Here is a 57441-nt window from a genome sequence, read left to right on the forward strand (position 1 = left end):
GAAAGGCTCAAAGACCTCTTCCAGACTAAACAGCATCAGATTTCCCGGCTTCCCAGTGAGGTCTATAGTGCTGCCTTCAGGCGTCCTGAAAATGATGTGCTTTCCATGCATGCCAAATTGGTATTCGGAGGCGTGACCGCTGAAGCGCATCTGCCGTAGGGCCTTGAAAGCCTTATCAATCTGCTGCATTGAAGTTTGCGATCTAAGGAACGCGATTGTCCTGAGAGCTACAACATCTCGCCAGGAATAAAGCGGCGGACTGCCCGGACTCACCTCTGGTATGAGGATGCTCTTCTCGCGCCACCGACGAAGCTGAGGCAGGGTTGCACCAGACAGATAAGCAGTCATGTCTGCTGGATACGCCACACTTCCCCCCCCAAGTATTCGGTCGGCAGAGACAATTGCCACCCGTCCGGGGAAGCATACCAAAATGAGTGACATTTGGGGGCAGCCTATATTGAAGCAACAACACGTCGATGCGCCCGGACTGCATCGTAGGAAGAAAAGCCCCTCATTTTCGGGCGATGTCCGAGGCCAAGCCTCCATCTGCCTTCAGTCGGCTATGCTCCGAAGAAAACAGACGAAGACGCGGGAAACTCGCCCAAGGCGAGGTCGGCGGAAATATCGGGGCGGCTATAGATGATGAGTTTGGCTAAGAAGCTACATTCGTTGGGCGACTTTGTAGGGGCTCAAAGCAAGATGGCAACGGCGTGAGCCACCTACGAAAGGTTCAGTTCAGGAGCCTTGAGGACATTGAGGCAGTCATTGAGTATATGGGCCGAGACGGCAGCGAGGTGAAAGTCCATGTTGGCGACACTCAGGAAGCTGTCAAGGTTTCAAGGTTTCAAACCTCGCCAGCATGGCTGACTCTCGTCTCCGGGAACTGTTTATCGTCGCCTACGTGAAAGGTGGAGAGACACTCGCGCCGATCAGCGGCGGCATGACCGGTGGGTATGCATTCGTACACATCATTAACGCGGCCGTGCGGGGCGACCGACCTGCTTCCCCGTACTTATCAGTACAAATCCATCCGACTTCCACAGGTGAGGCTCGTTGGCTCAACGCTGAGATGCTTGCAGCAACGGTTCTAAAAGCGACAGATCGAGTTTGGACCTTCCGCCCAAAGGCGAGCTATCCAGTTGTCCAAACGATCAACAAGGCAACTCTTGGTCAGCGGAGACACGATAGGAAAGTGCGGTGGCAGGCCGCCGGTATCAGCTTTGTTGCCGCTGTTCTGACTTCGTCCCTCGTGAATCTCATTTTCCCTTCCTGAACGCCTGAACGAGCAAGCCCACCCAGGGGCGCGTTCCATTGGACGGACTTCCGTTTGTTGGGCGCTGGTGGGCATTCGGGGGAAAATTCCCGTCCACCATCGTTCCGGTGTGTTAGGGCAATGTCCGAATCCTGCTCCCCGGTGACGTTAACGCCCGGCTCATTTATGCCACGGCCACCATGTCGCTCACCTGCAGAATAGAGGCATCCTCTCGCGTCCATCAGCTGTCAGCTTTCGCTCGCCACGGGCGTGATTCAGGTCTTCACAGGTGGCCTTTACAGCAGGTGGGGTATGGCAAATTAGCTTTGGTGTTCATGGATTACTGGAACGGCCTGCCGTGAACAATTGCATAAGGACCTTTACCTCCGTTAGGAGTTGAGAAATGAATACTCGACCACAAATTGCCGGACTCGTTGCAGGAATTTTCATGCTCATATGGGCAGCCATATTTCTGACTTGGATGCCCGTCGATGCCCTTCGGCTTGTCACCGGGATCGTACTCGTGCCATTAGGGCTCTGGTTTGCGGCCCGCTACATCGTTCTGCGGCGTCGGTCCGACCGCCCGTCGCCGGCAGCCAGGGCCAAGCCATAACTCACACCTCCGCCGCAGGCGCCGCGAACTGGGCCTCGTACAGCCGCGCGTAGGCCCCGCCCGCGGCCAGCAGTGACGCGTGGTTCCCCTGTTCCACGATCTGGCCGGCCTCCATCACCAGGATGAGATCGGCGTCGCGGATCGTGGACAGGCGGTGCGCAATCACGAAGGACGTCCGGTCGGACCGCAGCGCACTCATGGCCTTCTGCACCAGCACCTCGGTCCGGGTATCCACCGATGACGTCGCCTCGTCCAGGATCAGCACCGACGGCCGGGCCAGGAACGCCCGCGCAATCGTCAGCAGCTGCTTCTCACCTGCGGACACGTTGGAGCCTTCATCGTCCAGCACGGTTTCGTACCCGTCCGGAAGCGAATGCACGAAGCGGTCCACGTACGTGGCCTGCGCCGCTTCGAGGATCTCGGCTTCAGAAGCTCCGGGCCGGCCGTAGGCAATGTTGTCCCTGATGGTGCCGCCGAACAGCCACGTATCCTGCAGCACCATACCCATCCGCGAGCGCAGGCCGTGCCGGCTCATGGTGGTGATGTCCACACCGTCCAGCGTGATCCGGCCGGCGTCCAGCTCGTAGAACCGCATCATCAGGTTCACCAGCGTCGTCTTGCCCGCACCGGTGGGCCCCACGATCGCCACCGTCTGCCCCGGCTCCGCCACCAAAGAAAGCGAAGAGATCAGCGGCTTGTCCGGCGAATACGCGAAGGACACCAACTCAAACTCAAGCCGGCCGCGCACCGCACGGCCGCCGTCGTACGCATCCTCCGAAGCCGAAGCCGCGGCACCCAAAGCACCCGCGCCCGCAACAGCGGCACCAGCAACAGAACCATCAGGATCCGCCGACTGCTCCTCCGTATCCAGCAGCTCAAACACCCGCTCGGCCGAAGCAACCCCGGACTGCAGCAGGTTGGCCATGGACCCCAGCTGCGCCAGCGGCTGCGTGAACTGCCGCGAGTACTGGATGAACGCCTGCACATCGCCCAGCTGCATCGCCCCGGACGCCACCTGCAGGCCACCCACCACGGCGATCCCCACGTACACCAGGTTCCCGATGAACGTCATGGCCGGCATGATCAGCCCGGAAATGAACTGCGCCCCGAAGCTCGCCTCATACAGCTCCTGGTTCTTCTGCCGGAACTGCTCCCCCACCTCGCGCTGCCGGCCAAACACCTTCACCAGCGCATGCCCGGTGTAGGTCTCCTCGATCTGCCCGTTTAGCTGCCCCGTGTTCTTCCACTGCGCCACAAAAAGCTTCTGCGAACGCTTGGCGATCAGCGCCGTGATTCCCAGCGTCAGCGGGATAGTCACCAGCGCGATCAGCGCCAGCGTGGGCGAGAGGATGAACATCATCACCAGCACACCCACCACGGACAGCACGGACGTCACCGCCTGGGAGATGGACTGCTGCAGGCTCTGCGAAATGTTGTCCACATCGTTGGTGACCCGGCTCAGCAGCTCACCGCGCTGGATGGAATCGAAGTACTTCAGCGGCAGCCGGTTGATCTTCGCCTCGATCTCCTGGCGCAGCCCGAACACCGTCCGCTGCACCACCCCGTTCAGCACATACGCCTGCCCCCACATGAACGCCGACGCCAGCACATACAGCACCAGCGCCCACGTCAGCACGCTCCCCAGCGCCGCGAAATCGATCCCGGCCCCGGGCGTCAGCGTCATGGCGCTGAGCATGTCCGCCTTCTGGTTCTCCCCCGCCGCGCGCAGCTGCGCGATCAGCTGCTCCTGCGTCACGCCCGCCGGCAGCTCCTTGGACACCACACCGGAGAAGATCAAGTTGGTGCCCTCGCCCAGCAGCCGCGGCCCGATCACCTGCAGCACCACACCCGCCACCGCCATCAGCAGCACCAGGATGAGCCAGGCACGTTCCGGCCGCAGCGTCCCCAGCAGCCGCTTGGCGGACGTGCCGAAGTTCATCGCCTTCTCCGCCGGAATGTTCATGCCGCCGAACGGCCCGCCACGTCCGGGACCGCCGGCGGGACGCGGGATGCGTACGACGTCGGCGTCCGCGGTTTTGGTGCCGGGCGCGGCCTTGGTGCCGGGCGCCGAGCTGGGTTCGGGGCTCATACCGTCTCCTCCGCCGCGAGCTGGGCAGACACATGCCTGCTTACTGCCTGCCGCGACAGGCGCAGGGGTTCAAGAAACAGTCTCCAGAGCATGCCGGCTCCAACCTGACTCGAAGCTCATGGGAAGTGATGCAGAGGTCAGTTTACGTCCGGAGGCTGGGAATCAGCGGGCAGTTCCGCCACTGGAAATACCCCTCTCAGTAGGCTTTGACCCGCTGCTCCACAATGAGGTGGATCAGGGCGAAGACGCCGTCCTCATCGATGGCAGCCAACGCCGCGTCCAGGGCCGCCGGAACATAGCGGTCCTCGGTGACGGTGATCCCAAAACCGCCGAAGGCCCGCGCCATCAGGCCGAAATCCGGATTCTTCAGCTGCGTCCCGGAAACACGGGACGGATAGTGCCGCTCCTGGTGGGTGCGGATGGTCCCGTACTCCTGGTTGTCCATCACGATCACCAGGGGCATGGCCCCGTACTGCGCCGCGGTAGCCAGTTCCTGGCCGTTCATGAGGAACTCGCCGTCCCCGGCGATGGTGACCACCCGGCGTCGTGGTTCAGCCAGCGAGGCCGCGATGGCCGACGGCACCGAATAGCCCATGGAACCGTTGCGGGCACTGATCATGGAGGCGTAGCGGCGGGTAGGGAAATAGCGGTGCGCCCAGTTGGTGTGCTCCCCCGCACCGAAGGTGACCATCGCGTTCTCCGGCAGCCTGGGGACCAGGTTCGCCATTAGCGTGTCCATCCTCGCCTGCCCCGCTGTTGGCTCCGCCGAGGGCAGCGCGGCGAACCGCTCCTGCTCGCCGCGCATCCTGGCCGTCCACGCTTTCCACTCCTCCTTCACGGGCAGGTCGATGCCCGCAAGGTCGCGGACAAAGGCGTCAGGCTTGGCCAGGATCTGCCGCGAAACAGGCCCCGAGCGGCCCCGGAGTGAGGGGTCCACGGTGACCAGGAAGTTCTTCTTGTTCCAGTCCTGCCGGCAGAGGAACCCGTCCGTAATCACGTCGCCCGGCACGGTCCCCACAAACACCAGCAGGTCGGTTTCCTCCAGCAGGTCGTACGTGGGCCGGGGGCGGCCATAGCCGATCGGTCCCACATAGGACGGGGAATCGAAGGAAACCGTGCCCTGCGTCCGCCATTCCGCTGCTGCCGGGATGTGATGCCGTTCCAGCCATCCGGTCAGCTGGTCCGCTGCCTCCTGCGTCCAGTCGTTGCCGCCGGTGACGAACAGCGGCTTGCGGGACTCTTCCAGCGCTGCCTGCAGGGCGGTGGCGTCGGTGCTGCTCATCCCGCCGGCCGCCACCGGAATGACGGGGTGGACCGCCGGGTCGATCTGCTGCCTGATGATGTCCTCCGGCAGCCCCACCACCACCGGACCCGGCCGCCCGCTCATGGCCGCGAACATCGCCTCAGCCACAATCTCGGACGCCCGTTCCGGGTGGTCCAGCACCATGACACGTTTGGCGCCGGTATCGAACCAGGCCTTGATGTCGAACTCCTGGAACGCTTCACGGTCACGGTGCGCGAACGGGATCAGGCCCACGAACAGCAGCATCGGGGTGGAATCCTGCCATGCGGTGTGCAGGCCAACATGCGCGTTGGCCGCCCCGGGCCCCCGGGTCACCATGGCCACCCCGGGGCGCTGCATCATTTTTCCGTCCGCCTCGGCCATGTAGGCCGCACCGCCTTCGTGCCGGCAGACGATGGTTTCAATCGCCGAGTGGTGCAGGCCGTCCAGCACGTCGAGGAAGCTCTCGCCGGGGACCACGTAGGTGCGTTCCACCCCGTGGGCCAGCAGCGAATCAACAATCACGTGCCCGGCGGATTTCCGCGCCGGGCGTGGGTCAGCAGTGGGAAGAACGACGGCGGCGGGCCGGGTGTGGGATGCGGTCAGGGTTGCTTCGGTTTCCGTTGTCATGGGCTTTCTTTGGCAGTGCGGATCGGTTGGCGTTGGTGGTGGTGGATTACCGGATGGGCGTCCGGTTGGCAACCACCGGCGCGACGCCGGTGTGGCCTTCGCGGGTTTCGGCGATTTCGTGGATGCGTTTGCGGCAGGCGTACCAGCCGAAGACCATCAGGACTGAGGCGATGGCTGTGACCATCATGGTCAGGGGTGAGTCGATGAAGACCATGACCAGGACGCCTATCAGGAAGACCAGGGAGAGGTATCCGGTGAACGGGGCGCCGAACATGCGGAAGGAGGGCCGTTCCACCCATCCTTTGTCGGCCCAGCGTTTGAGCTGGATCTGGCACAGGACGATGGTGGCCCAGGTCATGATGATGCCCACGGAGGCGATGTTCAGGACGATCTCGAACGCTTCGGCCGGGACCAGGTAGTTCAGCGGCACGCCGAGGAGGGAGACGCCGGCGGTGATGGCGATGCCGCCGTAGGGGACGCCGGCTTTGTTCATGCGGGAGGCGAACTTCGGGGCGGAGCCGTTGACGGACATCGAGCGGAGGATCCGGCCGGTGGAGTACAGGCCGGCGTTCAGCGAGGACAGTGCCGCGGTGAGGACCACGAGGTTCATGATGACGTCCACGCCCTGGACGCCGATGGAGCCGAAGAACGTCACGAACGGGCTGACGCCCTTCTGGTAGGACGTGTAGGGCAGCAGCAGGGCCAGCAGGATCACGGACCCGACGTAGAAGACGGCGATGCGGAAGACCACGGAGTTGATGGCCTTGGGCATGATCTTCTCGGGGTTTTCGGTTTCGCCGGCGGCGGTGCCCACCAGTTCGATCGAGGCGTAGGCGAACAGGACGCCCTGCATGAGGATGATCATGGGCAGCAGGCCGTTGGGGAACACGCCGCCGTTGTCCGAGAGGAGGTTCAGGCCTACCTGCTGGCCGTCCACGGGGGTGCCGAAGATGACGAAGTACGTGCCGACCAACAGGAACGCGACCAGGGCGGCGACCTTGATGAGGGCGAACCAGAATTCCATTTCGCCGAAGACCTTCACGGAGACCAGGTTCAGGCTCAGGACCACGACCAGGGCGATCAGGGCCCAGGCCCACTGCGGCACGTCGGCCATCCAGGGGACGTAGTTGCCGAAGAAGTGCATGTAGAGCGCCGCGGCGGTGATGTCCACGATGGTGGTGGTGGCCCAGTTGATCCAGTAGAACCAGCCGGAAACGAACGCGGCCTTCTCCCCGAAGAACTCACGGGCGTAGGACACGAAGGACCCGGACGAGGGCCGGTGGAGCACCAGCTCACCGAGGGCACGGAGGATGAGGAACGCGAAGAAACCACACACCGCGTACGCGATGACCAGCGACGGGCCGGCCGCGTTCAAACGCCCGCCGGCACCAAGGAACAAACCGGTACCAATAGCGCCACCAATGGCGATCATCTGGATCTGCCGCGGCTTCAGGCTCTTGTGATACCCCTTATCCTCGGCATGCAGCGAGGACTCAGTAGCGTGGGCATGACCACCATCGATCAGGTGGTCCGGTGCCGCATTGCGGTCCGCTACAACCTCGTCATTGGGGTTGTTGGGCATGGTTGAGCCTTTCAGTAGGGGAACATCAAGCAAGGTGAGGAAAGAATGTTGCCGGGCTGTGCAGCCCGGGTGGTTAGAAGACGGACCAGCCGGTGCGGTCCGAAAGGTCGGCCAGGGCGGCGGTGCCGGCCAGGGAATTTCCCTTGGCGTCCAGGCGGGGGCTCCAGACGCAGATGGCGCATTCGCCTGGGACGATCACCAGGATCCCGCCTCCCACACCGCTTTTTCCGGGCAAGCCAACCCGGTAGGCGAACTCGCCGGCGGCGTCGTACATGCCGCACGTCAGCATGATGGAGCCGATGCGTTTCGCTTCGCTGCGGGACACCACGGGTCCGTGGGTCCCCTGGCCGTCCCGGGCCAGGAAAAGTCCCGCTTTGGCGAGTTCCACGCAGGTCATCATGATGGAGCATTGCCGGACATAGTTCTCCACCACTGATTCCGCTGGCCGGGCCAGGTTGCCGAAATCCTTGAGGAAGTGAGCCAGGGCCAGGTTGCGGCTGCTGCTGGAAAGCTCGCTGGCCGCGGCGTCCTCATCAATGAACGGCCCTGCGCTGCCGGCCTCTTCGGTGAGGAACCGCAACAGCCGGGTGGCGGCGTCGGGCGTTTCATTCATCAGGTGATCGGTGACCACCAGGGCGCCGGCATTGATGAAGGGGTTCCGCGGGATGCCGTGCTCCACTTCCAGCTGAACCAAGGAGTTGAACGAGGTACCGGAGGGCTCCCGCAGCACGCGGGACCACAGGGTTCCAGGGCCGTCCCCCCGGAGCGCCATGGCCAGGGTGAACACCTTGGAAATGCTCTGGATGGAGAACGGAACGTGGGCATCGCCGGAACTGAACAGCTCACCGGACGTGGTGGCAACCGCGATCCCGAACCTGTTGAACGGCACCGCTGCCAAGTGCGGGATAGTGGCCGGGACTGAACCGCTTTCCCGCTGCGGTGTGTGGCTGCGGACGATGTCGTCCAATAACGGGCCCAACGGAGGCGCCATAAGTGCTGTGGTCATTTCCTGCCTAAAAGTTCTTTGTGTGTACCGGCCCATTCCTGAATGTGCAGCAGGGCCACCAACGCATCCCGGGGGTCGCTGAAATCCAGGCCCGTCAGCCGGGATGCCTTGCCGATCCGGTAGTAGACGGTGTTCTTGTGGAGCTTCATCCTGGCGGCGCACCCGGCCACATCAAGGGCGGCATCGAAATACGCGTGCAGGGTTTCGGCGAGTTCGCCGTCCTCCCGCAGCAACGCGGAAAGGCCGCGGTGACGGAACGTGGAGGACGTGAAATTGTGGACTGCTTCGCGGAAGAGGATCTCGGATTCAAAATCGTCCACAGTGGCAACTGACGCGTCCGGAGACCCGGCGACGCAGCCCAGCAGGGCCTCGGTGATGCTGGTGGTTGAATGCAGCGACAGCAGGTCCTGGACCACCGGACCCACGGCGGCGAACGGACGGATGCCCAGGTGCTTGCCCGCATCCCGGACGATCGACTCAGCCAGGCTGCGCAGCCCAGGTTCCGCTGCGGTGGACTGCAGCCCAGGGACAATCACGGCGGTATCGCCCTTGAACTGGCCCACGATGGCGGAGGCCTTGTACGCGGCCGCATGGATGGATGCCAGGTTGGCCAGCTCGCCGTGCTTCAGCGCCGCGTCGTCGGCCTGCGCCTCGGCATCCGAGATGCCCAGCAGGATCAAAGCCGCGGGACGGTCAGCGGGGATCTTCTCGCTGTGGGCGCTGGCAGCGGCTTCCGCCGGGCCTGACAGGATCCGTGCCACTCGGTCTTCGCGCATGTGCACGGACTGCTGGTTGCGGTAACGGATCAGCTCTGCCGAAGCCCTGGCGGCAGATCCGTTGAGGACATAGTCAACGTCCGTGCCGAACCCCGCCCCGGTTTCCTGGAGCCAGATGTACCCCATGATCCGGTCCCCGGCGAACAGCGTGATGGCCACGCGTTCCCGCAGCCCGTCCTGCGGCCGCGCCGGCACCCGCACCGGCAGCCGGGTCCGGTGCAGTTCCCGGTAGGCGCCCAGGTCTTTGAGTAACAGCTCATATTTCCGCGGACCGCGCCGGGTCAGGATGGACGCTTTGCGGAGTTCGTCGATGTCGTTTGAAACAGTGGAGTAGGCCAGCACCTTGTTGGCGGCGTCTTCGATGAGCACGTGGCTGGAAGTGAGCCTGGCCGTGGTCTGGGCGATCGCAAACAGATCTTCTTCCAGCAGGGTCAGCACTTCGCTCTGGTAGCTGCGGGGCTGGATCCTGTCCTTGGCGATGGACAGCAGGCGGTCCCAGTCAGCCGCCGGATCCACCAGGAGCAGGCCCGTGCCCGCATCGCGGAGCAGCTCTTCGGCTTCGACGAGCTCTTCCCGCTTTCCCTTGACGGCAATCACCGGCGGGGGGTTCTTCACGAGCCGCCGCAACGCGGGCAGGGCCGAGCGGCCGCGGACGCCGATCAGCAGCACAAAGGCCGCACCGCCGTCGGACGTTTCATCATCGGCGTCCACAATCAGGAACCGTTCGATGGCGGAGCCGGCCGGGACCGGCCCGAGGACCAGGGTGGCGAAACCCAGGGGGAGATCCGAGAGGATGTCGTCCACCGTCACCGCTGCCATGGGCTTCCTTCTGCGTCGAACTGGCCGGACGGCTCTGTCCGGGCACCTCATGCTATCGAGGCCGGCACCCGCAAAATATAGGCACGAGACCAAAGGCAGTGGCAGCTTTTCAGTCCGCGGACCATGTCTGCAGGGTTACAGGCACTCCAGGTTCTTGCACCGGGCCACAACCCGTCAGGATCCGCCGGTAACGAACGCGGGCCGCGGGCTCAGACCGTCTCCTCCGCCGCGAGCTGGGACGAGACGATTTCGCGGTACGTCTCGGAAGTCTCCAGCAGCTCATGGTGCGTTCCGCGCGACACGATCCTGCCGTCGTCGAGCACCAAAATCTGGTCCGCCTCCACGATGCTGGACACCCTCTGGGCGATGACCACCATGGTGGCGCCGGATGTGCTCCGCTTCAGCGCCCGCCGCAGCCGCGCGTCCGTGCCGGTGTCCAGGGAGGAGAAGGAGTCGTCGAAAATGTAGAGCTCGGGCCGTTTCACCAGGGCCCGGGCGATGGCCAGCCGCTGCCGCTGCCCGCCGGAAACGTTGGTGCCGCCCTGGCTGATGGGTGCGTCCAGCCCCGCCTCCATCTCCTCCACGAAGTCCCTGGCCTGCGCGATCTCCAGCGCCTCCCACAGCTCATCCTCGGTGGCCGCCGGGTTGCCGTACAGCAGGTTGCTGCGCACGGTGCCGGTGAACAGGTAGGGCCGCTGCGGCACCAGGCCGATGTGCCCCCAGAGCAGGTCCGGGTGCAGGTCGCGGACGTCCACCCCGTCGATCAGGACCGCCCCGGTGGTGACGTCGAACAGGCGTGGCATCAGGTTCACCAGGGTGGTCTTGCCCGCGCCGGTGCTGCCGATGATCGCCGTGGTCTGCCCGGCCTTGGCGGTGAAGCTGATGCCGGAGAGGACGGGCTGGTCGGCACCCGGGTAGGCGAATCCGACGTCGCGCATCTCCAGCTCGCCCCGCCGCCGCCTGCCGCCCGCCGCGGCGGTGACCGGGTTCAGTGGCGGCAGCACGCTGGACCGGGTGCTTAGAACCTCGCCGATGCGGTCCGCCGACACCGAGGCGCGCGGGATCATCACCGCCATGAACGTGGCCATCATGACGGACATGAGGATCTGCATCAGGTAGCTCAGGAACGCAATCAGGGTGCCCACCTGCATGGACCCGTCCCCGATCCGGAACGACCCGAACCAAATCACCGCCACGGACGACACGTTCAGCACCAGCATCACCACCGGGAACATCAGCGCCATCAGCCGGCCGGCCTGCAGGGCCACGTCCGTGACGTCCGCGTTGGCCTGGGTGAACCGGGCCGTCTCTACGTCCTCGCGCACGAAGGCCCGCACCACCCGGATACCGGTGAGCTGTTCGCGCAGCACCCGGTTCACGGTGTCGATCCGCTTCTGCATCTTGCGGAACAGCGGCACCATCCGGGTGACGATCAGCCCGACGGCGATGAGCAGCACCGGCACGCAGACGGCGATCAGCCAGGACAGCTGGACGTCCTGCCGGATGGCCATGATCACGCCGCCGATGCTGAGCATGGGCGCCGCCACCATCAGCGTGGCGCTCATCAGCACCAGCTGCTGGACCTGCTGGACATCGTTGGTGGACCGGGTGATCAGGCTGGGGGCGCCGAAGCGGGTGACCTCCTGCTCGGAGAACTCCCCCACCCGCTCGAAGATGGCCCCGCGCAGGTCCCGGCCCAGCCCCATCGCGGCCTTGGCGCCGAAGTAGACGGCCACCACCGCGCACGCTATCTGCGCCAGGGTGATGACCAGCATGATGGTGCCGGTGGACAGGATGTACCCGGTGTCCCCCTTGGCCACGCCCTCATCGATGATGTCCGCGTTCAGCGTGGGCAGGTACAGCGACGCGATGGACTGCGCCAGCTGGAAGATCACGACGGCGGCCAGCAGCGCGCGGTGCGGCCGCAGGTATTCAACAAGCAGTTTCCAGAGCATTCCGGTTCCAACCTGACGGAGTGTCCACAAAACGTGGTGCGAGCGTCAGTTTACGTCCGGCAGCTGGGACTTGGACCGGTGCCGCCGGAGAAAACCCGGAGGTTCTCCCACGGCGTACACACCGGTGATTCTGGGGTGTGCGTTCCCTTTAGGTCCAGAAGTCGGCGGCCTTGGCGGTGTCCTCCTGGAACTCGCTGACCTCGGTGACCTTGCCGTCCTTGAGCGTGAACACGAGGACGCCTTCCTGCTCCATGGACTGGCCGTTGCGCTGCGCCTGCGCTTTCTGCAGGCCGACGGTGTGCTGCTCCCCGGCGATGACGTCCTTGAGTTCCACCTTGGTGGTGCCTCCGGACCGGGAGAACAGTTCACCGAAATAGGCCATTATTTCTTCCTGGCCGTTCTTGTCGCCCGCCAGCCCGCCGCTGCCGCCCACGTGGTAAACGGCGTCCTGCGCGAACAGCTCCATCAGGGTCTGGACGTCCCCTGAATTGAAGGCCTCATAACCGCGCCGCACCACCGCGGCGTCTTCCTGACTTCCCATCTCGAACCCTTTCCAACACCTTCGTGGGGGTCCCAGCGGAGCAATTTTAGGCCTGCCGGGTTCGCGTGTCTATTGGCTTTTGGCCCCTTCTGCGGCGCCGGTTTCGGACCGTTTCGGCGAGCGCGACGGCGGCCGGCGGGCGGCGGGGCAGAGCTGTCCGAGGCACCGTAGCCCTGCCACGCCATCCGGGATTCGGCGTGACGTCTGCCTAAGGCAAGCGCCCCTATCAGGGGATCAGGCGGTCCGCACGGTAGCGGTCAAACAGTGTGGTGAAGGCATCCAGAGTCCGCCGGTAGCCCGTGAAACCTGCATCCCTGCTCTTGCCCATGTCCGTCACTACCTCGATGTTCCGCCCCAGGTCGCCGTCCGTGTGCCACCAGGACGCCACCCGGCCCAGGTCCGGTTCGCTGAGGTTGTTCTCCTCGGCAATCCGCCGCCACTGGTCCTCCCGCCCCGCCATGGACTGCTCCAGCGGACGCGGTTCCCCCTGGTACCCCTCCCACTCCACGCCGAAATGGGCTGCGAGCTTCGGCCACATCCAGCGCCAGCGGAACACATCGCCGTTGACGATGTTGAAGGCTTCGTTGGCCGCGGCGGGAGTGGTGGAGGCCCACAGCATGTGCTCGGCAAGCAGGCCCGCATCCGTCATATCGGTCAGGCCGTTCCACTGGGTTTCGGATCCGGGGAAGACGAACGGCTCGCCGCTGTCCCGGCACAGGGTGGCCTGCGCGGCGAGCGTGAGGCCCATGTTCATGGCGTTGCCTACCGCATGGCCGATCACGGTGTGGGCACGGTGCACCGACCAGGTGAAGCCCTGCTCGGCAGCCGCCGCCCAGAGTTCGTCCTCCTGCGCGTAGTAGAAGTTGTTCACCGGAAGCCGAGGCTCCTCCTCATGGAAGGGCGTATCCGGCATTTCCCCCGCGGCGTACGCCTCGAACGGTCCCAGATAGTGCTTGAGCCCGGTCATCAGGGCAACGTGGGCTACGTCCTTTCCCCGCAGCGCTGCGAGGAGGTCACGCACCATGCCCGCATTCACGGCGATGTTCTCTTCCTCCGTGGCGCGGCGCGACCAGGCGGTGAAGAAGACATGGGAGGGGTTCTCCGGAGCAAGCACAGCGGCGAGCGCGGAAGCCGAGGTCAGGTCCGCGGAGAGCCACCTGACGCCGGAGCGCTCAGGTCCGGGCCGGCGGGACAGGGCGAGGACTGACCAGCCGTCGCCCAGCAGGGTCTCCACCAGGGCCGAGCCTGAAATTCCGGTGGCCCCCACCACCAATGCCGTCCGTCCGTTGCCCGCTGCTGTTCCTGATCCGATGGTCATGGTGCTCCTTCTGGTAGGTGCTGTGTATCCGCGCGCCAGCACGGCCTCACGCTGTGGCGGAGGCCCGCGCGCTGCATCGCGCCGGGAAAAAGGGCAACTCAAGGCCCCTTAGGCGACAAGCCCCTGCAGCAGGCAGATATTCCGCCCTGCCCGCAGCGGGACTGTTACGCGGAGCGCGGAAAGCGGCCGCTGCCCTTCTGCGGCGCCAGCCCGGGACCATGGGCTGGCCCGCGGATTCCGAAGAAAATAGGGGTCTCATCCGCCCGGCCGTCTATGTTCCAATGGGAGGGTTTGCACCGGCTGCCCGAGTCCAACCGCGGCCTCGGCCCAACGGAAGGAAGAAGCACATGACCGATCCCCAAGAGCATCCTCCGGTTCCTACGCCCGCGAGCGCACAGGGCGCGGACCAGAAGGCCGAGGACGGCTGCCCCGTAATGCATGACAGCGTTACCGCGCAGGGCAGCGAGAGCGAAAACCCGGCCATCGATTCACCCAAGCCCAAGGGACACCGGCCGCGGACCATCGCCGACTGGTGGCCCAACCAGCTGGACCTTTCCGTCCTCCACACCAACCACCCGGCCGGCAATCCCTTGGGCCCGGACTTCAGCTACCGGGACGAATTCCAGAAGCTCGACGTCGAGGCACTCAAGCAGGACATCACTGATGTCCTCACCACTTCGCAGGACTGGTGGCCGGCGGACTTCGGACACTACGGCGGACTGATGATCCGAATGAGCTGGCACGCAGCCGGCACCTACCGCGTCCATGACGGCCGCGGCGGAGCGGGCGACGGCGGCCAGCGGTTCGCGCCGCTGAACAGCTGGCCGGACAACGCCAACCTGGACAAGGCACGCCGCCTCCTGTGGCCGGTGAAGCAGAAGTACGGCCAGAAGCTTTCCTGGGCGGATCTCCTGGTCCTCGCCGGCAACGTGGCCCTCGAGTCCATGGGCTTCAAAACCTTCGGCTTCGCCTTTGGCCGCGAGGACGTGTGGGAGCCGGAGGAGATCTTCTGGGGCCCCGAAGACGCCTGGCTGGGTGACGAGCGCTACGTCGCCGAAGGCCAGATGGCCGACGAGGTCGGATCCACCGAGATGGGCCTGATCTACGTCAACCCCGAAGGCCCCATGGGCAACCCGGACCCGCTGGCAGCTGCGGCGTTCATCCGCGAAACCTTCAAGCGCATGGCCATGAATGACGAGGAGACCGTGGCACTGATCGCCGGCGGCCACACGTTCGGCAAGACCCACGGCGCCGGCAGCGCCGATGACCACGTTGGCCCGGAGCCTGAGGGTGCGGACCTCGAGTCCCAGGGCCTGGGCTGGCTGAGCACGTACGGCTCCGGCAAGGGAGCCGACACCATCACCTCCGGCCTGGAAGTGACCTGGACGGACGTGCCCACGCAGTGGAGCAACCGGTTCTTCGAGATCCTGTTCGGGCACGAGTGGGAGCTGGTGGAAAGCCCGGCCGGCGCCAAGCAGTGGTTGGCCAAGGACGCCGAGAAGATCATCCCGGACGCCCATGACCCGGAGAAGAAGCACCGCCCCACCATGCTCACCACGGACCTGTCGCTGCGCGTGGATCCGGAGTACGAAAAGATTTCCCGGCGCTTCCTGGAGAACCCGGACCAGTTCGCGCTGGCGTTCGCCAAGGCCTGGTACAAGCTGCTGCACCGTGACATGGGCCCTGTTGGTCCGCATCTGCTCGGCCCGTGGGTTCCGGAGGCGCAGTTGTGGCAGGATCCTGTTCCCGCCGTCGACCATGAACTGATCGGCGAGGAGGACATCGCCGCGCTGAAGGCCAAACTCCTGAACTCCGGGCTGACCGTCCCGCAGCTGGCCGGCACGGCGTGGGCGTCCGCCGCCACGTACCGCAAGACGGACCGGCGCGGTGGAGCCAACGGCGCCCGGATACGGCTGGAACCGCAGCGCAGCTGGGAAGCCAACGAGCCCGAACAGCTCTCCACCGCCCTGCAGACGCTGGAGCGCGTGCAGGAGGAGTTCAACTCCGGCCAGGCCAACGGCAAGAAGGTATCGCTCGCGGACCTCATCGTCCTCGGCGGCGCCGCGGCGGTTGAAAAGGCAGCGTCCGACGCCGGGGTCCCCGTCACGGTGCCGTTCCGTCCGGGCCGCACGGATGCGGCACAGGAACAGACCGACGTCGAGTCCTTTGGCTACCTGCAGCCGCGGGCGGACGGGTTCCGGAACTACATCCGTCCCGGGGTGAAGCTGCAGCCCGAAACCCTGCTGCTGGACAAGGCCTACCTGCTGGACCTCTCCGCACCGGAGATGACGGCGCTGGTGGGCGGCATGCGAGCGCTGGGCACCAACGTGGGAGGCTCCGGCCACGGCGTGCTCACCGATAAGCCGCAGGCCCTGACGAACGATTTCTTCGTCAACCTCCTCTCCCCCGGCACCAAGTGGAAGGCCTCGGAGAATGAGGAGAACGTCTACGAGATCACGGACGTCTCCACCGGTGAAGTAAAGTGGACGGCCACCCCCGTGGACCTGGTGTTCGGCTCCAACTCCCAGCTCCGCGCGCTGGCCGAGGTCTACGCCAGCAGCGACGCCAAGGAGAAGTTCGTCCACGACTTCGTGGCTGCCTGGGCCAAGGTCATGGAACTGGACCGGTTCGACCTGAACTGAGCCCCGCTTCGGCGGCTCCAAGCCGCTGAACCTGCCTGAAGAAATGGCGGCGAAACCATCCCGGTTTCGCCGCCATTTCTTTAGCGCTGGGTCTATGTGGATCAGTCCCGCCGGCTCACGCTTGCTCTGTGGATCCGGGTTTCCAGGGCGTGTGCGTGTGCGACAGCCACACCGCGCCTGGGTTCAGGGAGCGGATCAGGTGCTGGCCCTCCGTGCCGGGGTTGTCGAGTTCGCCGAACCACACTGCGGTGTCCCCGGCGATGACCGTGGGGACTCCGCCTGCATCGATGACCACGATCTGGGAGCCGGCGGTATGGCCGGGGGCGGGGAGGAGCCGGATTCCGGGGAGCAGCTCATGTTCGCCGTCGACGGGGACGTAGGTGACCCCCGGCGGATCCACCCACTCCGGAATGGTGTAGTCCTCCTGGTTGCGGGCGTCGTCGAGTTCCCGGCGCTGCACATAGATGGGTTTCCCCGCGAAGTGGTGGTTGCCGCCGCAGTGGTCAAAATGCAGGTGGGTGTTGACCACCATGTCCACGCTGCCCAAGTCAAAGTCCTGGTCGCTCAGGGGATGGAGGCGCGGATCCATGTCCGCCACCGCCGGGTGAAGCTCAGTCAGGCCGGTATCAACGAGTACGCGGCCCTCGGGGTGGTCGATGACGTGCACGTAGACCGGCATCAGCTCGCCCTCGGCCACCAGGTCAGCAACACGAATCGGAGTAACGCTGATTGCAGGGGAAGAACTCATGCCTGGACCTCAGTTCCGCATCATGGCCGCGATGCTTTGCGGGAGCAGCAGAGGGCTGCGGCTAGCCGCGATGACTGATGCTCCGTCCAGAATCGCATCTGCTCCGGCGCTCCGCTAGGTTGCACCCGCAATAAGGGACGCCATCTGCGTACCCGCGTCGCTCCCGGGCGCCGGCGTGTAGACCACCAGGTGCAGGTCCGGCCGGTCCGACGGGGACAGCTGATGATGCTCCAACTGCAGCACTCCCACGGCGGGGTGGTGGAACAGCCGCTCGCGTGATTCAAAGCCCAGGATGTCGTACCGATCCCACCCCTCCCGGAACTCCGGGCTGGCCTCCTTGAGCCGCTCCACCAGGTTCTTGACGTCCACATCCCCCAGCCGCTGGCCCGTTTCGGCTCGGAACTCCGCCAGGAACCTTTTGCTGGTCACCTCCCAGTCGGGCAGCAGGTCCCGCACATAGGGATCGGTGAACACCAGCCAGAGGAGGTTGCGGTCCGCAGCGGGAACCGTGGCGATATTTGGGAAAAGAGCCGCGTAGGCGTTGTTCCAGCCGGCGACGCCCCAGTCCGGGAACAGCGCGAAGGACGGGTTCGGGTCCAGGGCATCAAGCAGCCGCTGAAGATGGGCAGGCGCTGTAGCGGCCGCCGTCGTGCTCGGTCCGGCGGAGGCATATCCGCCGAGCGACAGGACGTAGTCCAGGCCGGTGTCCGAAAGGTGCAGTGCCCTGCTGACCGCTTCCAGCACCTGGCGGGACGGGCTGATGTCGCGGCCCTGCTCCAGCCACGTGTACCAGGTGACGCTCACGCCGGAAAGGAACGCCACCTCTTCACGCCGCAGGCCCCGTTCACGCTTGCGTGCTATCGGCGGGAGCCCGTAGTCAACCCGGAGGGCCTGGTCCCGGCGGGCCCGGAGGAAGAGGCCCAGTTCTTTGCGGCGGCCGGAATTCTGCACAGGGAAATACTATTACTCTGGTACTCCCACTACTAGTAGCAAGGCCGTCTTCCTCTTGCGGCGGCGCCAGAGAAGGATGGTCATCATGCCTGCACTACGTTCAAAGACAGTTACCCACGGCCGCAACATGGCCGGAGCCCGCGCACTGCTGCGCGCATCCGGCGTCGCCAACTCGGATATCGGCAAGCCGATCATTGCCGTGGCCAACTCCTTCACCGAATTCGTCCCCGGCCACACCCACCTGGCCCCGGTGGGCCGGATCGTCTCCGACGCGATCCTCGCCGCCGGCGCCGTGCCGCGCGAGTTCAACACCATCGCCGTAGATGACGGCATCGCCATGGGCCACTCCGGCATGCTCTACTCGCTGCCGTCCCGCGACCTGATCGCCGACTCCGTGGAATACATGGTCAACGCCCACTGCGCCGATGCCCTGGTGTGCATCTCCAACTGCGACAAGATCACCCCCGGCATGCTGATGGCCGCACTGCGCCTGAACATCCCCGTGGTGTTCGTTTCCGGTGGCCCGATGGAAGCCGGCCGCGTCACCCTGACCGACGGCTCCGTCCGCTCCCTCGACCTGGTGAACGCGATCGCCGACGCGGTGGACGAATCCATCTCCGACGAGGACATCAACCTCATCGAAGAAAACGCCTGCCCCACCTGTGGCTCCTGCTCCGGCATGTTCACGGCCAACTCCATGAACTGCCTCGCCGAGGCCATCGGCCTGGCCCTGCCGGGCAACGGTTCCGTGCTCGCAACCCACACCGCACGCAAGGCGCTGTACGAGAAAGCCGGCGCTACCGTCGTCGAGCTCGTAAAGCGCTACTACGACGGCGACGACGAATCGGTCCTGCCGCGCAACATCGCCACCGCAGAAGCCTTTGACAACGCCATGGCGCTGGACATCTCCATGGGCGGCTCCACCAACACCATCCTGCACCTGCTGGCCGCTGCCCAGGAAGCCGGCGTGGAGTACGGCCTGGCCGAGATGGACGCCAAGTCCCGCCAGGTGCCCTGCCTGGCTAAGGTGGCCCCGAACGTCGCCGGGAACAAGACCTATTACATGGAGGATGTGCACCGCGCCGGCGGCATCCCCGCGTTGCTGGGCGAGCTGAACCGCGGCGGCCTCCTGCACAAGAACGTCCATTCCGTGCACTCCACCGACCTGGACGGCTGGCTGGATGACTGGGACATCCGCGGCGGCAAGGCCACCGAAGAGGCGCAGGCCCTGTGGCACGCAGCTCCCGGCGGCGTCCGCTCCTCCACCGCGTTCTCGCAGTCGAACGAGTGGACCTCCCTGGACACCGACGCTGCCGAAGGCTGCATCCGTTCGGTGGAGCACGCCTTCTCCAAGGACGGCGGCCTGGCCGTGCTGCGCGGCAACGTGGCAGTGGACGGCGCCGTGGTGAAGACCGCCGGCGTGGACGAGTCCATCTGGACGTTCCAGGGCCCGGCAGTGGTGTGCGAGTCCCAGGACGAGGCCGTGGAGAAGATCCTGAACAAGGGCATCAAGGAAGGCGACGTGGTGGTCATCCGCTACGAAGGCCCCCGTGGCGGCCCGGGCATGCAGGAAATGCTCTACCCGACGTCGTTCCTCAAGGGCCGCGGCCTGGGCAAGAAGTGCGCACTCATCACGGACGGCCGCTTCTCCGGCGGCACCTCCGGCCTGTCCATCGGGCACATCTCGCCCGAGGCTGCCTCCGGCGGAACCATCGCCCTGGTGGAAGACGGCGACATCATCAGCATCAACATCAGCCAGCGTTCCCTGCAGCTGGAGGTCTCCGACGAGATCCTGGCCGAACGCCGCGAGAAGCTGCTGGTCAACGGCGGCTACAAGCCGAAGGACCGGGAGCGCCACGTGTCCGCTGCGCTGCGTGCCTACGCCGCCATGGCCACCTCCGCGGACAAGGGTGCCGTCCGCGACGTGTCCCTCCTGGAGCACTAGGCCTTAGTGACCACAAGACCCCCGCCCGGAAGCTCTTCCGGGCGGGGGTCTTCTGCGTTGCAGCAGGTCAGGACGGGAATGGTCCGGGAAATCTGCCAGAATGGCCGGATGATTACCGAGCACGCCCTGCTGCCCGTCATCCCCGGCCTGGAAGAGGAGTTCGAAGCCGCCTTCAGCCAGGCACGCGAAATCATCGCGGCCATGCCGGGCTTCATTTCGCTGTCGCTCTCGCGCTCGATTGAGTCCCCCGGCACCTACCTGCTGCTGGTGGAATGGCAAACCCTCGAGGACCACACCGAAGGCTTCCGCGGTTCCCCCGAATACCAGCAGTGGCGGGCTTTGCTGCACCGGTTCTACGAGCCCTTCCCGGTGGTAGAGCACTACAACCGGGTGACGTCGGCCCGGCCTGTCATCTCCGCGGACTCAAAAGACCCGGCCTGACCCGGTGGCACGGCTCGCTGTGGTCACCGGGGCCAACCGCGGACTGGGATACGCCATCGTCCGCGAGCTCGCGGAGCATGGGTGGGACGTCCTCGCCCTGACCCGCACCTCAGCCGAACCTGCGGACGGATCCTGGCCGGCCGGCGTCGTACCCGTCCTGCAGGACGTCCGGTCCGAACCGGCGCACGCGCTCGCGGCGGCCGTGGGCCAGAGGCCTGTTGACCTGCTGGTCAACAACGCGGCGCAGGGTGCCCCGCACGGCAAGCTGGGCGCCATCGAGGCGGACGGCATCCTGAACGCCGTGGATGTGAACGTGGCCGGTCCGCTGCGGCTGACGCAGTTCCTGCTGCCGAACCTGCTGGCCGCGGCGGATCCGGTTATCGTCAATGTGTCGTCCCGGCTGGGTTCCGTGTCGGCGCAGGCGAACGGCGACTTCGCCGACCTTTCAACCAGTTATGCGTACAAGGTGTCCAAGGCCGCGCAGAACATGCTCACCGTTTCCCTGGCGCAGGAACTGCAGGGCCGGGTCCGCTGCTGGGCGGTGCATCCTGGCAAGCTCGCCACGGCCATGGGCCAGTCCGATGCCTCCAAGAGTCCCGCCAACGCCGCCCGGCAGCTGCGGGAACTCGTCGACTCTGGCTCCCGCACGTCTCCCCGGTTCTGCTCCCTCGGCGGAAACGACCTGGCCTGGTAGGAGCGGCTGCCGGGCGCCATTAGCCTTGAACCGTGACCATCAAGGCTGTCCTGTTCGACCTGGACGACACACTTTTCGACCATCTGACATCGGCACGGTCAGGACTTCACGCCTTCCTGCGGCATCTCGGGCTGCCACCCTCGGATGATCTGTCAGCAGCCTGGTTCAACATCGAGCGGGCCAGCTACGACCGCTTCCTCGCCAAAGAGCTGACGTTCCAGGAGCAGCACCGGGAACGCCTGCGGCTTTTCCTGCCGCTGGCCGGCCATACCGTACCCGCTGGTGATGAGGCGTTGGACGAACTCTTTGCGGTCTATCTGGAGTGCTACGAGCGGTCCTGGCAGGCATTCCCCGACGCCTCCCCCTGCCTGCAGGCGCTTCGCGATGGCGGCGTAATGACGGCCGTGATCACGAACGGAAACCACGGACAACAACTGGCGAAGATCAGGAACATCGGGCTTGAGCCGGCGCTGGACGCAATCTTCACGTCGGAGTCCATCGGCCATCCCAAACCCATGCCGGAGGCCTTCCTGAAACCGTGCCAGGCCCTGGGTGTACTGCCGACGCACGCCCTGTACGTGGGAGACAACTTCCGGGTTGATATCGAAGGTGCCCGCACCGCCGGGCTCTAAGCTGTTCACCTCCAGCGGGGAGGCACCCCAGGACGCGGGACCCTTCAGACCCTGACGGAGCTGATTCCGCTAATGGCCCCCACCTCGGTGCCGGGAGCATAACTGCCCACCGCGGCCCGGCGCCAGAATGAGGAAAGGCCCCCACGCGAGTCAAAGCTCAAGCGCGGGGGCCTCTTTGCCTCCTCATTGGGGGAATTTGGAAGCAGATCAAAATCTACCGGCTGGTAACCACCGGAAATGCCGATTCCGGCAGGGAGCGCGGAATCTTGACTCAAATTTGAGCCCGTGCACAGGCAGAAGCTGCGGTTCAGTCCGATTCGGGCCCTTGGGTGGCGTCCGGCTCCTCTTCGGGCTCGAAGGTGTTGGGCTCGGCGTCCGCACCGATGCCCACGCCGTCGTTACCGCCGGGGACTCCGCCGTCGCCCTTTGCTTTTTCCTCTGCCGCCTGGTCCTCGTCGTCGGGCAGTGAGTCGGGTGAGTTGATGGTCATCGTTGCTCCTCCATTGGCCGGGCCTCCACGCTAACAGCCCCCGCTGCCAAAGGCTCCGGAACGGCACAAACTTTTTGGCGCACGACGGCGGCCGGCGGCCTGGGAGTTTCGGCTACGGCGTCATCCGGTACCCGACGCCGCGGACAGTTTCCACCCAGCGCGGCCGCCTTGAGCTGTCACCCAGCCGCTTGCGGAGGTTGCCGAGATGGACCTCCACCGCCCGCTCCTCCCCGGCACTGACGAACGACCCGGTGTCGTAGGGCTCGTTCCGCAGCCGTCGGACCAGATCGGCCTTGGTCTGCACGGTGCGGCCGTTCTCCATCAGGACCAGCAGCAGGTCGAACTGCGTGCGCGTAAGGTCGACGGGCACGCCATTGATCGCGGCCAGCCGCGAGTCTTCGTGCAGTGTCAGGCCCCTGTGGGCGAAATCGCAGCACACCGGAGCTTCCCCTGGCTCGGCTGGCGGCACCGGTTCTGCGGAGACAACGATGGCGTGCGGCTGTGCAGGTGCGGGGACCGAGGGACCGCCTGGAACCGCGCGAACGGGTGCAGGGGTGATAATCCGCGGACGGCGAAGCATGGCTCCGATCCTGGCGCGCAGCTCGCGCGGGCGGAACGGCTTGGTGAGGTAGTCATCGGCCCCCGCTTCAAAACCCATCAGGGCATCAGCCTCATCCACGTAGCCGGTGACGATGATGACGTAGGCGTCGCTGAACGTCCGGATCCGCCGCGAGGCCTCCAGCCCGTCGAAGTCCGGGAGGCCCACGTCCATCGTGACGATGTCTGGATTGTGGATTCGGACTGCCTCCACTCCCTCATGCCCCGACGCGGTTGGATGCACGGCGAATCCCGACTGCGACAGGATCTCTGCGAGCAGCGCCCGCACCTCGTCGTCGTCTTCGACCACTACGGCGATGCCGCGCTCCATCATCCTTGCCCCCACATTGTTACTAAACTTCCCATCTGCTTGAGAGTTCACACTTACCGCTGCCGGATGCAGGACGGGGCGCCGGCCGGTGACGGCCAGCGGTATCCCGAAGGCACCCAGCTAAGGTTCCGGAGTGTATTCGGAGACGAATACAAAAAGGATGCCCACCGAATTACGCAACGGTGCGCATAGCTGAGATTACCCAAGCAGATAGCTCAACCACCATTCGCGCACGATTCTTGAGCATTTATTGATCTTGATTGAGAAATGGGTATTTCTTGAGATTCGACGCTAAGAAGAAAAGGAATCCGCACGTGTTGCCCTTTCTTCAGCGGTGGCCGGTGATTATGGTGCGAACAGGAGCCCAATTGCTCGTCGACGTATCATGTCTTCCGGGTGCCGCCCCCATGAATGCCTATCACTGCAGAATCCTGCGCTCCGCACATTTCTTCTCCACTCCCTGGTCCCGAACAATTCGGACCGAGTATTGCAAACCGGACGCAGATGAAAGGCAGAGAAGTGGCAACAAACCTGCAAATCCACGTCAATGGAAACGCGGGCACCATTTGCGGGAGCAGGGCAGGTCTTGAGCTTCTACTGAGAAGGCGCCGGCGGAAACGGGCACCTCAACTGGGCCACAAGACAGACCACAAACGCACACAAACCGCACAAAATTTCTTGACATGGAACGCGCGACTGTTACAAAATCTGTAACGAGCCAGTGTGAATCGTTACAAAAGTTGGGCCAGCATGCGCGGGGCCCTCATCAAAGGAGATGACCGTGACCGATCAAACCGTGAACACCAGGCGAACCGCCTACCGGCGTTCTGCCGCAGGGCTGGCACTCGCCGTCCTGGCCAGCAGCGCCGGCCTGGCGGTCGCTGCCCCGGCAGCACACGCTGAACCCAGCAACTACAAATTCGACTTCGGCAGCGGCCCGGTTGAAAAGGGCTACACAGCCGTAAGCGCCTCAGACGCCTACACGCCTGAGCGCCGGTACGGCTTCAACTCCCCCGGGCACATGGCCAACGTGGCTGCCAAAGGAACTGGAGTGGGAAGCGACGCCGTCCGGTTCCTGCAGTTCGGTACCAAGAGCAGCAATACCTTCAACGTGGACCTCAAGGAAGGCCTGTACAGGGTGACCGTCACCCTCGGCGATACGTCACGGGCCAGCATTGCCGCGGAAGGCGTCTTCCAGGAGATGAACCTGACCGGAAACGGGGCCACGGCGTCCTTCGAAATCCCGGTGACCGACGGCCAGCTCAATCTCCTGGTCACGGAAGGCAAGGTGGGCACGGCCTTCACGCTCAGCGCCCTGGATATCGAGAAGGTGTCGCGCCATCCGGAGATGGACCCCACCATCTGGGTGGGCGGCGATTCCACCGTTGCCAGCTACTACCCGCTGGATTCCAGCGTCCAGGGCGGCTGGGGCCAGTTGCTGCCGCAGTTCGTCGACCCGGAAAAGTATGACGTCCGCAACATGGCCACCGGCGGGCAGATCGCGCGCGGTTTCCGTAACGACGGCCAGCTGGAGGCCATCCTGCAGTACATCAAGCCCGGCGACCTCTTCCTGCTGGAGATGGGCATCAATGACACCGCCGCCAAGAACGCCACCACCGAGGCGGAGTTCAAGGAAATCATGCGGGACATGGTCCGCCAGGTGGCGGCCACCGGCGCCACCCCGGTCCTGGTGACCCCGCAGGGCCGCGCCACCGATTTTGTGGACGGCGTGCACTCCTCGGTGGACCGCTGGTACCGGCACTCCACGGTGGCCCTGGCCCAGGAGGAAGGCGTCCCGCTGGTTGACCTGAATGTCCTCTCGTCCGCCTACTTCACGCAGATCGGCCCGGACGCGACGCTGGCCCTGTTCATGACCGGCGACACCCTGCACCCCAACCGCGCCGGTGCCACCGAGCTCGCCCGGATCGTCACCGCGGATTTGGCGCGTCAGGGCCTCCAGTAGTCCGCACCTTCTAAACAGGCGGACGACGGCGGCGCGCGGCACCGGGAACGGGTCCGGAACGCCGCAACCGCCGTCGTCAGTCCTTCTTCAGCGCTTCGGCGAGCATGACGATGATGCCGCTGGGCCCGCGCACGTAGGAGAGTTTGTAGATGTCCCCGTAGGTGGCCACGCCGCGCAGCGGGTGGCAGCCGTGCTTCGCGGCGATCTCCAGGGCTTTGTCGATGTTGTCCACGGAGAAGGCGACGCGGTGCATGCCGATTTCGTTGGGCAGCGTGGGGGCCGTCTCGATCGCATCGGGGTGGATGTATTCGAAGAGTTCCAGCTGGCCGTGGCCGTCCGGGGTCTGGAGCATCGCGATTTTGGCGTGGTTGCCGTCGAGGCCCACGGCGGTGTCAGTCCAGTCGCCGCTGACCGTATCCCGCCCCACCACCGTGAGGCCGAGATCGGTGAAGAAGGCGATGGTTTCTTCCAGGTCCCGGACGGCGATGCCCACGTTCTCAAGCTTGATGGTCATGGGTGCACGCTACCGAGGCGGGTGGCGCAGGGTCTAGGGGGCGGCAGTATGCGTTGACTTCCCCTTTCGCCGGATAAATGCCCCTGGCCGAACCGTTGATCCGGCGCAATCTGGCATTGTGCGCAGCAGGGGTGTTCATATGGGTGAGACCTACCGGGTAGAAGTCCCGCAGGGGCTCCCGATGATGACAAGGCTCGTTGACGACTCCCCGCCGACATGGTCTACACCGCCGGGATGGTGCAAACCACCGCATCCGTCGACGGAGAACCGCGCAGCTACACCCTCAGCGTCACGCAGGTTTGCCGCGGCGAGGACGGCCAATGGAAAGTCGCTCACCGACACGCAGACACGGTCGTTCCCTGACAGCGGCCCAGCTTACGGAACTATTCCTTGTCGCCATTTTGATTTGGCAAGTAGACGTGGTTCCCGCCAAGAATGCGCACGGGAACCCGAACTCCAGGCTCTTCCCTAGGTCAGGGACTGCCCACGCTGACTTGTTCGGTGTGGCCCTGAGCCTGTTGACGATTTAGGAACGGACGTAGGGCGACTCCGGGGGCGAAGGCGTTGGCTGTGAGTGGAAGAGTCAGAAGCAGGTCGGCCGCTACCATTGCGATCGCGAAACTCCATAACCCCATGAAGATTGCTATACCTGCATGGAACAGTGCCGCGAGTAGGAACAGGTACGGCCGCCATTGAGGTGGGGTCAGAAGGGTTATGGCGAGGGCGAATTCGAGCACTAGCACTGACCACGTCAAGAGGCTGACGCCGAAGGCGTTTTCAAGTAGAGGTCCGAGGAGGTCTCTTACGGGGTCCGAAAAGCCGAACACACCAGATGCGGTGTAGTAGAGGTTGTTGCCGGTCGCCCACTCGGTCTGACTCGTCTTCTCAATACAGGATTGAAGGTAGAGAACCGACATCTGGACTTTGATGCCCAGCACCGCGGCCAAAGCCCACCCCCTCCGCCACTTGGAACGGTCCGGGACTTCCTTGGCAGGGCTCCAATGGTTCAGCCGAGGGTCGGTGATGCAAAGAGGGATCAGGAGAAGAGTCAGCACAGCGGTGATCTGGTCTCCACCGTCAGGGACTGCAATCCCATTGAAAAGCGAAAAGGAGATCCAGTAGTGGAGAAAGGCAGTGACCTGTGGAACATAACCGGACATAACGATAACCAGCACCGCGCACGCCAGTAGCTTCGACCACGGTTCTGTTCCGAAGAGGCAAAACCAGTTAAGCGAGTTGACGCCCACACAGACAGGCTGCATGCCCAGCCCCCACAAGGGCTGGAAAAGGCTCGTAGAGGGAGTAGTGAGCAGCGTCAGAAAACTCGCAAAGGCCAGCAGGGAACGCACTAATCCAACGATCGGCGACCATAACGCCGGAGGTTGCCCAGACGGTTGAAGCCCAAAGTACGTCAGATGCACCTGGCCTCGATTCGAAGTACCCTATCGGCCTGATACCTGGCATCAGTAAGGTCCCTATAGGCCCACGGGGTGGGCACTACCTCTACGACGGTCAGGGAACCGCACAGCGTCGGCGCGTGTTTTTCGTTGCGGACTTCGACGGCTGGAGAATCTATCTCCAAGCAACCTTGAGTCGTAGGGCCACATTTCGACCACGTATCGGGCTCTATGGTGTTGACAATGTTCGCCAGCTCTACAGGCTGTGCGCGACCATATCTACTAAGGCCGAAGTAGTTTTCCGCCTTCACGGTTGGCATCTGCAGGAGTTCCCGGGCCTCCTCCTTTCCGGAGTAAACCAGCAAAAACGGATCTCGGGGGGACTTGGTGAAGAACCCCCAACCCTGCGGAATAACTTTGGAGACACCTTCTTTAACCCCGGCCATTCCGGGCGGATGAAATACCGAGTTGGGTGAGACAGCGAACATAGAGTACCCCAGGGACAACAGCACAATCACCGCGGGAACTACCGTGGCCGCGGAGATGAAGGGGCATTTCCGTCGAAGAGCAGGCAACATTGGTGGAGTTGACGAGGCTACTTAGCGAGGGCTTTGGTCAGCGCCGCGACGATATTTTCCGTTGAAGCGCGTTCGTCGGCCGTGGTGGCAGTCGTTTCAAGGCTCGACGGGCTGCTGACATTGACGGATACTGAGGCGTTGAACCAACCAACGGCATTTACGGCGCCGGCGACGTTTACGACACCCGCGTAGTTCACGACGACGGCGCCGCTCCAAACGGCTACTGCAGCGACCGCAAAGACCCACAAGCAGTTCCCGGATGCACCGCCATCAGCGCGGGCCATGGCCACTTGAGCGGGATATTTTTCCCTGACTACCCTAAGAACGTCCTGGCTGGTGGAGGCCAGAGCTGACTCAACTTTGTAGACGTCCCCGGAGGTGAGCTCCTTCTCGAGTTTCTTCAAATATCCGGGCTTAGAAGCTTCCAGCGCATCCGCAACTTGTCGGGCCATTGCGCGGATATCGGCCTCTTGGCTGCCGTTGTCCAAATATGCTCGAAAGGTCTCGCTCTGGACCTTCTGCCGCAGGTCGGCGGCACGATCACCGGTCGCGAACCAAATCGCTTCAAACAGCGACCGCGCGCTCTTCCCGTCGCTTTTTTGAACCGCGCCTTTGGTGAGCTCTTGCTGGTTCGACATCTGAGTGGCCTGCGCTGAAGCGGGAATACCCGTCAGCAACAGCCCGGATACGAGCGCAGCGCTGAGTGCTTTCTTCATTTTTCCCCCAATATTTATCTGTTTTCTGCTGATTTTTCAGGTGCGCGGCAAGCTCTCGTTAATGCGCGAGGCCACAGAGCCGGGGTTTGGCGCGGAAACGACCCAATTGCGAGTCGTTGTTTCCAACAAGACCGCGGGGCCTCCCACCAGTACACCCTTCGTGTTATTGCCCAAGGCCCGGATCCCGAACCCTTCCGACACTGACGTTGACGGGGCTTCGCGAGCTGTGAGAACACTGGAGAAGCTCAAAGTGGCCGCATAGAAAGGCTTGCACCGAATCACGAGACGGTCAGTTTCGACGTCGATCGTGACAGTCATGCTCATAACCAAATAAGTGAGGGCAACCATCCCGGCGACGATCGCCAACCCCGGCACGGGGATGTTACCCGCTACTGCCGAGATCAGCACCACAACGCAAGAGGCGCCAACTATGCCCCAAATGAGACGCTTCGTCTTACCAGAAAGCTTTGCTTCCGATACCAACATGATTCCCCCAATCACCTGAATGTGACAAGAGTAGTCATATGTCAACTAAAGTTACAAACTGTAGTCCAAGCTATGAAGTGTCCGTATGACCCATTTTTAGTGTGGTTCAAAGTTCCCGCCTGGGACTCGTCAACAGCGCCTCCGTCAGGTCCAGTCCGAGGAGAAGTCGAGCGGCGGCCACCAGCGGGTCCGTGAGTGCACGGGGAACCTGCGGCCGGTGACTTCGGTGGGAGTGATGCGGATCAGGTGGTCTTTGGGTCCCGGCAGCCACGGTTGGCGGTCCGGGTCGGCCAGCTCAACGGGCGCCTCGCCCTCCGGTACCTGACCGGGGATGCCCTTGACCACCACGCTCCACACCTCGGTGCTGTAGGTGCCCAGCCCATCCGTTTCGAAGGCGACAGGCGTGCTGCTGAGCAGGGCGTTGAGCTTCGCGCCGGGGGCCGTGCGGAACAGGATGGTGCGGTCCACGGGCACGAAATTGACCGGGAAGATCTCCGGAACCGCCCGGTTGATCACCGCCAGCCTGCCAATGTACGCGGACTCCAGGTATCGCCAGCACTCGTCCTCGGTGAGGGTCTCTGCTTGCGGCTGCTGCTGTGGGGTGGCCATGGCCGTGATTCTAGGCCGGGGAGCCGCAGCACAACAGGGCCTTGACGCCCCCAAACGCCAGCGGACCAGAAACCGATCAGCCGTTCCCGCCGGGCGGCCGGATAATCCTCCGCTGGGTGGCGGCAGCGATGGCCGCGGTCCGGTTGTCCACGCCGAGTTTGCCGTAGATGTGAACCAGGTGCGTCTTCACTGTCGCCTCGGAAATAAAGACCTGCTTGGCGATGGCCCGGTTGGACAGGCCGGTGGCCAGCAGTTCCAGCAGCTGCACCTCCCGCGGGGTCAGCGACGTGCCGGGGTTGCTGATCCGGTCCATCAGCAGCGCTGCGGCCCTCGGCGCGAGAACCGTGCCGCCGGCCGCAGCCTGCAGGACGGCCTGCCGCAGCTGTTCGGGCGGAGCGTCCTTCAGCATGTAGCCGCTCGCGCCGGCCTCCACAGCCGCGAGGATGTCCGCGTCGGTATCGTACGTGGTCAGGATCAGCACCGGCGGCGGGGCAGCCAGCTTCCGGATCTCGGCGGTGGCGGTGACCCCGTCCATCCCCTGCCCCATCTGAAGGTCCATGAGGACAACGTCCGGCGGCTCCCCCAGCGCGGACAGCCGGTCGAGTTCCTTCAACGCAGCCCGCCCGTCGGACGCCTCGGCGGCTATGGCGATCCCCTCGAAGCCCGACAGCATTGCCCGCAGCCCGGCCCGGACCACGGGATGGTCGTCCACCAGCAGGACCCGGACCTTGCCCGCGGACGTCACCGGTCCTCCAGCGGCAGCCGGATGGCCACCACGGTGCCCTCGCCGGGAGCGGATTCCAGCTCCAGCGAGCCGTTCAGGGCGGCCACGCGTTCCCGCAGCGAGCGCAGCCCAAACCCGCCATCGCCGCCTTGCGCGGCAGCTGCCGCAGCGTCCGGATCAAAGCCCGCGCCGTCGTCGTAAATGTCCATGGTCACCTCCGTGCCCAGGAAGGCCAGGGTCACGACGGCGGTGCGCGCCCCGGCGTGTTCGCGGACGTTGGCGAGGCTCGCCTGGGCCGCGCGCAGCAGGGTGACGCGGACCGGCTGGGGCAGGTCCAGCGGATCGCCGTCCACCTCCACCCGGCAGCGCAGCGGCAACCCGGCCGCTGCGGCGCCGGTCTCGGTGGCGGCGCACAGCCTGCGCAGTGCATCCACCAGGGTGCTCCCCTCCAGCTGCGGCGAGGACAGGCCGCGGACAAAGCTGCGGGCCTCGGCCAGGTTCTCCGCCGCCGTCCGCTGCACAAGGTCCAGCTGCGAGGCAGCCCCGGTGGTGTCGCCACCCGCCAGGGACTGTTCGGCCGCCCGGCCCAGCAGCACGATGCTGGACAGGCCCTGGGCCAGGGTGTCGTGGATTTCGCGGGCCAGCCGCTCCCGCTCCGCCAGCACGCCGGCCTCATGCTGGGACCGGGCCAGCTCCTCGCGGGTCCGGCGCAGCTCATCGGCCGCGCGCCGCTGGTTCAGCGCCTCGCGGTACAGGGCGGCGTAGGCCAGGCCCGTGATCACGGCGAAAATGGCGCCGAGTGCGGGCCCCACGACGGCGGCAACGTGCGGAACGGGGGCACCGCTGGCTGCCCACTGGGAGGCGATCACCGCCACTGTCATCAGCGCTATGGTCCGCAACGCCGCGCGCCGGGGCAACAGGTGCAGGTGCAGGAAGAAAATGGGGAACGCCAGCCAGGCGAAGTCGGCGCTGCCCGCCAGCAGGAAGGCCCACAGCCCCGTCACCAGCACCAGCCACAGGAGGGCGAAGCGGCGCGGATCCATGCTGGCCCGGCCCTCGGCATGGCGCTTCTCGAGAACCGTTCCGGCCAGGTACACCCCGGCGAGAACCACCGCCGTCCCTGCCCAGAGCCAGCGCAGCGGACCGCCAGTCATCAGGATCCGGACCAGGGCCACGCCCAGCAGCACTGCGAACCCCGCGTGGAGGGTGACACGCAGAACTTTCAGGATCGCTGCGGACGACGCATTCTCCACGGCGGCCAGCGGTCCCCGCGTCTGGCTACCGCCCGTTCGGTCCGGGGATGTCGTAGAGGGCGCGGCGGGCATTCCCCCAGCTTATGCCGGGGCTGCCGGTGGCGAATCAATCAAATGGTTGACTCCGGAATCCACCCCATGGCGGCCCGGGATCAACCGTCTCCGCGATGCCCCGGAAAGCGCCCGGCGGGAGAGTGGAATTACTCAATTCCACTCCTGCTGAGAGAAGAACAACGTGTTCCTGGCAATCCGCGATATCCGCTTCGCCAAAGGCCGGTTCGCCATGATGGGCGGCGTCGTAGCCCTGATCACTCTGCTGCTGGTGATGCTGACCGGCCTGACGGCTGGCCTGGCCGAGCAGTCCACGTCCGCCATCGGCAAGCTCGGCGGAGCCGCCGGGTCCAGGCCCGTTGACGCCGTCGCATTCGGCGCGCCGGGTACGGGCACCCCCAAGGCTTCGTACACGGAGAGTTCGGTGACCGCCGGGCAGGTGGAGCGATGGAAGGACCAGCCGGGGGTGTCCGCCGCCGAGCCGCTGGGCATCACGCAGACCCGGCTGCAGACCGCTGACGGTTCCGGGACGGCCAACGTGGCTGTTTTCGGGGTCCCGGCCGGCAGCCCGCTGGCGCCTGCTTCGGTGGCACCCGGGACGGCGGTGCTCGGCGCCTCGGTAGCGGACGCGCTCTCCGTGAAGCAGGGCGACACGGTAGGCATTGGCGGTGTGGAACTCGCCGTCGCCTCGGTGGTCCCGGACCAGTGGTATTCGCACACCAGTGTGGTGTGGACGGACCTTCCCCAGTGGTCCAGGGTGGCGCACGTGTCCGACGGCGGGCAGCTGGCCACGGTTGTTGCCGTCACCTTTGCGGACGGTGCCCACGTGGACGAAACGGCGGCCAACGCCGCGGCGGGCACGGCCAGCGAATCCCGCACCGGATCCTTCCAGGCCTTGGGATCGTACAAGAGCGAGAACGGGTCGCTGACCCTCATGCAGGCGTTCCTCTACGGCATCGCCGCGCTGGTGATCGTGGCGTTCCTGACCGTGTGGACCATCCAGCGGACCCGGGACATCGCCGTACTGAAGGCCATGGGGGCGCCGGCGTCCTACATCCTCCGCGACGCCATCGCCCAGGCCGCCATCGTTCTGGTGGCAGGGGCCGCCGCCGGCGGGGCCGTGGGTGTTGCCGCCGGGACGCTGGCCGCGCAGGCCGCCCCGTTCCTGCTGAACGCCGGCACCACGGTGCTTCCCGTCGTCGGGATCATCGCCCTGGGCCTTGCCGGTGCCGCCCTGGCCGTCCGACGCGCCACCCGCGTGGATGCCCTCCTGGCCCTCGGCGGCAACTGACAACCCCCATTTCCTGAAAGGAAACCCGATGTCTGCTTTCCCTACCTCCGCACCCCTGGACCTGGTTGACGTGACCCTCGAATACCCGGACGGCACCGGAACCACCACCGCCCTGGACCGGGTCAGCCTCACCGCGCACGCCGGGCAGCTGGTGTCACTCGTGGGCCCCTCGGGCTCCGGTAAATCCAGCCTCCTGGCCACCGCCGCCACCCTGGTCCGGCCCACCCGCGGGCAGGTTCTTATCGACGGCACGGACACCACCGGGCTCAAAGATAAGGAGCTGACGGCGCTGCGGCGCAGCAAGATCGGCATCATTTTCCAGCAGCCCAACCTGCTCCCCTCCCTGACCGCCGCGGAGCAGCTGATCATCACCGACCACCTGCGCGGCAAGCCAGCCCGGGCAGCCCGGGAGAGGGCCGCCGGACTGCTGGACGTCGTCGGGCTCTCCGCGAGCGCCGGGAAGCTGCCGCACCAGCTCTCCGGCGGCCAGCGCCAGCGCGTCAACATCGCCCGCGCGCTGATGGGCAGCCCCAAGGTGCTGCTGGTGGATGAGCCGACGGCGGCGCTGGACCATGAGCGCAGCGAGGCCATTGTCCGGCTGCTTCGCCGGGTCACCACGGAATTCTCGGTGGCCACGGTGATGGTCACGCACGATACCGAGTTCCTGCCGCTGACGGACGCCGTGGCCACCATGCGGGACGGATGGCTGGCGGCACCGGTCCTGGCCAGCGCCTGAGCGTGCGGCAACAACGCGAACAGCCCCGGCGGTATCAACTGCCGGGGCTGTTCGCGTCCCTGACGCGGCTGCTGGCTAACCCTTGGGGGTCACCTGCAGCCGGCCGAAGGAGACCTGCTTGCCGTCCTTGTCCAGGACCACCACATCATCGCGGCCGTTCTGGATCCCGGCCGGGAGGATGAACTCCGCGGTGTTGGCGGTGGTGGGGAAGAGCCAGCCGATCCGCTGGCTGCGCTTGTTGAGGTAGACGTAGTACCACTGCCCGTAGTCGAGCCCCTCGAGCACCACCTTCTGGCCGTTCCGGTACTTGTCCTGCGTCTTCAGGTCGAACGGCGGCGTCTGGCCATCGAAGTCCTGGACCGTCAGCGCGGGTTCGGACTCCGGCTGGGCGGGCTGCAGGTTGAGCTGGATTGCGCCGCCGCTCACGGAAACGGCGGCGCGTTTGGTGCCGTTGTCCGCGGAAGCACTGAAACCTACTGCGTCCAGCTTCCCGGCAGCGATGTCCGCCGCTGTCAGCACGTAGTCCCGGGTGGCCGTCAGGCTGTTCCCGGCAGCGAGGACCTGTTCGCTGATGCCCGTGTCCGGGGCGGATACCCCGGTCAGGGGCACGTTGCCGGCGTTGCCCAGCGTATAGGTGTACGTGACGGAGTCGCCCGCGGAGGCGTACCGGTCGCCGTCGTTGTCTGTCCACTCAGCCGCAACAGTGCCCTCGAGCCGGGCATCGCGGACCTTGAGGTCAACCTCGCCGCCGTTCACGGCATAGGTCCGGGTGGTTTGGCCGGCGGCGCTGACGTCCCAGCTGGTGTCGGGGACGAAGAAACCCTGGGCTGCCTCATCAGCGGTGACGGTGTGGCGGGGCGTGGCGCAGGTGTAGGACTGTCCGGCGGGCAGGACGCTATAGCGGCAGTTGCCGGGGCCGTCCGGTACGAACGGGCTGAAGTTGCCGGCTGTGGGCACTACCTTCTCCACCAGCGGGCTGGTGTTGGCGACATCGAATTTGTAGGGGAACCCCTCGCCGGCCGTGTAGGGCTGGGTGGCGAGGTCCCGGCCGGCGTCGTTGCGGCTGCCCGTGATGGCGGCAGAAACCAGGCCGTCGCGCAGGGCGACGGCCGCTCCGGTGAACGCCACCGTCCTGGTGAGCGACGGCGTCGCGCTGGCCGTGATGCTGAAGGACGCCTGAGGCACGAAGTAGCCGCGGGCCAGGTCCTCGGCCGTCACCGTGTGCTTAGCCGTGGTGCAGGTATAACTGGCACCGGCGGCCAGGTTGTTGTACCGGCAGTTGGGGGCCGACGGCGGCAGGAACCCGGCGTCGAAGTTCCCGGAAAGGGGCACGGAGTTGGCGGTGACGTTGGCCGTGCTCTTGACGTTGAAGGTGTAGCTGAGCACGTCACCGGCCTTGTACGGGCTGGCGGCGACATCCCGGTCCGGCGCGGACCCGGTGATGGTGAGGCCCACCTGCGGTGCCACCGGAACGGTGGCGGTAAAGGTGGCCTGCGAAACCCGGCCGTCCGCCGTCGTGAAGGCGGCATTGAGGTTCTGCGGACCGCTCGCGTTCGCCGGGGCGGTCAGGTCAACGTTCACGGTGGCGGAGGCGCCGGGCGCGACATCGGGCACGGGGACCGTCGTGGCGGACCAGCCGCTGGGGGTGTAGACGGTGGCGGTGGCGCCGGATAGCGTGGCGGCTTCCTGGTTGGTGACGGTGACGGCCACCTGCTTGGTGGCGCCGGACGCGGTGGTGACTGCAGGGACGGAAAGCGGCGCGCAGGCGTAGTTCAGCCAGGCATCGTCGAAGGCGGCGAACGGCATGTTGTCCGTGTAGTTGCCCTCGTACAGGACGCCGAACCGGCCCTCGTCCAGGCGGGTCACGGTGGAATAGGCGGAGAAGCCGGAACGGATGGTGCGGACCCCGGGCCAGGTGTCGCCGTCGTCGCAGGACACGCGTGCGGAGACGTTTTCACGGCCGGTCTTCGAGTTGGCGTTGGTGAAGATGAGCTTCTTGGCATCAGCAGTGCCTTGCGCGGCGTTGGGGAACATCCGCGCGATGGCGCCGTTGTTGGCGGGGTCCGGCAGTTCGGTGTCCTGCGTGACGGGGCCGTAGGTGGCGCCGCCGTCCATAGACACCGCCACCTTGCGGTAGCCCTGGTTGGCGTTGTCACGCGAGTTGAGCAGCACGCGCCCGTCGGAGAGTTCCACCGTCTTGTTTTCGTCCATCCGGTCGCCCACGTTGGCGCCCTTGTGCCACGTGGCGCCGTGGTCATCGGAGTAGACGCTGTAGGCCTGGATCCTGTTGCTGCCATCCGCCTGGCGGATGTCCCCGGCGTACTGCTGGATCAGGCGGCCCTTGTGCGGGCCGTATTTGAGCTGGATGCCCTCGCCGGAGGAAGCGAAGTTGGAGCGGACATCGCCGGGGGCCGGGCTGGTCTTGCTGGTGCCCGGCTTGGTGACGTCAGTGATGAGGCGCGGCTGGCTCCAGGTGAGGCCGCCATCGGAGGACTCAATGACCGCGGAGGAGATAACGGACCGGTCCGCGTCGTCGTTGCCGAACTGGCTGCCGCCGAACCCCTGGTCCTTGGAGTACACGAAGAACGCGAAGACCTTCCCGGCCTCGGCGTCCACAACGTAGGACGGATCGCTGTAGCCGTACTTCGGGGCGGCGGCGTCGCCCACATGCCCGGCGGCAATCACCTGCACCGGCCCCCAGGTCCGGCCGCCGTCGGTGCTGCGGCGCTGCACGATGGAGTTGGGGTTGGGGGCATCGGCCGAGCTGCCGGGCCTGCCGTCCCAGGCCGCGAGGGCCACGCCGTTGCCCAGGTAGGACAATGCCGGAATCCGGTAGAAGAAGTTACTGGCGGTCCTGTCCGCGGCCAGGTTGGCTTCCTGGAAAGCACCGGGAGGAGCGGTGGGGCTGTTGGACGGGATGGGTGCCGCCTGGGCGGGCAACCCGGTTCCGGCGAGCAGGGCCAGGGCGAGGGCGCCTGTGCCCGCAGCCTGCCCCATCGATCTTTTCCTGGTTCTTTTCAAGGTATTTCGCAAACCCATGTCCTTTCTGGACGCCGCGCTGCGGCTCGAATGGAGGTGACGCCGTCATGCTGAACCCATAATGTGATTCCTGCTACATACGACGTCCTACCACCCTAGGCATGGAAAGGGCCGGAAAGCTAGACTCAACATGTGACGTCCTATCTCCTTCCCTCAAACCCTTCGCCAGGGCCTGCTGCCTTACCGGTGGCTGTACCTGCGGCTGAGCACGTCCTCGCCGTCCGGGGCCGCGGGGGCTACCGCCAGTACCGGATCCCGGCGCTCGCCATCACCCCACGGGGCACAGTCCTCGCCGCCTACGACGGCAGGCCGAACCTCGATGACCTGCCAAGCCCCATCGACCTCCTGGTCCGGCGCAGCACGGACAACGGGCAGACCTGGAGCGGCCAGGAGGTGGTGCGGAGCGGCATTGGCCTGGAGGGTTTCGGTGATCCGAGCCTGTTGGTGGACGCCGAAACTGGCCGCATCTTTCTCTTCCATGCGGCCGGAACGCGCGCGGGCTTCTTCGAATCAGCCACCGGAATGGCGCCGGACGACCCCACCATCCAGCACACCGACCTCAGCTGGTCCGACGACGACGGCGTCACCTGGCAGCACCGGCGCCTCACCGCGGAACTGAAGGGCAGCTCCCCCGCCGGCAGGGACGTCACCGGCATCTTTGCCGCCGCCGGACAGGGCATCCAGATCCATGCTGGCCCCTTCACGGGCCGGCTGGTGCAGCAGTTCGTGCTCCTGTGCGGAGGCGAAATCATGGCCGCCTCCGCCTACAGCGACGACCACGGCGAGCGCTGGACACTGGGGGAATTCATCAGTGCCGGAACCCATGGCGCGGCGCCCAACGAGAACAAGGTGGTTGCCTTGGACGACGGCCGGCTGCTGCTCCACAGCCGGGCAACGCCCCGGCGCCTGGCCGCCACCTCCACGGACGGCGGCCACAGCTGGAGCCCGCTGGCACCCGTCGAGGACCTCCCGGATCCCAGCGACAACGGCTCACTGGCCCGCTTCGACGGGCTGCCGTCCGTCATGGATTACGCCGGCCCGGCAACGGACCAATGGCTGCTGGCCACCAACAACCGGGACACCGCGCTGCGCCGCAACACCGTCCTGAGCCTCTCGCCGGACAACGGCAGCACCTGGCCTGCCGGGCTGGTGCTCTGCCCGGGAAGCTCGGCGTACTCCACGGCCACCCGGTTGCCGGACGGCAACATCGGCGTCCTGTACGAACGCCAGGGCTACCGCGAAATCGTCTTCGCCTCCATTCCGGCCGCGCAGCTGACGGACCAGCTGGCAACGCAGCCGCACCCTCAGCCGTCCACCCCTGGGCCTGCAGCCGGGCTCACCTTCCACATGGAACTCCGGTCCATCACGCCGGGCCTCCCGGAGGTATGGCTGAACGCCGGGGAATTCCACGTCATGGCGGACGACGGCGGCGACTGGGGTGCGGCGTCCAAGGAGATCGGCCAGGGTTACTCCGCCGGGCAGGCCCAGGTGCTGGGCACGCGCGAGGCACAGGACCTCAACTACGGCCCCATCATCCCCGGCTACAAGGAAGGCGACATCCTCGCCTTCACGGGCAGGGCACGGAACGACGGCGGCGCAACAGTCACAGGGGTCAGGCTCGCCGGGCCTGGGGCCGCGGCTTTCCCGGCCCGGGACCTCCTGCCGGGCGAAGCGGCACTGTACTTCACGCCGTCGTACACCCTGACGGCGGAGGACGTGAAGCAGGAAGCCGTGGACATCACCTTCGCCGTGGAAGGAATCACCGGGAACACGGCATGGCGGCTGCAGAAACTCTTCCGGTTCACCATGGCCACCGGCGATGTCAGCGTGGAAGACGCGCCTCCGGTCAGCTCCCCTCGATAAGGGCGCACATCTGCCGCAGGCGGTCGACACGGTCCTGCACCGTCAGGCCCTCCCGCGGCAGGCCAACCTTGAAGCCGATGAACGGCCCCGTACCGGCGGCCGCGAGGCACCACTGGATTCCGGCGCGGTTGAGCAGAGAGCCCGGCGGCGCCCCTTCCACCTCGACGGCGGGGAGGTGCGCGTCGATCCACGGGTAGCCGAACTCCGTGGCGTCCGGTGAGCAGCCGGAAAACATGACGCCCGCCAGGACGCCCGCCTCCCGGGCCAGCGCAATATGTTCGGCGGCAGTGTCCGGATTGCGGGTTTCGATGACCGACCGGGCCCAGTTGATGACAAGGCCCACCCGGCTGCCGACCTGCTCGACGAGAGAGCGGACCACCTCCACTTCCTCACCGAACGGCAGGAAGCCTTTCTCCGGCCTGCCTCCGGGCCGGGGCGCGTCGCAGTGTTCCACCAGCACCCGGGTGGTGCCCCAGTCCCACCCGAGGATCTCGCTCAGCGATGCCCGGAACATGGCCGCGTCGGCGCCGGGATGCGGCGCTGAATGCAGCTCGACGGCTTCCACCTGGCGCCCCTCGCCCTTGAGGCTGAGCACGTAGGCATGGAGGCCGGCCACGAATTCGAGGGCCTCGCGCCTGCCGCCGGCGTCCGGGGAGGCCAGCCCGAACGCAGCCGATGCGCCCAGCCGCTGCATGGTGCCGGGTATCGAGGTCACGACGGCGGCCCACTCCGCAGGTGCGCCGGCGGGCCAGGGGTTTCCGCCATGCGGGCCGTACGGAAGTTCCAGTCCCCTGACGGCCGGGACGGCCGCGAGCCCACGGAAGAACTCCTGCTGCGACCCGGCAGGCTGGGCCGGATAAGCGCCGACGATGAGTGACATTTCGAACTCCTTGGCTTGGGAAGCGGTCTGCAGGCAGGCGGTCCGGTGAACGTGAGATTCCGCACTTGACGTCCGGCTGTGATCACCCTTACAGTCATTCTACGAGCTAGGACATCCTACATCCGATCAACATCTTTTGAATGGTGAGGCACATGAACAACATCAAGAACCTGCCGCTGGTCAATGACGCCAGCCGCCGGAACTTCCTGAAGCTGGGCGGGGCCATGGGCCTGGCCGCAGCCTTCGCCGGCTCCCTCGCAGCCTGCGGCGGTCCCGCCGCCACCACCACGGGCGCCACGGAAAACACCTCGCCCGTCAACAAGGACCTCACCATCGAGGCCGGCATCTCCTACGCGCTGTCCACCGGGTTCGACCCCATCTCCTCCTCCGGCGCCACCCCGATGGCCGCCAACCTGCACGTGTTCGAAGGCCTCATCGAACTGCACCCGGCCACCCGTGAGCCGTACAACGCCCTGGCCGCCGCGGACCCCAAGAAGGTCAGCGACACCCAGTACCAGGTCACCCTCCGGGACGGCGCCGTCTTCCACGACGGCACACCGGTCACCGCCGAGGACGTGGTGTTCTCCTTTACCCGCGTGATGGACCCGGCCAACAAGTCGCTGTTCTCACAGTTCATCCCGTTCATCCAGGAGGTCAAGGCCCTGGACGCCAAGACCGTGGAGTTCACGCTCAAGTACGCGTTCCCCGGCTTCGGCCCGCGCATCTCCGTGGTGAAGGTGGTGCCCAAGGCGCTGACCAACTTCCCGTTCGGTTCCGATCAGCTGAAGTCCTTCGACGCGAAGCCCGTAGGCACCGGCCCGTACAAGCTCATCTCCGCCGTCAAGGACGACAAGATCGTCTTCGAAGCCAACCAGGCCTACAACGGCCCCATGCCGGCACTGGCCAAGGGCATGACCTGGCTGCTGCTCTCCGATGCCGCCGCCCGCGTCACCGCCATGCAGTCGGGCCGCGTCCAGGCCATCGAGGACGTCCCTTACCTGGACATGGAGGGCCTGAAGTCTGCAGCCACCGTTGAGTCCGTGCAGTCCTTCGGCCTGCTGTTCATGATGTTCAACTGCAATGCCGCACCCTTCAACAACAAGAAAGTCCGCCAGGCCCTCCACTACGGCCTGGACAAGGATTCCATCATCAAGAAGGCCCTGTTCGGCAACGCCAAGCCGGCCAGCTCCTACTTCCAGGAGGGCCACCCGGACTACGTCAAGGCCAAGAACGTCTACGGCTACGACGCCAAGAAGGCCGAGGACCTCCTCAAGGAAGCCGGCGTCACCAGCCTCGAGTTCGAGCTCCTCACCACTGACACCGCCTGGGTCAAGGACGTGGCACCCCTGATGCTCGAATCCTGGAACAAGATCCCCGGCGTCAAGGTCACCCTCAAGAACCTGCAGTCCGGCGCCCTGTACACGGACCGCGTGGCCAAGGGCGACTACAAGGTTGTTGCCGCACCGGGCGATCCCTCGGTGTTCGGCAACGACGCGGACCTGCTCCTGAGCTGGTTCTACGCCGGTGACACCTGGATGAAGAACCGCGCCTTCTGGGCCGACACCCCGGAGCGGGCGCAGCTGGTGGACCTCATGTCCAAGGCCGGCCGCGCATCCAAGGAAGACGCCAAGAAGCTGACCGGCGAGATCGTTGACCTGGTGTCCGAGGAAGTCCCGCTGTACCCGCTGTTCCACCGCCAGCTTCCCAGCGCCTGGGATTCCAAGAAACTGAGCGGCTTCAAGCCCCTCCCCACCACCGGAGTGTCCTTCGTTGGTGTGGGCCGCACCGCCTAGCCCTAACCACCGGAGACTACATTGAGCACCATATTGCGACTGCTGGGCCGACGGCTCGCAGCCCTGCCGCTGATGGTCCTGGGCATCACCCTGCTGGTGTTCCTGGTCCTGCAGGCAGCCCCCGGAGACCAGGCAAGCAGCGCCCTGGGCGAGGGCGCCAGCGAGGAAGCCAAGGAACAGTACCGCCAGGCGAACGGCCTGAACGATCCGCTGCTGCTGCAGTATGTGCGGTTCCTGGGCAGGCTCCTGCAGCTGGACCTCGGCGTCACCACGCCGCCGGCCAAGTCGGTGGCGAGCATGATCGGTTCGGCGTTCCCCCTGACGCTGCAGCTGACCTTCCTGGGCGTCATCATCGCCGTTGTAGTCTCCCTGGTCTTCGGCATCATCGGCGCCCTGTACCGGGACAAATGGCAGGACCAGCTGGTCCGCGTCTTCTCCATCGCCGCGGTGGCAACGCCGTCGTTCTGGCTGGGCATCCTCCTGATCCAGTGGTTCGCCCTGGGACCGGCAGCGATGTTCCCGTCCGGCGGCATTGCCACCCCGGAGTCCGGCTTCGGCGGCTGGCTCAACTCGATGGCGCTGCCCGCCCTGGCCCTCGGCATCCCGGTTTCGGCCTCGCTCATCCGGGTGGTCCGCACCTCCATGGTGGAAGAGCTGGACCGGGACTACGTCCGCACGGCCATCGGCAACGGCGTGCCGTACCGCGAGGTGGTCTCCAAGAACGTGCTCCGCAACGCACTCGTCACCCCGGTGACCGTGCTGGGACTGCGGATCGGCTACCTGCTGGGCGGCGCCGTCGTGATTGAAATGATCTTTGCCCTGCCCGGCATGGGCCAGCTGATCCTCAACGGCATCACCAACCTGGACGTGAACCTGGTGCAGGGCGTGGTGCTCACCATCTCCGTCACTTTCGTCCTGGTGAACATCGCCGTGGACCTGCTCTACCTGCTCATCAACCCCCGAATCAGGACCGTGTGACCCATGCGCAGCAAACTCGCTGAACGTCTGAGCGCCCCCGGGATCCGCCTGCAGGCCCTGCCCTGGGGCTCCCGGCTGGCCCTCGCCTTCCTGGTGGTGATCGCCTTCGCCGCCGTCTTCGCCCCGGTCCTGGCCCCGCACGATCCGCTGGAATCCTTCATGCCGGCCACTCCCCCGGGTGCCGAGCATTTCTTCGGCACCGACCGGCTGGGCCGCGACATCTTCTCCCGGCTGCTCTACGGCTCGCAGTCCTCGCTGATGATCGGCCTCGGCGCCGTGGCCCTGGCAGTCCTTGCCGGTGCGTTCCTCGGCTCGCTGGCGGCCACGTCCAGCAAGGCCGTTAACGAACTCATCATGCGCCTCATGGACATCCTGATGGCGTTCCCCGGCATCGCCCTGGCCGCGGTGCTCCTGGCGGCGTTCGGCAACTCGGTGCCCACCATCATCATTGCCATCGCCATCATCTACACCCCGCAGCTGGCCCGCGTGGTCCGCGCCAACGTGCTCTCGCAGTACGGCGAGGACTACGTCCGTGCCGAGCGCGTGATCGGTGCCGGCCGGTTCTACATCCTGGCCAAGCACATCGTCCGCAACACCGCAGCCCCCGTGCTGGTGTTCGCCACGGTGATGGTGGCCGACGCCATCATCCTCGAAGCCTCGCTGTCCTTCCTGGGCGCCGGTGTCCAGGATCCCGCCCCGTCCTGGGGCAACGTGATCTCCTACGGCCGCAACCTGGTCCTGTCCGGCGGCTGGTGGGCCACCACCTTCGCCGGCCTCATCATCCTGCTCACCGTCCTGGCCCTGAACATCCTCGCCGAGGGCCTCACCGACGCCATGGTCAACCCCCGGCTGCGGCGCGCCCCGGTGGTGAAGGACGACGACGGTGCTGCCGCTTCCGTTGCCGGCGCAGCAGTCACAGGTTCGGCCGTGGATACCGAGGTGGGCACCTCGGTTGCCCAGCCGTCGATTGTGGAACAGCACGAGCTCGACGGCGTCCTGCCGGCTTCGGGAACAACCCCCACCGAAGGCCGGCAGGACACCTCAGCGGTACTCACCGACGTCAGGACCGCTGCCAACCCGCACGCCCTGCTGGACCGCGAGCTGGAACTGCTCGCCGCCGTCGAGGCAACCCGCACGGACCGCCTCCCCCAGGTCCCCGCGGACGCCCGCACGGTCCTGGAGGTCAACAACCTGTCCATCCGGTTCCCCGGCCGGTTTGGCGAGACAGCCATCGTGGACAACGTCTCGTTCACCGTCAGCGAGGGCGAAACCATGGGCCTGGTGGGCGAATCCGGCTGCGGCAAGTCCATCACCTCGCTGGCCGTCATGGGCCTGCTGCCCAAGACCGCCCGGATCACCGGTTCCATCCGGTTCGACGGCAAGGAACTGCTGGACCCGGACACCAGCCACAGCAACGCCAAGGCCTACCAGGGCCTGCGCGGCGAGCAGATCGCCATGGTCTATCAAGACGCCCTCAGCTCGCTGAACCCGTCCATGAAGATCAAGGACCAGATGCTGCAGCTGACCCGGCGCGGCGGCCGGAAGACCCCCGCCGAGCTGCTGGAAATGGTGAAGCTCGATCCTGTCCGCACCCTTGCCAGCTATCCCCACGAGCTGTCCGGCGGGCAGCGGCAGCGCGTGCTGATCGCCATGGCGCTGTCCCGTTCACCCAAGATCGTGGTGGCGGATGAGCCCACCACCGCCCTGGACGTCACCGTGCAAAAACAGGTGGTGGACCTGCTCAACGAACTGCGCGAACAGCTTGGCTTCGCCATGGTCTTCGTCAGCCACGACCTCGCCCTGGTGGCATCGCTGGCGCACCGCATCACGGTCATGTACGCCGGCCAGGTGGTGGAATCCGCCCAGGCCTCCGAGCTGCTGCAGAACCCGAAACACGAATACACCCGCGGTCTGCTCGGCGCCGTGCTCTCCATCGAGGCCGACGCCGCCCGCCTGCACCAGATCCCCGGCACGGTCCCTTCCCCTAACGATTTCGCCCCCGGGGACCGGTTCGCGCCGCGCTCCCTGCGCAGCGACGCCGACCCCAACCAGCAGCTGGTCCTCACCGCCGTGGCTTCGGCGAACGGCGGGGATTCGGACCACTTCTGGGCCAGCCACCGCAAGGAGGACGCCAAGTGAGCGCATCCACCGGACAGCCCGTCATTGAGCTCAAGGACGTCAAGGTCCACCACCGTGCCCGCACCGGGGGCCTCTTCCGCCCCAACGTGGTCAAGGCCGTCAACGGCGTGGACTTCACCATCAGCCGCGGTGAAACCGTGGGCATCGTGGGTGAATCCGGCTGCGGCAAGTCCACCCTGGCCTCCGTGCTGGTGGGCCTGCAGGCGCCCACCTCCGGGCAGGTCCTGTTCCACGGCAAGCCCGCCATCAAGCGGAACGCCGCGATGCGGAAAGAGTTTGGCCGGTCCGTGTCCGTGGTGTTCCAGGACCCCGCCACCGCGCTGAACCCGCGCATGACCATCCAGGACATCCTCACGGATCCGCTGCAGGTGCACGGCATCGGCAACGCCGCCAGCCGGGCCGCCAAGGTACGCGAACTGCTCGCGCTGGTAGGCCTGCCCGCCTCCGCGGCGGAAGTGACGCCGTCGCAGGTTTCCGGCGGCCAGCGGCAGCGCGTGGCTATCGCCCGGGCCCTGGCGCTGGATCCGGACATCATCGTGGCGGACGAGCCGACGTCGGCCCTGGACGTCTCCGTCCGCGCGCAGGTGCTGAACCTGCTCTCCGACCTCAAGGTGCGGCTGAACCTGGGGATGGTGTTCATCTCCCATGACATCCAGACCGTCCGCTACGTCTCTGACCGCATCTGCGTCATGTACTTCGGCGAGATCGTGGAGGAAGGCCCGGCCGCGCAGGTGTTCGACAACCCCAGCAACGACTACACCAAGAAGCTCCTCGGCGCGGCCCCGAGCCTCCTGCACACCTAAAACCACCCATCCCCTCTTCTACCAACCCAGTTATCGGAGTTTTCCCGTGTCTTCCCAGTTCTCCGGCGTCATCCCGCCCGTCGTCACTCCCCGCCACGCAGACGGCAGCATTGACACCGCTTCCCTGCAGAACCTCACCAGGCACCTGCTCGACGGCGGCGTGTCAGGGCTGTTCGTCCTCGGTTCCTCCGCCGAGGTGCCCTACATGACCAATGCCGAACGCGACCTGGTGGTCAGCACCATCGCCGAAGCCAACGCAGCCGCCGGCGACCGTGCTGTTCCGCTGATCGTCGGCGCCAACGAGCAGACCACCAACCGGGTGATCGAGGAGGCCAAGCGCGTGATCGACCTCGGTGCCGACGCCATCGTGGTCACCTCCATGTACTACGCCATCGGCAACGCGGAGGAGACCGAAACCCACTTCCGCAGCATCCACGCCGCCGTCAGCAAGCCGATCTTCGCCTACGACGTGCCCGTCCGCACCCACTTCAAGCTCCCCACGGACCTGCTGGTCCGGCTGGGCCGCGAAGGCGTCATCGCCGGCGTCAAGGACTCCTCCGGGGACGACGTCTCCTTCCGCCAGCTCCTGCTCGCGGCACGCGACATCGACAACTTCGACATCTTCACCGGCCACGAAGTAGTGGTGGACGGTGCCCTCCTGGGCGGCGCCCAGGGCGTGGTCCCGGGCCTGGGCAACGTGGCTCCGCGCGGCTACCGGAACCTCGTAGACGCCGCAGCCGCCGGCGACTGGGCCAAGGCCGCCGCAGAACAGGACCGCCTGGCCGACCTCTTCGAGATCGTCTACACCCCCAACGGCCGCGTCTCCGGCGGGGCAGCAGGGCTGGGCGCGTTCAAGACCGCCCTGCAGGTCATGGGAGTTATTGAATCCAACACCATGAGCGCACCCATGCCGGCGCTGAACGAGGACGAAACCAAGGCCATCCGCGGCATCCTCGAACGCAACGGCCTGGTCTAGACGCCACTATGTCCATGTACGCCGTTGGTGTTGACCTGGGAGGCACCAAGACTGCTGCCGGGGTTGTTTCCGGTGACGGGGAGGTGCTGTTTTCGGGCACCATTCCCACGCTGAGCCGTGACGGTTCCGCCGCGATCCTCGACGCCACGGCCGCCCTTGTTGCCGGGCTTCGGGACAAAACGGCCGACGCCGGAATCGCCGTTGGGCGGGTCGGCGTCGGATCCGCCGGGGTCATCGATGCAGCGCACGGCGTGGTGGTCTCGGCGACGGACGCCATCCCCGGCTGGGCCGGGACGGCACTCACCGCAGGCCTGGCCGCCCGGCTGGGCCTGCCGGCGTCGTCCGTCCGGGCCGTAAACGATGTGCACGCGCACGCCCTCGGCGAGGCGTGGACGGGCGCGGCGGCCGGGACCTCCAGCTCGCTGCTGGTCGCTTTCGGCACCGGCGTTGGCGGGAGCTTCGTCCTGGACGGCAAGCCCGTGCTGGGGCACCGCTACGCCGGCGGGCACGTGGGCCACTTTGCCTCCCCGTACGCGTGCTTCGACGGCGCCCCGCTCCCCTGCGTCTGCGGCGGTGCCGGCCACGTCGAGGCCATCGCCTCCGGGCCGGCCATCCTCGAGTCCTACCGCCGCCTGGGCGGCTCATCCCCTGCGGCGGACACCCGCGCCGTGTTTGCGCTGGCCGGCTCCGGTGATGGTGTTGCTGCCGGCGTGATCGGGATGGCCGCGGCTGCTGCCGGGCAGGCTGTGGGCGGGCTGGCGAACATTCTTGATCCCGAGGTGGTGCTGGTATCCGGCGGTCTGGCCGACGCGGGCGAGCGCTGGTGGCAGCCCATGGAAACTGCGCTGCGCGCCGAACTTTTGCCCGCACTGACCGGCATTCCGGTACGTCCCGCCGCGCTGGGCAACACGGCGGCCGTTGTTGGTGCCGCCAGACTTGTCCTTGAACCTGCCGTTTCCGCCCCCGCCGGATACTCTTCAGCCCAGACCTCCCGAAGGAACTGACCATGCTCCTGTCCCCCGATGCCCTCGAATCCCTGCGCGGGCGCCTGATCGTGTCATGCCAGGCGTACCCGGGCGAGCCGATGCGCGATCCCCGGACCACCGCGCAGGTGGCGGCGTCGGCCGTGATTGGCGGTGCGGCTGCCGTGCGCGTCCAGGGCCTGGCGGATGTCCAGCACGCCCGCGCGGCCGTGGAGGTTCCGGTGATCGGGCTGTGGAAGGACGGGCACAGCGGCGTCTTCATCACCCCCACGCTCCGGCACGCGCTGGCCGTGGCCAACGCGGGGTCCCATGTTGTGGCCATCGACGGCACCCGCCGTGAACGCCCGGACGGGCTTACCCTGGCCCAGACGGTGGCGGGAGTCCATGCGGAATCGCATGCGCTGGTGATGGCCGACTGTGGATCGTTCGCGGATGCCGCTGCCGCCGTCGAGGCGGGCGCGGACCTGATCGGCACGACCCTGTCCGGCTACAGCGGTGAGCGGCCCAAAACACCGGGCCCCGACCTGGAGCTGCTGGCGGAGATTGCGGCTGCCGGATTTGACGTTCCGCTCATTGCCGAAGGCCGCATCCACACGCCTGCCCAGGCCCGCCAGGCGCTGGATGCCGGGGCATTCGCCGTGGTGGTGGGCACCGCCATCACGCACCCGGCCACCGTCACCGGCTGGTTCTCGGACGCCCTCAAGTGACCTCTCCCTACCTGCTGACGGGCACCCTCCTGACGGACGGCACCACGGTGGGGGACGCCGCCGTCGCGGTGGTGGACGGCAGGATTGCCTACGCCGGGCCGTGGGCGGGGCTGGACGTTGCGTCGCTGCCCGCGTTGGCTCACGTGGAGCTTCCGCCGGGGAGCATGCTCCTTCCCGGGCTGATTGACCTGCACTGCCATGGCGCCGCCGGCGGCGACTTCCCGGGTGGTGACCCCGGGGCAGCCCGGACTGCGGTGGATTTCCTCCACCGCAGCGGGACCACCACGCTGCTGGCCAGCCTGGTGACCGCACCCCGCGGCGAGCTGCTGCGAAGCATCGGGACCCTGCGGCGGCTGGCCGACGACGGCCTGATCGCGGGCATCCACGCCGAGGGGCCATTCCTGTCCCAGGCAAGGTGCGGCGCCCAGGATCCGCGGTTCCTGCGGGACCCTGACCTTCACTTCCTTGGCGAGCTGTTGGATGCGGCCAGCGGCCACCTCCGCACCATGACCTACGCCCCGGAACTGCCGGGTGCGGCGGAGCTGGTGCTGGAGCTGGCTTCGAACGGTGTGGCACCGTCGCTGGGCCACACCGACGCGGATACACGTACGACGGCGGATTCGCTCACCGAAGCGGCCCGCCTGCTGGCTGTTTCCGGTGCTGACCGTGCGCGTCCAACGGTGACGCACCTCTTCAACGGCATGCCGCCGCTGCACCACCGCAGCCCGGGACCGGTGGCCGCGTGCCTTCAGCTGGCCGCCGCCGAGCGCGTAGCGGTGGAACTGGTGGCCGACGGGGTACACCTGGATCCGGAGACGGTGCGGATGGTGTTTGGGCTGGTGGGTGCCGCGAATGTTGCCCTGGTGACCGATTCGATGGCGGCCACGGGGCTGCCCGACGGTGAGTATGACCTCGGCCCTGCGGGAGTGGTTGTCCGGGATGGGGAGGCGCGGCTGCGAAGCAACGGCGCCCTGGCCGGCGGCACTGCCACGCTGCTGGACGTGGTGCGCCGGACTGTCGGGGCAGGGGTGGCACCCGCCGACGCGGTCCTGTCCGCCACCGCTGTTCCGGCGGGCGTTCTTGGCCTCAGCGGCGAGGTGGGGAGCCTGCGCGCCGGGCTGCGCGCCGACGTCGTGGTGGTTGATCCGGACTTCCGTCTTGTCCGGGTGGTTCGCGGCGGAGAGGTCCTGGCGTAGTCCCCGGCTGTACTAAGAGGGGTGGCAAAACTACTCTGGTTTGCCAGTATTCGAGCGTGACCTCCTGGGAGACGTCCCCGTCTCCGGGGGTTTTGATGACGTAGGTGTGTGGGGCAAGGTCGTCCGTGCAGGCCTGCGCGGTGCGCGTTGCAAGGCCCAGCTTCAGGTGCCGGGAATTGAGGACCTCGATTGAGGACGGGTAGGCAGGACAGCTTGAACTGCCGCTGATCACAACGGCGAACTTCGTTCCGGATTCCAGCCAGCCCACTACAGGGACGGGCGAGGGAAACGACGGGTCCTGCGCCCAGGAACCGGGTTTCGCCGTGACCGCTTCCGCCGGAAGTCCGCCCCGGAAATCGGATTCAGCAACTGAAGCGGGCGCGGCAGAACATCCAGTGAGCAGCGCGGCCGCGCCTAAAACGACATACCCAAGTAAATTCCCCATATACAGAGGCTACGCATTCAGGGCCTGATTTTCCGGGGTTCTGGCATTACTCCGGAGACTTCTTGCCCACCTAATGGGACTGCTATTTTTCCCGTCGAGCCAGCAGGATTTCGTTGGCGGCATACGGCACAAGGGCAACAAGAGGAATCGCCACTCCTTGCCAGAAAGGGACCAGCGACAGCACCAGCGGCATGAAGGACGCGATGAATATCAGCGGGTGGACATATCGATACCATTTCATGATCAGTTCCATCATGCTGACTTTTTGTTTAGATGACCACAAGGCGCCCTGGCACGCACACCGGGACTTGCCTACGAAATTGGTGCGAGTAGGGTCTCCGTATGCCATTAAAGGATGTATGCCTGGCCAGGCATTCCAGTTCCAGGCAGCGTACGGGAGGATGAAAATGAGAAGACGGCACTCAACAACGGAGCTTATTTCTGCAGCGTTCTTCCTGATCTGGGCCGCAATATTTCTCACATGGGAGCCAGTTGAGAATCTGCGACTCATCACTGGAATCGTTTTCGTGGTTGTTGGAGGCGCATTGATTCTGAAGAATCTCGCTGGGAGACGCCCCAGCAAATTGCGGCGTTCTGCGAGATAACTCGATGATGGCCTAAGTTGACAGTTACCGCAAGGAACCTAAGCTCAGCCCTTCATCCTGCTTGCCGAAGGTAGGGTTGCTGAGTGCTAGAGATCCGACCGAATTGCGAATGTTGCGACGTCGACATTGCTCCCTCTGCTGTGGCTTACATTTGCACATTTGAGTGCACCTGGTGTCCGGACTGCGTTGAACGGTTCCCGAATCGTTCTTGTCCAAACTGCGGAGGAGACCTTCAGCGACGCCCCACCCGGCCGGTTGCTGCCCTCATCAATAATTCAGCCAGCACTAAAAGGGTTGTATCTCCCGGTTGCCTCGAAAAGGTCACCGGGCTTTAGGGCTTTCGAGACCCGCTGAACCACCGGTTTATGCAGGGAAGGCGCTTTCGACGGCAGAAGATCCACTAGTCGGATTCACCTTGTCGATGGTCTCTCCAAAAGGCTGGCGTTTCCGGCCCCACTCACCCGCACGCGGTTACGCTGTCTTTCATGTCTCGAATTCTCATCACCGGCATGTCAGGGGCGGGAAAGACAACCCTGCTACATGAGCTGTCCCGGCGGGGCCATCGGACAGTCGACACCGATTACGACGGTTGGGTGCTTCCTGACGGAACATGGGACGAACCACGAATTTCTGCCCTCCTCGCGTCCAGTTCACCGCTAGTCGTTTCGGGGACGGTCGAGAACCAAGGACGCTTCTACGACTGCTTCTCCGCCGTCATTCTGCTCAGCGCGCCGCTGGAGGTCCTGCTCCAGCGGGTGTCGGGTCGTACGAACAATACCTATGGCCGCTCCGAAGCTGACCAGTCCGCGATCCGGCAATACGTCCTCGATGTCGAACCGCTGCTCCGGAGCGGCGCCACCCTCGAGCTCGATGCCCGCCGGCCAGTCGCGGACCTGGCTGACGACGTCGAACGCATTATGGCAGCGCCGGGTCACGCGTAGCCCAACTCGGCCCGCCGCCTCACCTTCGAAATTTGCGGCGGCTTCCGCCTAGTATCCGGCGACATGGGTGAGCGGTTGAGTGGGCCGCTCCGCTCCGTCCAGGGGCTGGATCAGCAGGTTCCGGTGCAGTGTCACCCATCCATCGCGTTCAAGCGGAAGGTGATCGAACTGGTCGGGGACAAAGACTACGGTCCTGTCATCCGGATCCTGCACTTCCACCAGGATGTCCCGGCCGTCACCGAGGCTGTTGCACGCTTCCCAGTAGTTGTATTGGTCGTCATACGGGTATTTCGCCACCAGGCACACGACTTCGGGCAGCGGGCCGGGCGCGGCGTAATAGTTCATCGACTCGTACGCGGCCAGGAACCTCGACTCGCGGATTTTGGCCTCCCCTGCTTCGTCCTGGATGGCGGGGACGGCATCCTGTTTGGTCAGCTGCCGCTCCAGGACGTGGACGGTTCCGGGGACGCCCATGACAAACCGCACGTAGACGAGCCCCAGAACCGCGCACGTACCGAGGCCGGCAAGGGCGGCGAATGTGATCATGAGTCTCCAGAACGGCGTCAACGGAACTGGCGGTTTCTGGCCGGTCATTGCCGTCCCCGGAAAAGGTTGTCGCTGATCTTCGTCCACCCGGCTGCCTGCAGCTCATTGGTGTCGTACTGGTCAGGAACGAGGGTCAGTTCGCGTCCTGCCTGGTCGCTCATGGTGACGATGGGGTCGTGAGCGGAAACCATGCCGGCGCACCCGGCCATCGGAGGCCCCTGCGCGTCACCTGCCTCAATCAGCAGGCAGATGATTTCCTCGCCATTCGCGTCCCTGGTGGCGACAAAGACTTTGGATCCTGACCTCGTCCCCAAGTACCGGGCCGATTCCGTGTCGATCCCGCCGTACAAGGCGTATATCGCGGAAACCGCATCTTCGGCCGTGGCCGTCTTCTCCAGGACTTTCAGGGTGGGGCTGGTTTCCCACGGCCCGTACTGGAACACAGCCAGGCCGACGGCCAACACGGCGAGCCCGAGCCCCAGCCACCGGGCATTCCTGAACCGCGAAACGGCAAACGCCAACACCATGGCCGCCGCCAGAAATACAGCGATAATCAGGTAGTCAATAATGTTCAAGCGCTGCCCCCTCAGGCTGATTGATCTCCCTGCACGCTACACGCTGACCGGCAGGTCAGCCTTCACCCGTCCGATATCGTCCTCTAAAAGGCATTCATCGTAATGGGGGTAATTGTGCGGGAACTTGTCTACTACGTCGCAGTATCGGTTGACGGCTACATCGCGGCACCTGACGGATCATTCGACGTCTTCCCTGTCGAGGGCGACCACATGCAGGTGCTCTTCACTGAGTTCGCCGACGCCCTGCCCACCCATGTCCTCGGAGGGCTGGGCATTGAGGCGCCCAAGAACCGTTTCGACACCGTCATCCAGGGCTGGAACAGCTACAACGTCGGCCTCGCCTTGGGCATCGACAGCCCCTACGCCCACCTGCACGAGTACGTCGCCACCCGTAGCAGGACCAGCTCCAACCCGGCAGTCACGTTCACCAACGACGCCCTGGCCACCGTCCGAAGCCTCAAACAGGCGGAAGGGCTGGACATCTACCTCTGCGGCGGCGGCGCGCTGGCCGGGGCCCTGCTGCCCGAGATCGACAGGATCATCCTCAAACGCAACCCGGTTGTCCTCGGGGCAGGCATCCCGCTGTTCGGAAACACCGCCTTTGAGCCGTCCGGCTTCCAGCCCGTCAAGTCACGGACCTTCGAGTCCGGAGTGGTGATCGAGGAGTACGCACGCACCCCGCTGGGTGCCGCTGACGCGTCCTGAGTCAGACGACGACGGCGGCACCGGCCACCCGCACGGCCTCGCCGGTTCCGGGGGCCAGCTTGGCCGCGGCGGCTTCATCCGCCACCACAGTGACGTGCGCATGGCGCTGCAAAATTGACGCCGGGCAGTCGGCGGAGACGGGCCCCTGCAGCGCTGCCGCCAGAATCTCTGCCTTGTCCGCACCGCTGACTACCAGCAGCAGGTGCCGGGCTTCCATGATGGTGCCCAGCCCCTGGGTGATGCACTGTGTGGGGACATCGTCCGGCGACGCAAAGTACCGGGCATTGGCCTGCCGGGTGCGTTCGGTGAGCACCTCCACCCGCGTCCGCGAATCGAGGGCTGACCCCGGCTCGTTGAAAGCAATGTGTCCGTTGTGGCCGATGCCCAGGATCTGCACGTCAATGCCACCGGCCCGGGCTATGGCCGCGTCGTAATCCGCTGCCGCCTGCCGCGGGTCCGGAGCCCCGCCGTCGGGCACTGCAACGTTGGCCGGGTCCAGGCCCAGCCGGACGGTGACCTCACGGCGGATGACTTCGGCGTAGCTTTCGGGGTGCCCGGCGGGCAGGCCAACATACTCATCGAGGGCGAACCCGCGGACGGCGCCCATCTCCACGGAATGTTCCGCGAGCGCCTTGTAGATGGGCAGCGGCGAGCCGCCCGTCGCTAGCCCTAGGACAGCGTCGGGCTTGCTGCGGACCACGGCGGCCAGGATCCCGGCGGCGACGGAACCGGTGGCGGAGGCGGTTGGCACTACGAAAATTTCCATGGCAAAGGCACTCTCTACGGGGCACGGAACATCGGAACAGGGCATGGCGCAGCCAGAGGAAGGGCTCAGCCACAGGAAAGGGGCGCCGCAAACTGCGGCGGGAGGGGAGTCGTAGAATCCGGCGGGGCCGGGAGCAGCTAGGCTGCCGCGACGTCCTTGAGCTTGAGTCGGATGCCATCGAAGTGCCGCTGCAGCCGCTCGGAGGCCAGGGCCTTGTCGCGGGCTTCCACGGCTTCGTAGATCTCCCAGTGGATCCGGGCCTGCTCTTCGAGGTTGACCGGCCCGGAGCCCAGGGCTTCGTGGATCTGCCGGTAGACCTGCCAGAACACGTCCATGAGGTTGATCAGCAGCTCATTGTTCAGGGGCGCGTAGAGCCGGCGGTGGAACTCGGCGTCGTGCTCCACCAGGGACTCGCCCTTGGCGGCAGCGTCCTCCATGGCCTGCATGGTGGACCGCAGGTCGGCGAGGTGTTCGTCCGTCAGGAGGTCGATGGCGGACCCCACCAGGCCGGACTCAAGCGCCTGCCGCACGTCGATGAGCTCCATGGCTTCTTCGCCCTTGTGGCGCAGCGACAGCCTGCCGCGGAACGTGAGCCCGGAGACCAGTGCGCTGAAGTTGTTGGGGGCCACGAACATGCCGAAGCCGTGGCGGATTTCGATGACACCCAGGGCCTGCAGGACCTTCAGGGATTCCCGCACGGTGTTGCGGCCAACCCCCAGCTCGGCGGAGAGTTCGCTTTCGGTGGGCAGCGCATCGCCCACGTCCAGGCCACGCTCCAGGATGAGTTCCATGATGCGGGTCTGCAGCGCCTGGGAGCGGATTTGGGCACTGAACCTGGCTGACGATACCGCCGCGGGTGTTGCTGTCACGTCATCTCCTTCGGCCACACTCCGTGGCGGCCTTCATCTCGAATCAGTGTACAGGACATGGGACGTCCTTTGTCTTGCGGCGTCACCTTTTCTTCCGGGAACGCTATCCGCCCACATGGTGAATGGTAAAGGCGGTCAGGAAGCCCACGGAGGCCGTGAGCCCCGTCAGGTTATGGTGCTCCTCGAAGGCCTCCGGGATCATGGTGTCCGCCAGCATGGCCAGGATCCCGCCGGCGGCCACGGACGTTATGAACGCCACCAGCTCCTCCGGCGCGTTTTCCAGCAGCGTGTATCCCATGAGTGCTGCCAGGCCGCTGAGGATCGCAATCCCGCCCCACAGCCCAAAGACGTACCCGGCGCTCCGGCCGGCCTTCTTCATGCCGGCCGTTCCGGACAGCCCTTCGGGAACATTGGAGATGAACACGGCAGCCATCATGGCCGGGCTCACCGCCCCGCCGGCAAGCATGGTCACACCCAGCACCACTGACTCGGGGACGCCGTCCAGCAGCGCCCCGACGGCGATGGCGGTTCCGCTGCCCGGATCGTCCTTTTCGGAGGGCTGCTGGCCGCCGGACCTCTTCCGGTGCTTGGCGCCCGCCCGGGCCAGCAGCATGTTGGCGCCCACGTACACCACGGCGCCAGCCAGGAAGCCTGCCACGGTGGGCCAGAGTCCGCCGCCCTGGACGGCCTCATCCACCAGCTCGAACGCCAGGGCGGAGATCAGCACGCCCGCTCCAAAGGACATGATCGAGGACACCAGCTTGGACGGCAGCGACCACCGCCAGGACAGTGCTGCGCCCAGGACCAGGGCGGCACCGGCGATGGTCCCCCACATCAGGGCCTGCAGCCAAACGGGCATGTTTCCCACTTTCCGGCTCCCCCAGCGGGAGCCATGTCCCACAAGGCGTACCCCCGGGGACGGTTCCTAAGCAACAGCTCCTATGCAAACATGCGCGCCGAAGGCACGTCCCGCACGCAGAATTGATGCGATCTTGACCCAAACCTTACTGACCGCTGCAGTTGCGGGTCCACGCTGGACGAAGAAGGGCAAACCAGCTTGGGGAGCAGGAAGTCATGGGAAACGAAACAGCATATGACAAGGACGTCATCGCGGTGGGCGGGGTCCTCACGGACCAGCACCCGCTCGACTTCCACACCCTGGGGCTGGCCGGCTGCATTGACCGGCTGACCGGGCCCCTCCGCCAACGCGGGACCGCGGTCCGCTGGGATACTCCGCACTGGGGCATTGAGATCCCGGCGGACTGTGCGTCCCTGCTGTACCAGTCTGCACGCGAAGTGATCAGCAACGCCTACAAGTACTCGGACGCATCCGAACTCAGCGTGCAGCTTGCGGTGGTGGACCACGGGATCCGGATGAAAGTGGCCGACGACGGCACGGGCTTTGATTGCAGCCGCGCCAACCGGGGGCGGCACCACGGCTACGGCCTCCGCCTGATGGCGGTTGCGGTTGAGGAAGCGGGCGGCTCCGTGGACATCGACTCCCGCCCCGGCCACGGCACCTCGGTGACGGTCACCCTGCCGCTGGACTGACTAAGCCCCGGCCCTGCGCAAGGCCTGCACAAGGGCCGCAAAAGACTCGAATGCCCGCCGTCGCTGGGACGGCGGGCATTCGTATATCCAAAGGGGCGTCCCAACAAATCCTTCGGAAACGATCGTTGGAACTTCGGGGAGCTAGCGGGACAGCTTGTCCGCGTCCGGCTCCAGGTCGCCGATGTGGCCGGGGGCGTTGGCGGCCAGCACCCGGGCAACAAAGGCGCTGTACTCCTCAATGTAGTGGCGCAGGAACTTGGCGGTGCCCTCATCCCTGAGCTCGCCGTCGTCGTCGAAGGCATCCGGCTTGTACTGGATGTAGGCTTCCGGCGCGTTCAGCTGCGGCGCGTCCAGGAAGCTGAGCACGCTGCGCATGGAGGACTGCATCACCGCCGTGCCGATGCTGCCCGGCGAGGCGCCGATGATGCCGGTGGGTTTGCGGGCGAAGGAGTTGGTTCCCCAGGGGCGCGAACCCCAATCGATGGCATTCTTCAGCGCGCCCGGAATGGACCGGTTGTATTCGGGCGAGACAAACAGGATGCCGTCGGACGATTCGATGGCTTCCTTCAGGGCGCGGCCCTCGGCGGGGAAGTCGGCGTCGTAGTCGTAGCTGTAGAGCGGGAGGTCCCGGATGGGAATCTCCGAGAACTGCAGATCTTCAGGGGCCAGCTTGATCAATGCGTTGGCGAGGACCCTGTTGATGGAGCCGGTTGCCAGGCTCCCTACGAAGTAGCCGATCTTGAACGGTGCCATGAGTGTTCCTTCCGGTGGCCGGCCGGAGCCGGCCACATGCTGTCCTGGATTGCCTTTCCTGGGAAAACTGCCGTCCCCTGGACAGGACCAGCGGCGGCGGTGGTGCTCAGTGCACCCCCAGTCCAGCACAGAAGGCCGGCCCCGGCCAGAGGTTCCCGCACGCGCCGTTGACACGCAGCAGGCAAGGGCGCTCAATGATCAGTACCGCCGCCACCGAGCCGCGGCACCAGCAAAGGAGCAGGCAGCGATGACCGAAAATCCATTGCGCGACGACCGGGTCCACCCGGAGTCTCCGGCGGAGGGCGATCCGGACGCGGATCCCTCGGACGACGTCAGGGCCCATTCCCAGGACCCCGCGGAAGGGCCCGACGTTCCGGACGAGCCGCACCCGAAGTCCTGATCCGGGGATGAAAGGCCCCCGCAATTTCCGGCCACCCCTTGCCACCCCGCACCCCGGGCAGTAGGTTTGAAACCATTCAAGAAAGCGCTTTCCCTTGCAATGGCCGGGGTTTATTCTGCGCGCCACAAACCAGCGGGAACGGACAACATGACGGACAGTACCCTCATCAGGTGGATCGACGGCGAAGCACCGGCAGGGACCAGCAGCGGAACCACTTGGGGGATGCCCTTCCCCCGCGGCACCGTCCACGGACCGGACGCGTTGACAGTGACGGAC

At 65.7% G+C, this 57441-nt stretch carries 53 protein-coding genes (2 of these 53 only partly in view); 24 read left to right on the top strand and 29 right to left on the bottom strand.

Features of this window, described 5'->3' with window-relative positions; genetic code table 11:
* Positions 1-189, bottom strand: the beginning of a protein-coding gene (locus BLT71_RS20465) for a DUF433 domain-containing protein (protein ID WP_157693507.1). The gene continues 246 nt to the left of window position 1, outside the view; only the first 189 of its 435 coding nucleotides appear in the window; it begins with the start codon at positions 187-189; its stop codon lies beyond the left edge, outside the window.
* 670 nt (positions 190-859) lie between these two features.
* On the opposite strand from BLT71_RS20465, the gene BLT71_RS20470 reads away from it, so the two are divergent.
* A complete protein-coding gene (locus tag BLT71_RS20470) occupies positions 860-1273 on the top strand; it encodes a hypothetical protein (RefSeq protein WP_157693508.1) in 414 nt (137 codons plus the stop codon).
* Positions 1274-1866: 593 nt separating this feature from the next.
* Here BLT71_RS20470 and BLT71_RS18725 read toward each other — a convergent pair.
* From BLT71_RS18725 to BLT71_RS18760, 8 genes are all read right to left on the bottom strand, one after another.
* Entirely contained in the window at positions 1867-3954 is a 2088-nt protein-coding gene (locus tag BLT71_RS18725) for an ABC transporter ATP-binding protein (RefSeq protein ID WP_091723271.1), read from the bottom strand.
* A 196-nt stretch (positions 3955-4150) separates the two neighbouring features.
* Positions 4151-5866 carry a thiamine pyrophosphate-dependent enzyme gene (locus BLT71_RS18730; protein ID WP_091723273.1) on the bottom strand — a complete coding sequence of 572 codons (1716 nt, stop codon included), beginning with the start codon at positions 5864-5866 and terminating at the stop codon, positions 4151-4153.
* Positions 5867-5912: 46 nt separating this feature from the next.
* Positions 5913-7448 carry an amino acid permease gene (locus BLT71_RS18735; protein ID WP_231994369.1) on the bottom strand — a complete coding sequence of 512 codons (1536 nt, stop codon included), beginning with the start codon at positions 7446-7448 and terminating at the stop codon, positions 5913-5915.
* A 73-nt stretch (positions 7449-7521) separates the two neighbouring features.
* Entirely contained in the window at positions 7522-8454 is a 933-nt protein-coding gene (locus BLT71_RS18740; RefSeq protein ID WP_091723274.1) for a glutaminase, read from the bottom strand.
* Entirely contained in the window at positions 8451-10049 is a 1599-nt protein-coding gene (locus tag BLT71_RS18745; RefSeq protein WP_091723276.1) for a PucR family transcriptional regulator, read from the bottom strand. The genes BLT71_RS18740 and BLT71_RS18745 overlap by 4 nt, the downstream gene beginning before the upstream one ends.
* A 209-nt stretch (positions 10050-10258) precedes the next feature.
* Entirely contained in the window at positions 10259-12004 is a 1746-nt protein-coding gene (locus tag BLT71_RS18750; RefSeq protein WP_091723278.1) for an ABC transporter ATP-binding protein, read from the bottom strand.
* Between the two features lie 148 nt (positions 12005-12152).
* On the bottom strand, positions 12153-12545 hold the full coding sequence (locus BLT71_RS18755; RefSeq protein WP_091723280.1) for a nuclear transport factor 2 family protein: 393 nt from the start codon (positions 12543-12545) through the stop codon (positions 12153-12155).
* A 226-nt stretch (positions 12546-12771) separates the two neighbouring features.
* A complete protein-coding gene (locus BLT71_RS18760) occupies positions 12772-13863 on the bottom strand; it encodes an SDR family oxidoreductase (RefSeq protein WP_091723281.1) in 1092 nt (363 codons plus the stop codon).
* Positions 13864-14210: 347 nt separating this feature from the next.
* Between BLT71_RS18760 and katG the strand changes: the two genes are divergently transcribed.
* The gene (gene katG / locus BLT71_RS18765; RefSeq protein ID WP_091723283.1) at positions 14211-16505 is read left to right on the top strand and encodes a catalase/peroxidase HPI; all 2295 of its coding nucleotides are present in this window, start codon (positions 14211-14213) and stop codon (positions 16503-16505) included.
* 115 nt (positions 16506-16620) lie between these two features.
* On the opposite strand, the gene BLT71_RS18770 is transcribed toward katG, so the two are convergent.
* Positions 16621-17253 (bottom strand): MBL fold metallo-hydrolase, encoded by a 633-nt coding sequence (locus tag BLT71_RS18770; RefSeq protein ID WP_091723284.1) that lies wholly within the window; start codon positions 17251-17253, stop codon positions 16621-16623.
* Between the two features lie 114 nt (positions 17254-17367).
* A complete protein-coding gene (locus tag BLT71_RS18775; protein WP_091723286.1) occupies positions 17368-18204 on the bottom strand; it encodes a helix-turn-helix transcriptional regulator in 837 nt (278 codons plus the stop codon).
* 85 nt (positions 18205-18289) lie between these two features.
* Here BLT71_RS18775 and ilvD point away from each other — a divergent pair, with 85 nt between their 5' ends.
* The 4 genes from ilvD to BLT71_RS18795 all read left to right on the top strand — a co-directional run bounded on the left by ilvD (position 18290) and on the right by BLT71_RS18795 (position 21916).
* Positions 18290-20149, top strand: a complete 1860-nt coding sequence (gene ilvD, locus BLT71_RS18780) for a dihydroxy-acid dehydratase (protein WP_091723287.1) — start codon at positions 18290-18292, stop codon at positions 20147-20149.
* A 108-nt stretch (positions 20150-20257) separates the two neighbouring features.
* The gene (locus BLT71_RS18785) at positions 20258-20590 is read left to right on the top strand and encodes an antibiotic biosynthesis monooxygenase family protein (RefSeq protein WP_091724185.1); all 333 of its coding nucleotides are present in this window, start codon (positions 20258-20260) and stop codon (positions 20588-20590) included.
* 4 nt (positions 20591-20594) lie between these two features.
* A complete protein-coding gene (locus BLT71_RS18790) occupies positions 20595-21284 on the top strand; it encodes an SDR family NAD(P)-dependent oxidoreductase (protein WP_091723289.1) in 690 nt (229 codons plus the stop codon).
* Between the two features lie 32 nt (positions 21285-21316).
* Positions 21317-21916, top strand: a complete 600-nt coding sequence (locus BLT71_RS18795) for an HAD family hydrolase (protein WP_197676721.1) — start codon at positions 21317-21319, stop codon at positions 21914-21916.
* Between the two features lie 307 nt (positions 21917-22223).
* Here BLT71_RS18795 and BLT71_RS18800 read toward each other — a convergent pair whose 3' ends face one another.
* The gene (locus tag BLT71_RS18800; protein WP_091723290.1) at positions 22224-22406 is read right to left on the bottom strand and encodes a hypothetical protein; all 183 of its coding nucleotides are present in this window, start codon (positions 22404-22406) and stop codon (positions 22224-22226) included.
* Positions 22407-22518: 112 nt separating this feature from the next.
* Entirely contained in the window at positions 22519-23337 is an 819-nt protein-coding gene (locus BLT71_RS18805) for a response regulator transcription factor (protein ID WP_091723292.1), read from the bottom strand.
* Between the two features lie 772 nt (positions 23338-24109).
* On the opposite strand from BLT71_RS18805, the gene BLT71_RS18810 reads away from it, so the two are divergent.
* Entirely contained in the window at positions 24110-25297 is a 1188-nt protein-coding gene (locus tag BLT71_RS18810; protein WP_091723293.1) for a rhamnogalacturonan acetylesterase, read from the top strand.
* A 76-nt stretch (positions 25298-25373) separates the two neighbouring features.
* Here the strand turns inward: BLT71_RS18810 and BLT71_RS18815 are convergent, their stop codons facing one another.
* The 7 genes from BLT71_RS18815 to BLT71_RS18855 form a co-directional block, all read right to left on the bottom strand.
* The gene (locus BLT71_RS18815; protein ID WP_091723295.1) at positions 25374-25811 is read right to left on the bottom strand and encodes a VOC family protein; all 438 of its coding nucleotides are present in this window, start codon (positions 25809-25811) and stop codon (positions 25374-25376) included.
* 473 nt (positions 25812-26284) lie between these two features.
* The gene (locus BLT71_RS18825; protein WP_091723296.1) at positions 26285-27232 is read right to left on the bottom strand and encodes a sporulation-delaying protein SdpB family protein; all 948 of its coding nucleotides are present in this window, start codon (positions 27230-27232) and stop codon (positions 26285-26287) included.
* Complete coding sequence (locus BLT71_RS18830) at positions 27223-27696, bottom strand: SdpA family antimicrobial peptide system protein (RefSeq protein ID WP_157693510.1); 474 nt, start codon at positions 27694-27696, stop codon at positions 27223-27225. Before BLT71_RS18830 ends, BLT71_RS18825 begins: the two co-directional genes overlap by 10 nt.
* Positions 27697-27803: 107 nt before the next feature.
* Complete coding sequence (locus tag BLT71_RS18835) at positions 27804-28502, bottom strand: hypothetical protein (RefSeq protein WP_091723299.1); 699 nt, start codon at positions 28500-28502, stop codon at positions 27804-27806.
* A gap of 630 nt (positions 28503-29132) precedes the next feature.
* Complete coding sequence (locus tag BLT71_RS18845; protein WP_091723302.1) at positions 29133-29597, bottom strand: pyridoxamine 5'-phosphate oxidase family protein; 465 nt, start codon at positions 29595-29597, stop codon at positions 29133-29135.
* Between the two features lie 76 nt (positions 29598-29673).
* Positions 29674-30342, bottom strand: a complete 669-nt coding sequence (locus tag BLT71_RS18850) for a response regulator (RefSeq protein WP_091723304.1) — start codon at positions 30340-30342, stop codon at positions 29674-29676.
* Positions 30339-31646, bottom strand: coding sequence for a sensor histidine kinase (locus BLT71_RS18855; protein ID WP_172830009.1), 1308 nt, complete (start codon positions 31644-31646; stop codon positions 30339-30341). Before BLT71_RS18855 ends, BLT71_RS18850 begins: the two co-directional genes overlap by 4 nt.
* Positions 31647-31809: 163 nt before the next feature.
* On the opposite strand from BLT71_RS18855, the gene BLT71_RS18860 reads away from it, so the two are divergent.
* Positions 31810-32916 carry an ABC transporter permease gene (locus BLT71_RS18860; protein ID WP_091723306.1) on the top strand — a complete coding sequence of 369 codons (1107 nt, stop codon included), beginning with the start codon at positions 31810-31812 and terminating at the stop codon, positions 32914-32916.
* Between the two features lie 28 nt (positions 32917-32944).
* A complete protein-coding gene (locus tag BLT71_RS18865; RefSeq protein ID WP_091723307.1) occupies positions 32945-33652 on the top strand; it encodes an ABC transporter ATP-binding protein in 708 nt (235 codons plus the stop codon).
* A 75-nt stretch (positions 33653-33727) separates the two neighbouring features.
* On the opposite strand, the gene BLT71_RS18870 is transcribed toward BLT71_RS18865, so the two are convergent.
* The gene (locus BLT71_RS18870) at positions 33728-36649 is read right to left on the bottom strand and encodes an exo-alpha-sialidase (protein WP_091723309.1); all 2922 of its coding nucleotides are present in this window, start codon (positions 36647-36649) and stop codon (positions 33728-33730) included.
* Positions 36650-36823: 174 nt separating this feature from the next.
* Here BLT71_RS18870 and BLT71_RS18875 point away from each other — a divergent pair, with 174 nt between their 5' ends.
* A complete protein-coding gene (locus BLT71_RS18875) occupies positions 36824-38554 on the top strand; it encodes a sialidase family protein (protein WP_091723311.1) in 1731 nt (576 codons plus the stop codon).
* Here BLT71_RS18875 and BLT71_RS18880 read toward each other — a convergent pair.
* Positions 38538-39434: a DUF4862 family protein gene (locus tag BLT71_RS18880; protein WP_091723312.1), complete on the bottom strand. Its 897-nt coding sequence runs from the start codon at positions 39432-39434 to the stop codon at positions 38538-38540. The genes BLT71_RS18875 and BLT71_RS18880 overlap by 17 nt on opposite strands.
* 140 nt (positions 39435-39574) lie before the next feature.
* Between BLT71_RS18880 and BLT71_RS18885 the strand changes: the two genes are divergently transcribed.
* From BLT71_RS18885 to BLT71_RS18920, 8 genes are read left to right on the top strand one after another with little or no spacing between them, the layout of a single operon-like run.
* Positions 39575-41227 carry an ABC transporter substrate-binding protein gene (locus BLT71_RS18885; protein ID WP_091723314.1) on the top strand — a complete coding sequence of 551 codons (1653 nt, stop codon included), beginning with the start codon at positions 39575-39577 and terminating at the stop codon, positions 41225-41227.
* Between the two features lie 21 nt (positions 41228-41248).
* Positions 41249-42205 carry an ABC transporter permease gene (locus BLT71_RS18890; RefSeq protein ID WP_091723315.1) on the top strand — a complete coding sequence of 319 codons (957 nt, stop codon included), beginning with the start codon at positions 41249-41251 and terminating at the stop codon, positions 42203-42205.
* 3 nt (positions 42206-42208) lie between these two features.
* The gene (locus tag BLT71_RS18895; protein WP_091723317.1) at positions 42209-44344 is read left to right on the top strand and encodes a dipeptide/oligopeptide/nickel ABC transporter permease/ATP-binding protein; all 2136 of its coding nucleotides are present in this window, start codon (positions 42209-42211) and stop codon (positions 44342-44344) included.
* A complete protein-coding gene (locus BLT71_RS18900; RefSeq protein WP_091723318.1) occupies positions 44341-45147 on the top strand; it encodes an ATP-binding cassette domain-containing protein in 807 nt (268 codons plus the stop codon). The genes BLT71_RS18895 and BLT71_RS18900 overlap by 4 nt, the downstream gene beginning before the upstream one ends.
* 46 nt (positions 45148-45193) lie before the next feature.
* The gene (locus tag BLT71_RS18905; protein ID WP_091723320.1) at positions 45194-46123 is read left to right on the top strand and encodes a dihydrodipicolinate synthase family protein; all 930 of its coding nucleotides are present in this window, start codon (positions 45194-45196) and stop codon (positions 46121-46123) included.
* 14 nt (positions 46124-46137) lie between these two features.
* Positions 46138-47127, top strand: coding sequence for an ROK family protein (locus BLT71_RS18910; RefSeq protein WP_091724190.1), 990 nt, complete (start codon positions 46138-46140; stop codon positions 47125-47127).
* A 2-nt stretch (positions 47128-47129) separates the two neighbouring features.
* Positions 47130-47813, top strand: a complete 684-nt coding sequence (locus BLT71_RS18915; protein WP_091723321.1) for an N-acetylmannosamine-6-phosphate 2-epimerase — start codon at positions 47130-47132, stop codon at positions 47811-47813.
* Entirely contained in the window at positions 47810-49009 is a 1200-nt protein-coding gene (locus BLT71_RS18920) for an N-acetylglucosamine-6-phosphate deacetylase (protein ID WP_091723323.1), read from the top strand. Before BLT71_RS18915 ends, BLT71_RS18920 begins: the two co-directional genes overlap by 4 nt.
* A gap of 527 nt (positions 49010-49536) precedes the next feature.
* On the opposite strand, the gene BLT71_RS20475 is transcribed toward BLT71_RS18920, so the two are convergent.
* Entirely contained in the window at positions 49537-49710 is a 174-nt protein-coding gene (locus BLT71_RS20475; RefSeq protein ID WP_157693511.1) for a hypothetical protein, read from the bottom strand.
* Between the two features lie 432 nt (positions 49711-50142).
* On the opposite strand from BLT71_RS20475, the gene BLT71_RS18925 reads away from it, so the two are divergent.
* Both BLT71_RS18925 and BLT71_RS18930 read left to right on the top strand, forming a co-directional pair.
* A complete protein-coding gene (locus BLT71_RS18925) occupies positions 50143-50394 on the top strand; it encodes a DUF1272 domain-containing protein (protein ID WP_091723324.1) in 252 nt (83 codons plus the stop codon).
* Positions 50395-50544: 150 nt separating this feature from the next.
* The gene (locus BLT71_RS18930; protein ID WP_091723326.1) at positions 50545-51000 is read left to right on the top strand and encodes an AAA family ATPase; all 456 of its coding nucleotides are present in this window, start codon (positions 50545-50547) and stop codon (positions 50998-51000) included.
* 48 nt (positions 51001-51048) lie between these two features.
* Here BLT71_RS18930 and BLT71_RS18935 read toward each other — a convergent pair whose 3' ends face one another.
* Positions 51049-51546 carry a hypothetical protein gene (locus BLT71_RS18935; protein WP_091723327.1) on the bottom strand — a complete coding sequence of 166 codons (498 nt, stop codon included), beginning with the start codon at positions 51544-51546 and terminating at the stop codon, positions 51049-51051.
* A gap of 44 nt (positions 51547-51590) precedes the next feature.
* Complete coding sequence (locus tag BLT71_RS18940) at positions 51591-52121, bottom strand: hypothetical protein (protein WP_091723329.1); 531 nt, start codon at positions 52119-52121, stop codon at positions 51591-51593.
* A 102-nt stretch (positions 52122-52223) separates the two neighbouring features.
* Between BLT71_RS18940 and BLT71_RS18945 the strand changes: the two genes are divergently transcribed.
* Positions 52224-52826 (top strand): dihydrofolate reductase family protein, encoded by a 603-nt coding sequence (locus BLT71_RS18945; RefSeq protein ID WP_322788301.1) that lies wholly within the window; start codon positions 52224-52226, stop codon positions 52824-52826.
* Between the two features lies 1 nt (position 52827).
* Here the strand turns inward: BLT71_RS18945 and BLT71_RS18950 are convergent, their stop codons facing one another.
* From BLT71_RS18950 to BLT71_RS18960, 3 genes are all read right to left on the bottom strand, one after another.
* Positions 52828-53592: a glucosamine-6-phosphate deaminase gene (locus BLT71_RS18950; protein WP_091723331.1), complete on the bottom strand. Its 765-nt coding sequence runs from the start codon at positions 53590-53592 to the stop codon at positions 52828-52830.
* 137 nt (positions 53593-53729) lie between these two features.
* A complete protein-coding gene (locus tag BLT71_RS18955) occupies positions 53730-54461 on the bottom strand; it encodes a FadR/GntR family transcriptional regulator (RefSeq protein ID WP_015938557.1) in 732 nt (243 codons plus the stop codon).
* 103 nt (positions 54462-54564) lie between these two features.
* Positions 54565-55320 (bottom strand): ZIP family metal transporter, encoded by a 756-nt coding sequence (locus tag BLT71_RS18960; RefSeq protein WP_091723333.1) that lies wholly within the window; start codon positions 55318-55320, stop codon positions 54565-54567.
* 215 nt (positions 55321-55535) lie between these two features.
* Here BLT71_RS18960 and BLT71_RS18965 point away from each other — a divergent pair, with 215 nt between their 5' ends.
* A complete protein-coding gene (locus BLT71_RS18965; protein WP_091723334.1) occupies positions 55536-56012 on the top strand; it encodes a sensor histidine kinase in 477 nt (158 codons plus the stop codon).
* A 141-nt stretch (positions 56013-56153) separates the two neighbouring features.
* Here BLT71_RS18965 and BLT71_RS18970 read toward each other — a convergent pair whose 3' ends face one another.
* The gene (locus BLT71_RS18970; RefSeq protein WP_091723336.1) at positions 56154-56765 is read right to left on the bottom strand and encodes an NADPH-dependent FMN reductase; all 612 of its coding nucleotides are present in this window, start codon (positions 56763-56765) and stop codon (positions 56154-56156) included.
* 247 nt (positions 56766-57012) lie between these two features.
* Between BLT71_RS18970 and BLT71_RS20605 the strand changes: the two genes are divergently transcribed.
* Positions 57013-57165 (top strand): hypothetical protein, encoded by a 153-nt coding sequence (locus BLT71_RS20605; protein WP_172830010.1) that lies wholly within the window; start codon positions 57013-57015, stop codon positions 57163-57165.
* A 147-nt stretch (positions 57166-57312) separates the two neighbouring features.
* Positions 57313-57441, top strand: the 5' portion of a protein-coding gene (locus tag BLT71_RS18975; RefSeq protein WP_091724193.1) for an exo-rhamnogalacturonan lyase family protein. It continues 2553 nt past the right edge of the window; the window shows 129 of its 2682 coding nt (coding positions 1-129); it begins with the start codon at positions 57313-57315; its stop codon lies beyond the right edge, outside the window.

It is taken from the genome of Pseudarthrobacter equi, assembly GCF_900105535.1.
GTDB classification, from domain to species: Bacteria; Actinomycetota; Actinomycetes; order Actinomycetales; family Micrococcaceae; genus Arthrobacter; species Arthrobacter equi.

Coding starts and splice junctions, on each gene's coding strand:
- BLT71_RS18745 (WP_091723276.1), bottom strand. CDS start 10,049: ATGGCAGCGGTGACGGTGGACGACATCCTCTCGGATCTCCCCCTGGGT.
- BLT71_RS18950 (WP_091723331.1), bottom strand. CDS start 53,592: ATGGAAATTTTCGTAGTGCCAACCGCCTCCGCCACCGGTTCCGTCGCC.
- BLT71_RS18885 (WP_091723314.1), top strand. CDS start 39,575: ATGGTGAGGCACATGAACAACATCAAGAACCTGCCGCTGGTCAATGAC.
- BLT71_RS18750 (WP_091723278.1), bottom strand. CDS start 12,004: ATGCTCTGGAAACTGCTTGTTGAATACCTGCGGCCGCACCGCGCGCTG.
- BLT71_RS18800 (WP_091723290.1), bottom strand. CDS start 22,406: ATGACCATCAACTCACCCGACTCACTGCCCGACGACGAGGACCAGGCG.
- BLT71_RS18735 (WP_231994369.1), bottom strand. CDS start 7,448: ATGCCCAACAACCCCAATGACGAGGTTGTAGCGGACCGCAATGCGGCA.
- BLT71_RS18805 (WP_091723292.1), bottom strand. CDS start 23,337: ATGATGGAGCGCGGCATCGCCGTAGTGGTCGAAGACGACGACGAGGTG.
- BLT71_RS18835 (WP_091723299.1), bottom strand. CDS start 28,502: ATGAAGAAAGCACTCAGCGCTGCGCTCGTATCCGGGCTGTTGCTGACG.
- BLT71_RS18770 (WP_091723284.1), bottom strand. CDS start 17,253: ATGAGTTCTTCCCCTGCAATCAGCGTTACTCCGATTCGTGTTGCTGAC.
- BLT71_RS18945 (WP_322788301.1), top strand. CDS start 52,224: ATGGGGGTAATTGTGCGGGAACTTGTCTACTACGTCGCAGTATCGGTT.
- BLT71_RS18730 (WP_091723273.1), bottom strand. CDS start 5,866: ATGACAACGGAAACCGAAGCAACCCTGACCGCATCCCACACCCGGCCC.
- ilvD (WP_091723287.1), top strand. CDS start 18,290: ATGCCTGCACTACGTTCAAAGACAGTTACCCACGGCCGCAACATGGCC.
- BLT71_RS20475 (WP_157693511.1), bottom strand. CDS start 49,710: ATGATGGAACTGATCATGAAATGGTATCGATATGTCCACCCGCTGATA.
- BLT71_RS18785 (WP_091724185.1), top strand. CDS start 20,258: ATGATTACCGAGCACGCCCTGCTGCCCGTCATCCCCGGCCTGGAAGAG.
- BLT71_RS18935 (WP_091723327.1), bottom strand. CDS start 51,546: ATGATCACATTCGCCGCCCTTGCCGGCCTCGGTACGTGCGCGGTTCTG.
- BLT71_RS18755 (WP_091723280.1), bottom strand. CDS start 12,545: ATGGGAAGTCAGGAAGACGCCGCGGTGGTGCGGCGCGGTTATGAGGCC.
- BLT71_RS18910 (WP_091724190.1), top strand. CDS start 46,138: ATGTACGCCGTTGGTGTTGACCTGGGAGGCACCAAGACTGCTGCCGGG.
- BLT71_RS18965 (WP_091723334.1), top strand. CDS start 55,536: ATGGGAAACGAAACAGCATATGACAAGGACGTCATCGCGGTGGGCGGG.
- BLT71_RS18870 (WP_091723309.1), bottom strand. CDS start 36,649: ATGGGGCAGGCTGCGGGCACAGGCGCCCTCGCCCTGGCCCTGCTCGCC.
- BLT71_RS18865 (WP_091723307.1), top strand. CDS start 32,945: ATGTCTGCTTTCCCTACCTCCGCACCCCTGGACCTGGTTGACGTGACC.
- katG (WP_091723283.1), top strand. CDS start 14,211: ATGACCGATCCCCAAGAGCATCCTCCGGTTCCTACGCCCGCGAGCGCA.
- BLT71_RS18895 (WP_091723317.1), top strand. CDS start 42,209: ATGCGCAGCAAACTCGCTGAACGTCTGAGCGCCCCCGGGATCCGCCTG.
- BLT71_RS18740 (WP_091723274.1), bottom strand. CDS start 8,454: ATGACCACAGCACTTATGGCGCCTCCGTTGGGCCCGTTATTGGACGAC.
- BLT71_RS18845 (WP_091723302.1), bottom strand. CDS start 29,597: ATGGCCACCCCACAGCAGCAGCCGCAAGCAGAGACCCTCACCGAGGAC.
- BLT71_RS18810 (WP_091723293.1), top strand. CDS start 24,110: ATGACCGTGACCGATCAAACCGTGAACACCAGGCGAACCGCCTACCGG.
- BLT71_RS18760 (WP_091723281.1), bottom strand. CDS start 13,863: ATGACCATCGGATCAGGAACAGCAGCGGGCAACGGACGGACGGCATTG.
- BLT71_RS18830 (WP_157693510.1), bottom strand. CDS start 27,696: ATGTTCGCTGTCTCACCCAACTCGGTATTTCATCCGCCCGGAATGGCC.
- BLT71_RS18970 (WP_091723336.1), bottom strand. CDS start 56,765: ATGGCACCGTTCAAGATCGGCTACTTCGTAGGGAGCCTGGCAACCGGC.
- BLT71_RS18880 (WP_091723312.1), bottom strand. CDS start 39,434: ATGTCACTCATCGTCGGCGCTTATCCGGCCCAGCCTGCCGGGTCGCAG.
- BLT71_RS20605 (WP_172830010.1), top strand. CDS start 57,013: ATGACCGAAAATCCATTGCGCGACGACCGGGTCCACCCGGAGTCTCCG.
- BLT71_RS20470 (WP_157693508.1), top strand. CDS start 860: ATGGCTGACTCTCGTCTCCGGGAACTGTTTATCGTCGCCTACGTGAAA.
- BLT71_RS18855 (WP_172830009.1), bottom strand. CDS start 31,646: ATGCCCGCCGCGCCCTCTACGACATCCCCGGACCGAACGGGCGGTAGC.
- BLT71_RS18960 (WP_091723333.1), bottom strand. CDS start 55,320: ATGCCCGTTTGGCTGCAGGCCCTGATGTGGGGGACCATCGCCGGTGCC.
- BLT71_RS18915 (WP_091723321.1), top strand. CDS start 47,130: ATGCTCCTGTCCCCCGATGCCCTCGAATCCCTGCGCGGGCGCCTGATC.
- BLT71_RS18725 (WP_091723271.1), bottom strand. CDS start 3,954: ATGAGCCCCGAACCCAGCTCGGCGCCCGGCACCAAGGCCGCGCCCGGC.
- BLT71_RS18815 (WP_091723295.1), bottom strand. CDS start 25,811: ATGACCATCAAGCTTGAGAACGTGGGCATCGCCGTCCGGGACCTGGAA.
- BLT71_RS18930 (WP_091723326.1), top strand. CDS start 50,545: ATGTCTCGAATTCTCATCACCGGCATGTCAGGGGCGGGAAAGACAACC.